This is a genomic window from Bacillus sp. F56, assembly GCF_001748205.1.
In the GTDB taxonomy this organism is placed as follows: domain Bacteria; phylum Bacillota; class Bacilli; order Bacillales; family Bacillaceae; genus Bacillus; species Bacillus stercoris.
The window spans coordinates 399,474-456,172 of the sequence record NZ_BDFC01000006.1 but is presented as its reverse complement, the minus strand read 5'-3'; the positions used below and the strand labels follow the sequence as shown (position 1 = coordinate 456,172).

Below are 56,699 nucleotides of genomic sequence, written 5' to 3'. Positions count from 1 at the left end.
TCAGTTATTAAGGTATAAATATGTTGAACATCTCTCTTCTTCAGAAAAAACAAAATCCCTCTGCCAGAGGGATTTTGATTCAGCATGTTAAGATGTTCTACACGTATAATACGGGAGTTGATACTTTGAAAATCTCGCCATCTCTTATATAAAAACGAGGGATGCGGCGGCTTAATGTAGATACCACTTCATAGTTAATCGTATTGAGCATTTCAGCCACTTCATCAACGGAAATCTCAGCTCCTTTTTGCTTACCGTAAATTACGACTTCTTCTCCTTGTTCACCTTCACCGTTTTCTCCTAAACTGACCATGATCATATCCATTGTTACTCTTCCCGCTACAGGCACTCGTTTTCCGCGGTGAAGAACAAACCCGCGATTGGAAAGGGCACGAGAATAGCCGTCAGCATAGCCGATCGGGATTGTAGCAATTACTTCATTAGGTTCTGCAACGTATGTAGCACCATAGCTAACGGTTCGGGGCTCTGTCCGCATGGTTTTGACATAAGCGATGCGCGCTTTTAAACTTAGCGCAGGTTCAAGCTTAACGAGATGTAGTTGTTTAATATAGGAAGAAGGATATAAACCATATAAGCCGATACCTAAACGGATCATATCAGCGCTAAATTCCGGAAATGCGATAGCTGCAGCTGTGTTGCACATATGCACGGTGGGCAGCTCAATTCCTTGTTCTTTTAAAAAGCTGAGAAAATTGATGAATTTTTCGTGCTGCAGCTTTGTGAGTGTTGTGTCTGGTTCATCAGCTGTTGAAAAATGTGTAAAAATCCCTGTCCACCTGAGAAATTCGCTTGCCTTTAGGGCTTTCACTACTGCTAAAAGCTCTTCCTTTGTGCGTACACCTAATCGTCCCATGCCGGTATCCACGTTAATATGAATAGCCAGCCGATCAGTACTTGCTTCTTTCTCCAATATCTCGTTTGCTTCTTTTATCCAATCAACCTGAAATGCTGATAATGTTATATTCCAAGCCGCTGACTTCTTCACACAACTAAGGGACGTAAAACCAAGCACAAGGATAGGTGCTGTAATTCCCGCTTTTCGTAAAACGATTCCTTCCTCCACGCTGGCAACAGCGAGCTCACTCGCCCCGTGTTCAAGTGCATGACGCGCCACTTCTATAGACCCGTGACCATAACCGTTCGCTTTTACGACAGCCATAATTTTGCTCTTATGTGGAATATGACGGCGGATCGCTCGCAAATTCTTTTTAACGGCATCAAGATTGACTTCGATCCAAACTTCTCGGCAAAGCTTTATCATCAACGCTTCCTTCCTTCTTATGGATTGTAACTACCACCTATTGCCGTAAGAATAAATGTTAATTGTTGGATGATTCGATCTTATTTTATTCAGCTTCATTTGAAATCATTCAACAGCAAATCCATGTGATACGAAAAGGTGCTAATCAATGTTCGAATAGCAAATACGGATAAACGAGGCTTGTAAGGGGATGAGAATGGATACGGAGGCTGAGGATATGAGAAGTACAACTAATCAAAAATAATCTGCAGTGATTATTTATTTTGGTACACTCTCATAGGAGGAATGATAACCAGAAATCAAACAGGGAGGTTTCACCGTTCTCAATAACAAGAGATACCTGTTAGAATCAGTGGTTTTCATGTGTTGTTTTTTTATGTTTGCAGTACAAAAAAAGCATTTTTCTTTTTGTTGAACATGCTGACGGAGCAAACTGCCCAAAACATGGAGATGATTAAAGCGAAAAAGCACGGTCTGCAGAGAATAGAACAAAAAAGACACTGTATATAAAGATACTGACTGAGCCTAGAGGAAAGGGGGGCGCCTAAGGTATGAACATTAGAAGAACCTTTTAAATGAGAAGGACTGAGAAAATTCTGTAAAAGATAATCCGTTCAAAAAGCAGTCGATTCCTTGTTCCATAAACCTGACATCAGAGTATATAATTAAATTCGTATTCAAAAAATCGTTTAAGTAAGGGGTATACATGAAAAGGGGAGTTAGTTTTCAAATACCGAATGAATATGGAAATTTTCTATGGAGAATACTGCAGCCAGTAGACATAGCTCATTATAAGTGGCAAACGAGTGGTGAATCTTATTTTGTAGTAGACGGAGAGCTCGATAATGAGGAGCTTTTTCATGACTTTGCTATTGTTGAAGGGGCGGATTTTGCGCAACTATTAAAAACGAATCAGTACTATACCATTTTCGTTGAATTGAAAGCATTTCCACATGGAAAAACAGTTAATCAAGTCAATACATATGAAGAGTTTGCTGACAGTGATTGCGAATTTGTACTTTTGATAGCAGATAATAGCTACGTTTCGATTTACTGTAAAAACAAAAATACCATTGAAAAACTTTATTTTAATGCTTTACACAATGATTTTGAAGACGTTCAGTTTATAACTGATGAAAATGACACAAGAACAGGCCTTACTGTATGATAGCAAATAAAATAAAAGGAGCTAATACATAACAATGCAAATTAAAATCAAATATCTAGATGAAACACAAACAAGAATCAGCAAAATTGAGAAGGGAGACTGGATCGATCTTCGAGCAGCTGAAGATGTAACAATCAAAAAAGATGAATTTAAGCTTGTCCCATTAGGTGTAGCAATGGAGCTGCCAGAAGGTTACGAAGCACATGTCGTTCCTCGGTCAAGCACATATAAGAACTTTGGCGTTATTCAAACAAATTCAATGGGTGTTATCGATGAGTCATACAAGGGAGACAACGATTTTTGGTTCTTTCCTGCTTATGCATTGCGCGATACTGAAATTAAGAAGGGTGATCGTATCTGTCAGTTTAGAATCATGAAGAAAATGCCGGCGGTTGAATTGGTTGAAGTTGAGCATTTGGGAAACGAGGATAGAGGAGGACTCGGTTCAACAGGTACTAAGTAAACAAAATAAATCCTTGGCTGTCTTCATGATGTGTGATTGATCAATGCAGATTACAGCCAAGGTACATATTATCTAATTTGAACAGCAAATGATTAAATGTTTATTGAGGTCCCATTTTTATTTTTATAGCGATTAGCTAGTCTTTTATAATACATGCTTAACATGTAAAAGAACCAATAGCCTAACAAAGTCCCTAAGGTGTTAAGCATTAAATCATCCACGTCAAAACTTCTGTAAACAGATTTTATATACACTGAATACGAAAGCTGTGTTAGTTCAATAAACAAAGAAATGAAAAATCCAATTAGTAATATTTTTTTAAGGTTATTAAGTTTTTCAAATAACAGTGGAAATAAAAAGCCAACTGGGAGCAATAATATCAGGTTTCCTCCGATTGATCTGATTACATAAAATTGTAGGCCTTCGTGATAAACATCTACAAAGAAATAAAATGGGATGAAGTTATTCCCTGATACAAATGGGAGATAAGAGTCGTACCTCATATCTTTTATTAAACCAGCATCTACGGGCAGAGGAAATAATGTAACACTTATCAAATTGAAAAAGTAAACCAATAAACAAAAGATAACGATATGCTTATGTATGGGTAATCCATCTTTTTTAAAAAGGGCTCGTTTAATGAGTCGATAAACTAGAAAGCAAAAATAGAGGACCATTAAAAATGGCAAGAGAAAAGACGAGTCGAACATAAGTACACCACAATTTCCTTTTTGATTCATTTTAACACAAATAGGAAAATGAAGGAATTTTTAAAATAAAAGAATGTTTGATCAGAGGGCAAATAAAAACTAGGATATCATCAACTTAACCAAGTTAAATGGTGTGTCTGGGTCAAAACTTGCGGTAACTAAAAGCAATGTGACAGACTATGTTATGGAGAAATACCGATGTAAAGAGAGGGTAACTCCTCTTTACACACAAAGGGATGGAATAAGAATCTCTTTTTATCGGTGCGTGCTTACTATTTGCGATAATATTGTATTCGTAATATATTATGCCAAGCAACTGAAAATGAAGGAAGGAAATGAATTGCCATGACTCAATTCGATAAACAATACAACTCAATCATAAATGACATTATAAATAATGGAATCTCAGACGAAGAATTTCAAGTAAGAACAAAGTGGGACTCAGATGGAACACCGGCTCATACACTAAGCGTGATTAGTAAGCAAATGAGATTCGACAACTCAGAGGTTCCGATTTTAACGACAAAAAAAGTTGCCTGGAAAACAGCCATTAAAGAATTGCTCTGGATTTGGCAGCTGAAATCGAACGATGTTAATGATTTAAACAAGATGGGCGTACATATTTGGGATCAGTGGAAACAAGAAGACGGCACTATTGGACATGCATATGGATTTCAGCTGGGGAAGAAAAACAGAAATTTAAATGGAGAAAAAGTGGATCAGGTTGATTATCTTCTTCATCAATTGAAGAACAATCCATCATCACGCAGGCACATTACAATGCTATGGAATCCTGATGAATTAGACGCAATGGCCTTAACACCATGTGTATACGAGACACAGTGGTACGTGAAACAAGGGAAACTCCACCTTGAGGTAAGAGCGCGGAGCAATGACATGGCCTTGGGGAATCCGTTCAATGTATTTCAGTATAATGTGTTGCAGCGCATGATTGCTCAAGTGACTGGCTATGGGCTTGGTGAATATATCTTTAACATTGGGGATTGCCATGTGTACACCCGTCATATAGACAATTTGAAAATCCAGATGGAAAGAGAACAGTTTGAAGCACCTGAATTATGGATCAATCCTGAAGTGAAAGATTTTTATGATTTTACAATCGATGATTTTAAGTTAATCAACTATAAGCATGGGGACAAGCTTTCATTTGAGGTAGCAGTTTAATGCTGCCTTTTTTTATTTTATTGTTGGTAATTTTTATAAAATTTAAATATGAAAGGATATTCTATAACAGAATATAAGTTACAAATAAAGAGAAAACAAAATTAGAGCGCATGTAACCGAAGGTATTGTTTAAAAGCGTCAGATGGTCTTACGTACAAGAGGAATGGCGGATTCTTTGATCTGAAAAAATTGAATACGCGGTGAAAAGGCAATTCGTTTTATCAGGTGTAATTCCTGCTAATAATATTATAGGCCTTAAGAATATTGTGTTGCGAAGAAAAGTCTATACGATAGCTGTAAGGATTGTTGAGTCTATTCTATGCTTCAAACTTTTATCGTTAGAATTGACTGGTTTTGTATTTATACATGCGATCACATTAAAGAATCGCCGTCATAATCTCTGTTTTTCATCTATTATTCTCTTACTCAGCCTATATATATAAAATATTCCCAACATTTAAAAATAACCATTTAAATATATTTCTAGAAATTGTATACTTATATGGTACTAAATGAATACATAGAAAGGACTGTTGTTGATGAAAAAAGTTTTTTGTAAGTTAGCCATTAGTTCGATTGCTCTATTTATATTAGGTGTTCCTAATGGCAATGTATTAGCTGCTGAAAAAGGAGCAGACAAGACTGTTAACGATGTGGCATCACAAGTACATACTGTATTTGCAAACGAGTCGACTGGATCTGGAGGCGGAGAGTTTACTGCGCAATTTGTGAACGATTTTCGCAATGTTAAGATGAATGTTAAAACGTATAAAAGCTGGTCTAGTTTTAAAAGGGTATCCGATAATATAGCCACTGGCAGTAAAGGGGGATCTATTACTGCAAACAAAACAGTTACTTTTACAACAACTGTAAGCGGATCTATTAGTGGTTTAGGAATATCTACTGCAGGCTCTGTAGCTAGCTCTAAAGGATACACTCTAAATGTTGGAGCAAATAAAAGAGTCTATATGGCATATAGAGTTAGATATAATGTAGAAGAAGGGTACAACTGTCGCAAGGATATTGTTACTGGTAAATGTGTATCAAAGAAAAAATATGTAGTTAAAAAACCTATGTATGGAGAATATGCTCTGAAAAACTATTAATTTTATATAAAAAAGATTAGCTTAAAAGCTAATCTTTTTTATTAAGAAGAAAATATCCTAATTTTGAAACTAGATACAAAGTGAAAGCGATCATTAATGTTCTTGATATAACTATTCCATGAATAGCTAAATCATATCCAGCAGGAATCAACGCTTTTGTATTAAACATAAAATACATTGATACCAGAAGAGCAATAATAACAAGAATTATCCCAAAAAGACCTGTTTTTTCGTATTTCATACAAATTCCACCCTATATTATAATGTGATATAAACAAACGAAAGAGCTGAATATTAAGATAATTCAATAATCAGCAAACAATAGAATATTGTCAAACTGTCTTTGAATATTATTTTTGTAATAAAGAAATAATTGAAAGCCCCACAAATGAGGGGCTTTTATATAGTATCTAGTTCTATATTACTTAAATAAATCATATCAAAGTTATTTTAAAATTTCAACTTTTGTTTTACTAATATTTATTAACATTGTTAACCTTTTCAACTATAGGAGAGAATTTCTTTTGTTTCTTACTCTTTAATCCCTTAAACAAAACGTCTTATTTTATCGCATAGCTGGACAAAAGGTTCTCTGTTCATATATCTCTATAATTTTGGAAACTGAGCGGGTTTTTTAGAGAGGACGAAAATGCTAGCAAAAACCGCCAGCAATGCTGGCGGCCTTTTGCTGCTTCGTTTATTTATTAACAGAGATTGTAACGTTATTTCCTGAAACAGAAACCTTTGCGAAATCCTGTGTATCTACCACAGGAGTGATAGCTTTATTGTCGATTGTGATGCTGTTAAAAGATGTCGAAAAGGCTGTTTTGATGGCATCACGCTGGCTTTCATAAGAAACTGCTGCAGTAGCAAGTGTTTTCCATTTTGAAATCGTGCCGATGTTGGTCCCTTGAATTTCTGTGATAATTCGTCCGGTATAGCCGTCATTGTTCGTTCCCCAAAGGGTCATGCGCGTATTGCCGTTTAAATTTTTATAGATTGTCATTTGGACTGTGCTTCCAGGGCGGAAGCCTTTATTGTATGTGAACTTGTCTTTTCCTTCGATGTACGTTTCTTCATTTTTGGATCCTACCTTCATGAGGGGCTTCCAGACGTTGTATTGCTTGCTGTACTGAAGCCCGATATCTGCCTCAGTTCCGCTTGTTGCCCTAAATCCTGAATAAATATAAGGAGTAGAGACCGTATCATATTTTACAGTGTCAGGAAGATTGATTTTAGCTGTGAAAACGGCGCCTGTACTATTCAGATAGGCGCGGCCGCCGATTCCCTTAGGCAGCTGGGAGGCTGCTTTTGCGACTTGAGCATCTGCCGCGGGCAAGCCTGGTATACCTGATGGAAGTGTTCCGAAAAGAATGGCTGTTCCTACTGCACCTGCAATCAATACTTTTTTCACTCAAATTCCCCCTTTTGATAGTGATTTCGTCATTTATTATACCTTATTTTGGAACTGGATTTATGTATATAAATCGACAAAATATTTCATTTTGAGTGATGTAAGGGACGAAACGTTTCTGAAATCTGAAAGCTATATACCTTTAACAAAGGAAATAATAAGATCATAATCGTTTTAACCGATTTGAAATTTTCCTCATAATAAAAGCACAAATGCTTAAAGAAACGATAATCAAAAGAATGCGCGCTATCGTTTCCCAGCCTGTAAAAAAGGGGTGCTGTTTCATCAATGTCTGTCCTTGTAACATGATAAAAGCACAGATACCGACTAAGAAAAGAAAACAAATGCTTAGAATTGCTAACGCTTTACGTGAGTATGTTTTCATTTCATCTTTAAAATACAGCAATACGAAAACAAAGCAGCTAACATTGGCGATTGTTCTTATCACCTCAAAGCTTGTCATGGCAACTGATATAAATAGACAAAGTAAAATGAGATAAAATACGATGTTTCTAGACAAACAACCTCCCCTTTTATGTGTGATACTCTAAGAGTTTATAAACATTCCTTTGTAACTGCAATAATTGGAAATCGAATTGAATCTGCCTATATAAGAACTAAATAAACTATGTACTAAATATTCATCATTCTTTTTTTAATTCAGTCACCAAGGTTTTTATAGAAAGTGAAGGGAAGCTTCAAGATGATAGTGCCCAAAAAAGCCCGGCATTAGCCGGGGAAAAGTGAAAACGAGGAGATGTGAATGGAGTTTAGTAATGTTTCTTATGCTTTTTATACTCTACAACATAATCATAGTCTTTTTTGTCGTGATCATAATATTTTTTATCGTAATCACAGTCATCATCTTTCTTATGATAGTCATCATATTTTTTGTCATAATCACAGTCGTCATCTTTTTTATCATAGTGGTATTTTTTATCATATTCGTAATACTTTTTATAATACGTTTTTTTGACCGTATAATACTCTTCTTTATATTTTTTGTAATAACCCATATATACTCCTCCTTTATTTATAATACGTTTTATTATACGGCGAGTTGATTTTGCGGCTTGGACAGTTAAAATCATAGAAGGAAAAAAGGGCTGTCCAAATGGAAGAAAAAAGACAGGTGACATAGAAACAAATCAAAATAAAGAGCCGATTTTTCATCGGCCCAAACGATTTATCTTATATTTGTTTGTCTTCTTTGTTGTCTGCATCACTTTTTCTTAAATCCTGAGTCAGTCCGCTGGTTGCTTGTTTAAATTCTGATAAGGCTTTTCCTGCTGCACGGCCAAGCGCCGGCAGTTTATCAGGTCCAAACACTAAAAAACCTACAAACAAAATAACGAGTATTTTTGTGAAGCTTAATTCCATATCCCTTTCCTCCTGATTGAAGTACAACCTTTTACACAAATTATAAGAGATGGCAGTTCAAATGGGAATGCATTTATTTTGACAAATTAAAACAAGCTCAAAAGCGGATTCTTAAAACGGCTGCTGCTGAATATAATGTCCAATGCCCTGCTTAAGGTGATTGAAATAAAGGAGAGGTGTGGCTGATGAGATTTACTAAGGTATTTGGATTTTTGTCTGTTTTAGGGCTGGCGGCGGTTTTTCCATTAACGGCACAAGCAGAAAAAGCGGGAACTGTGGGAGCTGGAGAGTGGGATAAGTTGGGGACTTACACATATACCTACTCAAGTCCCGCGGTATACTCGAGCGGAGGGGATTTTAGAGTGTGCCTTTCAGGAAGCACTCCTTTTTCTGTCTCACTGCACTTATATGAGGATGATGCCGGTGACAATCCTGATGATTATGTAGGGTCAAACTATTTTTCACCCGGAGAATGCTACACCTTTGGCAGTATTGGAAAATTTGTAGACGGGAGCAATAACAAGGCTGAGTTTTTTGTCACCGATTACTCTGGAAAATCTAAAGCGGTTACGTTTTATGATTGATGTGCTCAAATTGTGAAGTACAACCCTTTGTTAAAAACAAAAAAGAGAGAGGTATCTCTCTCTTTTTTTATTCTTCGACAGCCTTGCGAAGCCGTTCATTTACGATGCCAGTCCAGCCGCCATCCATCTTATCGCGAATGACGGAGCTTTTCTCGTTTGCTTTGCCGATCAATTCATTCGGCTCTTTCCAGCCGCCGTGAATAAGGGTAAACTTCGTTTTTTCCCCCAAGTCTTCTAATTGAAAGGTAACGGTCCATCCTTCTGTATCCCATTCAAAAGAAAGTTCAGTTGGAGCTTGAACAGCCAAAACCTTACAAGGGGACGGTCCAAACGGTGATTGCAAGTGGAATTCTTGTCCTTCTTTGAGCTGAAAGTCATTGGGCATAAACCACTTGGCAATGCCTTCTGAAGTGGAGACTGTCTCCCAGACTTTCTGAATGGGAGCCTCCAGGGTAATGCTTTTCGTAATATCTGGTAATGTATTTTCATGATTTTGAGCCATTTCGTTTACCTCTTGACATATGATGTTTTTTCAATTTAATCATATAATAACTAATAAGATCATGTCCATAGCTTGCATTGTTTATGCTGCAGCTGCTGATGAATAGTGTATCAGCCGAAAATGTATAGTTGTGATTGCATTCTTGCTTATGTTTGAATCAGGTTCCTGTTCAGCCCATTTATTTTGCGCGATTTTGCTGTGCTTATCAGTTTTGTTTTAATAGTAAATCTCATTTTTCTAAAACAGGAGGTTTTTTATGCTTGGAAAAATCAAAGCAGCCATTGATAACAGTCCAGGGAAGCCAGCCAGAATCGTAGTTAGTGAAAAAGCGTTTCAGCAATTAAAGGAAGAAATGCGCTTTGTTTACGTATCCAAACCGAAAACGATAATGGGGATTCCTGTGGAAGTTTCAGATCAGGCAGAAAGCTTTAAACTGGAATTTTAGTTGATCCGAGGCTGTCTAAAAATGTTCAATTTGATTTCTTGAAAGCATGATGAAATGTTCATCATGATATGTGCGCAGTAATCTTCACTCATGACTACAACTTTTAAATGCAGGCTAAACACTTCTTGGTCCCGCCTTAACACAAAGGGACGGTTAAAACTCAATAATGAATCACAAGGAAGAGAAGGAAACCTCTCTTCTCTTTTTTTTTGCATTTTTAGGATTAAGATGCTTTTTTTGGAGAGGTATACACTTATCAAATCGACCAATATGCTAATATAGGAATTGCTTGAAATAGAAGGGAGGAGGGGCTATGAGACAGAAACCGATTTATGTAGAAATCGAAATGAATTCTGATTTGGATACACTCTGGGAATATACACAAAATCCATCACTGCATAAGGAGTGGGATCTCCGGTTTTCAAATATCACGTATTTGGATAGACAGCCATGCGAAAAACAGAAGTTTCTTTACGAAACAAGAATAGGTTTTGGGTTAAAGGTGTCAGGTACAGGAGAAACCGTCGGCGTTTTCGACAAATGTTCAGCTGAAAGATCTTCCTCACTGGCTTTCGGCTCAAATCATCCGTTATCTCTGATTCGGCATGGAAGCGGGTACTGGAGGTATATACAGAGAGAAAATGGGAAAATGACGTTTTTAACACAGTACCAATATAAAACAGCCTACGGACTGCCGGGAATGTGGATCGATCGTTTATTATTTCGGCCGCTGCTTGGATGGGCGACTGCCTGGAGCTTTGATGCATTAAGGCTTTGGATTGAGCAAAATAAACATCCGAAACATTTCATTCGATCTGCTGTCGTCTATGTGTTCATGTGCCTGTTTTTCAGCCTGTTTTGGTTTAATCAAGGCTTTACAGATGTTGAAACAAGCATTTTGGCAGGGACAGCGGAGATAGGTTTAGCTATTTTGTGGCTGATTCCTTTAAAAAGAAAATGGATCATTCATGGTGTCCAGGCTTGTATCTTTGCTTTGTTCGCTTGTCTAGGTTCCGAGACGCACATATGGGTTCTGTTGAGTGTGTGTTCTGTGGCAAGCGGTGCTCTTAGCCTGCAGCTCCCTAGTGCCATGCGCACAAATCGAAAGAGAAAGAAGTGACATTGTGAGTTCGATTTATGAAAAATCAATTATTAACTACCATTTGCTCCATCCCAAGCTGCGGAAACGGTACCAATTAGACGGGTCTCATACCTTTAGCGGGACGGGAACGATGTCAGAAATCAGCGGAGGCTCTTTTCTGGTTAGAATACTGTTAAAGCTGGGCGTTTTGTTCAGATGTTTCTTTTCAGAAAGAGGCAAAGACATCCCATTTACGATACAAAATAGATCTTGCCTTATGAACTCGGAACATATCGGGATAGAATGGAACCGTACATTTTTCTTTAAAGGCAAAAAACGTTTCTTTGACGCGATTATGATATACGACGAGAAAGAAAATAGAATCCTTGATTTCTTTGGTAAACCTCATCTGCTGCTGTCTGTTTTGTCGTTCGAGGCATCTCATGACGGCTCTCTTACGATCACATCGGGAAAGCAATGGCTACTGATATGCGGAAAACGAATCCCGCTGCCAAAATGGTTGACCGGTACATCCGTAGTTTGCGAAACATTTGATGAAAGAAAGAATTGTTTCACCATTGAAGTGCATGTGCGAAATACAATTCTCGGCACTCTTTTCTTTTATAAAGGAACGTTTCAGGAGGAAGAGAGGGAATCATGAAACGAAATGGCATTGTCAGTGCGCTTTGTTTTATAGGATTTATTGCAGCAGAAGCACCGGATATTTCAGTGGCAGAGGCACTCGTTTTGTTATCCATTCTTTTTTTCGTGCCGGGAATTTTCCCTTTTGTTTTTCGTCAATCGCAGCTTCGTGCTGCTCAATTCATTGAATACGGGCTAATCCAGTGCTATCCGGCAGCCGCATTCTTTGCAGTGCTGGCTCTTGTGACAGAGATTGGTGGTTTCGCGCTAATCTGGTGGATGTACACAGTTTTTATTGCATTGTATGCAATCCTCCGCCTTTGGGAAACGAAGATACATAGAATTGAAGAGACATCGGTTTTGTTCGGTCTTATTTATTTGGCGGGAGGAGGATTTTGGTTTTTTGCTTATGCTGCCTATTTGCAGATCATGCAATTTGCTCCTCTCATCATTTTGCTGACCGCTGTCCACTTTCACTATTCAGCTTTTCTGATCCCAATCTTCAACGGTTTACTCGGCAGAACCATTAGAAAGCATCGAATGTTGTACAATTGGATAACATGGGTGATTTTGCTTTCGCCCCTTCTGATCGCACTGGGCATAACCTATTCAAAAACACTTGATGTCATTGCGGTTAGCATTTATATGGCGGCGATTTATCTTCATGCATTTTTTGTGTTCACGGCAGCTTTTCGCACCAAGACGGGGGCATTTCTTATTCGGCTTTCTTCCGCTGTTTTAATGATTACGATTGCTTTCTCGATGATTTATTCATTTGGTGTATTTCAGCAAGAAGTTACATTGACCATTAATCAGATGATTTGGATTCACGGTTTTGTCAATGCGTTTGGTGTTATCTTGCCCGCTCTCATAGGATGGAGAATAGAGGATCCGAAGCCTTTTGATGCAGGCCGTATAAAGACCTTCAGCCATATCTTCGGAAAAAGAAAGATTGGAAAAGACTTTTTAGCTAACATTCAAGCTGAGAGTAACGTCCAGTACAGCGGACTTGTGGACGATATGGGCAGCCTTCGTTCAAAGGATTTTTCACCTGAAAAACTGGCACCGCTCATTCTTTCGTTTTATGAACAAACCATCGAATACAATATCAAAGCAAAAGTAACATGGAACACGTGGTTTCGTCCGCTTGCAATTGTTTACGAATGGTTCAGCAGAAGAACCGGCCAAATACATCTTTCGACGAACCCTGACTGGTATAGAATGTACAGCGAAATAAAAGGTGTTCATCCAAAAAAAGACGGAAGAGAAAAAGTACGTGCCTGGATTAGAACAAATGAAAAAAACGAAACCATTTTTACCGCGCTATATTCAGTGTACCGTTCAAATGGAGAGGGGTATATGAATATTTCTTTGCCGCTTCCATTTAGCAGCATGACAGGTATTTTAAAACCATATCATCATCAGGAGAAGCTGATTTTAACAAGCAGGCGGAGAAAAAGCAGAGCGGGGGATGAGGGAATTTATCTGCAAACAAGAGCGGGAACTTGTCCGCTTCCTTTATCTGAAACCTTTCTGATAGAAGCTGCACATGACAACAAATTAACCGCTGTTCATCACATGTGGCTCTTTGGAATAAAATTTCTAACTGTTCATTACAGTATGACACATATTACCCGGCCTATTGAAAGAACCTAACATAAAGAAGAAGCTTCGTCTGCCAGTTGCTGCATTTCAAAATTCTGCGCCGCATCTAGACAGGAAAGGAAGAATTTATGATGTTTTATATCAGTTTATTTCTGATTCTTTGGCTGGCTGCGGGGTTTGCTGTGGGAATGAAACAAGTGTATGTCGATCAACTGTTTGATAAAGCTGTGATCGAAAGGCTGGAAAAAGAAGCGAATGATCATGGACACGCTGACCGGATGATCAAACAGCGTGTCTTTTATATCGCAGCAGTGACATTAAGCGGATTTATTTCTGTTTATCATGAACTTAAAACAATTACGCAAAGGCGAAACATAAGAAAAATTGAAAAAAACATCATGAAATTAAATCAAGCCAAAAAACGAAGAATGAAGAGAAAATAAAAAATGCACAGGCCAAATGGCAGGTGCGTTTTTGTTTTGTATGGAAATGTGGGGAAGTGGTGCCAGATTCCTTTTCATAAATTCAAAAATGAGAAGAACAGCGCCCGGGCTAATGGTATATAATATTGTGAATTTAACAAAAATTTAACAAGGAGGACGAGAGAAATCGTGCTAAAGCCTCAAAGAAACCGACATCCTGTTGATTTGGACTTAGAGGCGGAGTAGATGAAACCGGCCAAAGTATCCCTGCTCCGCCGTTTGCTCCATTCCTTGAAGCATGTTGATTGTAACATAGCCAAACGTTTTCCATCAACTATTAAAATTGTAAAATTATTGTTAATTTTTATGGTGTTTACTCCGATTTCTTCAATTTATGCTGAAGATGTATATCAGAATTTTGAGGAATTAAAAAACAATGAAGACCCTTCTGATTACGACATTGTTACGAAAGAAACCGAAAGCCCTGTACTTGTTTTAGCCATTCACGGAGGAGGTATTGAAGGCGGAACAAGTGAGGTAGCGAGAGAGCTCAGCAAAGAGTACTCGCTGTATTTATTTGAAGGCTTAAAATCGTCGGGAAACTCAGTCCTGCACATTACAAGCACACATTTTGATGAACCTCGGGCCCTGAAAATGACGGAAAATCATGAATATGTCATTTCATTGCACGGATACGCAGAAGAAGATCAGCAGATCGAAGTTGGCGGTACAGATCGCGTAAGAGCGGCAGATTTAGTTGAGAAGCTGCAACATGCCGGTTTTCCTGCTGTATTGCTCAATACAGACCATCCGCATGCGGGCGTTAGTCCAAATAATATTGCAAATAAGTCAAAAACAGGTTTAAGTATCCAGATAGAAATGAGCACAGGCTTTAGAAAGTCTTTGTTCGGCATCTTTTCTTTAAAAAGCAGAGCTGTTACTCAAAATGAGAGGTTTTATGATTTTACAGAAGAGATGTCCCGTTTTCTCAAAAATAGCTACTGAAAAATAGGAGGCAATTAGACAGCCTCCTATTCCTTATGCTTCTCATTCGTTTCGGGAAACAGCTCGTCCGCGGTTTCCGTTTGATACTGCAACGTGTTATCTCTGGCTGACAGTTCATTTCGGAAATTTTCATCAAGCACATTTTTCAGTAAATACCGATGAAAAAAGTATTCAAATACAGTAAGACAGGCAGCGGACAGAAGAGCAGCTCCAAATGGTGAAAAATCGTTTCTTGTTTGGGTTAAAACAAAGACCCAAAGAATCACGAAAGAAAGGCCAAAGTCAGCAAGTGAAGCTGTAATATTGTTTGTTCTCGGTAAGACGAGCATGTCGCCAGATAGATAGGAAACAAAACCCAAGAAAAGTGCAATAAACATCACGCTCAAAAAGGATGCGTGATAGACTCTGTCCAAAATCACATATAAAAGGGCGAGAGTGAAAGCAATCTTTGAAGCAAGCGCAATGATATGTTTCATTTGACCACCTAAATTGTTATTTTTTGAAGAAAATTCTTGGGAGAAACAAGTGATAAACATGGCAATTCGATATCATTCATAATGGTCATGACGATTACAGTGATTATTTTAAACAAACCGTTTTTGTTTACACTGGTATTTTTTTCAGCTGTATGAAACTTTCTTATGAAAAAGGTCGTATATGTAGATGATCAGCTTTCAAGGGGGAATGGTTTATGGAGATAAAAGGAATCAATCACTTGCTATTTTCAGTTTCGCATTTGGATACATCGATTGATTTTTATCAAAAAGTGTTTGGCGCAAAGCTTCTGGTAAAAGGGAGAACAACTGCATATTTTGATATGAACGGGATCTGGCTTGCGCTTAATGAAGAAGCAGACATCCCCAGAAATGAAATTAAGTCTTCTTATACTCATATTGCTTTTACGATTGAGGATCATGAATTCGAGGAAGTATCAGCGAAATTAAAAAGACTTCATGTCAATATTCTGCCTGGCAGAGAACGAGATGAACGCGATCAAAAATCAATTTATTTTACCGATCCTGACGGCCACAAATTTGAATTTCATACCGGAACCCTTCAAGACAGGCTTCGATATTACAAACAAGAAAAAACACATATGTCCTTTTATGACGATACGGCCTTTTGATATCACACACCATATATGGTTAAAAGAAGGGGGATTGGTGAGACTAAATGTTCCGAGGAAGTTTCTATTGATTCGTTCATCAATGTCATACATAAGTTTGGGTGAAAGGAATATTAGTTTACATATTTACATGATGTATATAGCTCACGACGATTTAGAGAAGTGAGCGGTTTTTAACAGAAAAATGAACTAAATAAACTATGTGCTAAATTTTCAATATATTCAATCGCCTCGCCCCTTAATAAATATGAAACCATATCCTTTCACGACCCAAAGAATGAAACATTTTTAAGAAGGTAGCGTCTAATATTATAAACATGCATGTGTTGATTAAAAGTTTCCTGAAGGAAAGAAAATTTCTTGACTTCAACAATCTTTTAGTGGATAATTATGGTGTAAACATGATGTTCTTTTTCCTCCTATTCAGGCTCGCACCCAAAAGTCAGGGCGAGCCTGCTTTTTTTGAACAACAAACCCCCTCTCCGTAAAGGAAGAGGGGGTTATTTCATGCGTCTGATAGATCAATAGATTAATGGACCGTTCTGAACACGCCAATTACTTTCCCTAGAATGCTGACATTCTGCAAAATGATGGGTTCCATCGTTGGGTTCTCAGGCTGCAAGCGAATGTGAGTATCCTCTTTATAGAAACGTTTTACCGTAGCTTCATCATCTTCTGTCATCGCAACTACAATTTCCCCATTGTTCGCTGTGTTTTGCTGTTTAACGATGACATAGTCCTTATCGAGAATACCAGCGTCTATCATGCTGTCTCCCATAATCTCCAGCATAAATACGTGTTCGTCTGGAGGAACCATGCGGTCAGGAAGCGGAAAATATTCTTCAATATTTTCAACTGCTGTAATGGGAGATCCCGCTGTGACTTTCCCAATGACAGGTACATTAACAACCTGGCTTTGCGGAATGTCTACTTCTTCATCAAGAATTTCTATTGCTCTTGGTTTTGTCGGATCCCGTCTGATCAGCCCTTTTGTTTCCAATCGGGCCAAATGGCCGTGGACAGTAGAGCTGGACGCAAGCCCGACAGCCTCGCCGATCTCTCTCACGGAAGGCGGATAACCTTTTGATTTAACCTCTGCTTTAATAAAACGGAGGATATCAAGTTGCCTTTTTGATAGCTTCGTCATTTTTCGCACCTCAAAACGTCGATTTTAAGAAGATTATAGCATGATTTTCCTTACAGTACAAACATAGGTTCGAAAAAACAATTGACAGAAACGTTTGTTCGTATATACTAAAATTATAAAAAATGCGAACAAACATTCCTGTTGGAGGTATGATCATGAGTAAAGAATCTATTATTTTTGTCGGTCTGTTCACAGTGATTTTGAGCGCGGTTATCCTGATGCTGTCATATACAAGCAGCGGCCAAGAACTTAATCAGTATGTTAAAATAGAAGTCCAGCAAGGGGACACACTCTGGTCAATTGCTGATCAGGTAGCTGATACAAAAAAGATAAATAAAAATGATTTTATCGAATGGGTAGCTGATAAAAATCATCTTCAGACGTCTGATATCCAGCCGGGTGATGAATTAGTGATCCCATTGAAAAAGAAGCATCAAGATGCATATGAATTGGCAACTGTAAGATAGAGAGGACAGATAGAAAAAAATGAAAGCACTCATTTATGCCCGCGTAAGCACAAATAAAGAACAACAGGAAACGTCGTTAAAGCGGCAGGAGGAGGAGCTTGCGGCCATTGCAGCTGAGAACGGCATGGAAGTTGTCAAAGTGATTTCTGAAAAAGCCAGCGGATATGAAATGGATCGGGATGGTGTATTTGAGCTGCTTGATGAGATTAAGAACGCTGGAATCGATGTCATTTTGGTTCAGGATGAGACAAGGCTCGGAAGGGGAAACGCAAAAATCGCACTGCTTCATTGCATTTACAGAGAAGGTGTGAAAGTCTATACAACTGCACACAGAGGTGAATTGGAGTTATCGGAGGCTGACTCAATGGTGCTGGAAATCGTCAGCATTGTGGAAGAGTATCAACGTAAAATTCACAACATGAAAATCAAACGGGGAATGAAGCGTGCAGTAAAAAACGGTTTTAAACCGCAAAAAAACTTAAAAAACCAACACGAGAACAGCGGAAAAGATAGAATAGAGGTGCCAATCTCTGAGATCGTCCGCCTGAGAGCGAATAAACTGACGTTTGCTGAAATCGCGGCTACCTTAAGAGGGTTTGGTTATGATGTCTCTAAAGCAACCGTTCACCGGCGTTTTCAGGAATACATAGAGAATGAAGAGACAGCGGAGTGAATCAGTTGTAAAACTTTTTTTGATCTAGTACTATATAGACAAAATGCAATAAATAAAGGAGTTTAACATGATTTCAAACGCGAAAATTGCCAGAATTAATGAGCTTGCTGCTAAAGCAAAAGCTGGCGTTATTACAGAAGAAGAAAAAGCCGAACAGCAAAAGCTCCGTCAAGAGTACTTGAAAGGTTTTCGTTCTTCTATGAAGAACACTTTGAAAAGTGTCAAAATCATTGATCCAGAAGGCAATGATGTAACACCAGAAAAGCTAAAAAGAGAACAAAGAAATAACAAACTTCACTAATATAAGAGGAATACGGCAATATCGTATTCCTCTTTTGCATATACTATAATCAAAACTCTTATGTGACAAAATTCAACAAGTTTCTCTCAAATTTAAGCTGAAACAGTTGAGAAAAAGTCGTCAGACATTTATGATGTAAGGGTACAACACATAAGGAAGGGGATTTTTATGGATACAATTGAAAAGAAATCAGTTGCTACCATTCGCACACTGTCAATAGACGCTATTGAAAAAGCAAATTCTGGTCACCCAGGGATGCCGATGGGGGCTGCTCCGATGGCATACACGCTGTGGACAAAATTTATGAACGTAAGTCCGGCAAACCCTGGCTGGTTTAACCGTGACCGTTTTGTTTTATCTGCTGGACATGGGTCAGCACTTTTATACAGCATGCTTCATTTAAGCGGGTTTGATCTTAGTATTGAAGATCTTAAGGGATTCCGCCAGTGGGGCAGCAAAACACCTGGACATCCGGAATTCGGACATACTGCCGGTGTGGATGCGACAACAGGTCCGCTTGGCCAAGGAATTGCCATGGCAGTCGGTATGGCAATCGCTGAACGCCATTTAGCGGAAACTTACAACCGTGATTCATTTAACGTAGTCGATCATTATACATACAGTATTTGCGGTGATGGTGATTTAATGGAGGGGATTTCTTCTGAAGCCGCTTCACTCGCAGGACATCTTCAGCTTGGCCGTCTGATCGTACTATACGATTCTAATGACATCTCTCTCGATGGAGATCTGAACCGTTCATTCTCTGAAAACGTAAAACAGCGTTTTGAAGCAATGAATTGGGAAGTTCTTTATGTTGAGGATGGAAACAATATTGAAGAATTAACAGCGGCTATCGAAAAAGCACGCCAAAATGATAAGAAACCTACATTAATTGAAGTGAAAACGACAATCGGATTCGGATCGCCTAACCGCGCAGGCACATCCGGTGTTCACGGCGCGCCGCTTGGTAAAGAGGAAAGCAAATTAACAAAAGAAGCTTACGCGTGGACATATGAAGAAGATTTCTACGTTCCGTCAGAAGTATATGAGCACTTCGCTGCAGCTGTAAAAGAATCAGGCGAGAAAAAAGAACAGGAATGGAATGCTCAATTCGCTAAATATAAAGAAATTTATCCTGAACTTGCTGAACAGCTTGAACTGGCAATCAAAGGAGAGCTTCCGAAGGACTGGGATCAAGAGGTTCCTGTTTATGAAAAAGGAAGCAGCCTGGCATCCCGTGCATCTTCCGGTGAAGTTCTCAACGGACTTGCGAAAAAAATTCCTTTCTTTGTCGGAGGTTCTGCCGACCTAGCGGGATCGAACAAAACGACAATTAAAAATGCCGGTGATTTTACAGCGGTTGATTACTCAGGCAAAAACTTCTGGTTTGGTGTACGTGAATTTGCGATGGGTGCAGCATTAAACGGTATGGCGCTTCATGGCGGACTACGTGTATTCGGCGGAACTTTCTTTGTCTTCTCTGATTACCTGCGTCCTTCTATTCGCCTTGCAGCGTTAATGGGCCTTCCTGTCACATATGTCTTCACACATGACAGTATTGCTGTAGGTGAAGACGGCCCGACGCACGAGCCTGTTGAACAGCTTGCTTCACTCCGTGCGATGCCTAATCTTTCTTTGATCCGTCCTGCAGACGGCAATGAGACAGCAGCAGCGTGGAAGCTTGCAGTACAAAGCACTGATCAGCCAACAGCGCTAGTGCTAACACGCCAAAACCTTCCTACCATCGATCAAACGCCTGAAGAAGCATTGGCAGGAGTAGAAAAAGGTGCATATGTTGTTTCTAAATCTAAAAACGAAACACCTGACGCTCTTCTCATCGCTTCAGGATCTGAGGTAGGTCTTGCGATTGAAGCGCAAGCAGAATTGGCAAAAGAAAATATTGATGTTTCTGTTGTCAGCATGCCTTCAATGGACCGTTTTGAGAAACAATCTGATGAATACAAAAACGAAGTCCTTCCTGCAGATGTGAAAAAACGCCTAGCAATTGAAATGGGCTCATCATTTGGATGGGGCAAATACACGGGGCTTGAAGGAGACGTACTTGGCATAGACCGATTCGGTGCATCTGCCCCTGGTGAAACCATCATTAACGAATACGGCTTCTCAGTACCGAACGTAGTGAATCGAGTAAAGGCATTAATTAATAAGTAAGTCTTTGAAAGAGGATGAGTCAAATCATCCTCTTTTTCTTGTTTATCCGACAAAAATAGTATTGGCTGTTTAACAGTAATAGACAATTCTTTCTTTTCTTCTTTTGTATAATAGAGAGCAAATGAAATGCTGCTGGAAAAGGGGATGAAAAGATGGAACGTCACTACTATACGTACCTGATAAAAGAGGAGTTTGCCAATCACTATTTCGGGCGGGAATCGGTTATGTTTGAGCTGTTTCAAGACTATCATTGGACAAGCCTTGAAAAGCAGCAGTATGAAATGACAGAGAAACAGATTCAATATATTACACAACCAATCCCGATTTTACATATGCATCAGCGATTAAAAATGAATTTAAACAAAACGGATTACAGGCAGTTGGATTATATTTATAGAATAGCTTTGCCAAAAGCAAAAGGCCATGCGACATTTATGATGAAGGAGCACATGATAGAAATAGTGGCTTCGGGAGATTATGAGGCAGAAACGATATTCTTTGAAGTGTTAAGAAAAGTAAGCCCTTGTTTTTTAGCGATGGATTTCAATTCGAAGCGTTACGGATGGCTAAATCCGGTGAAAGAAAGAAATTTTGTCTAAAACCGAAGAAAAAGAGATGTAAATGTTGTATAATAGCTTTTGGTTTAGTACACTTTAAACTAGACAACATGAAGGAGGAAATAAAATGACTTTATGGGTTGGCATCCTAGTGGGCGTTGTTGCATTGCTCATAGGTGTTGCACTCGGGTTTTTTATTGCTCGTAAATATATGATGAGCTACCTGAAAAAGAATCCGCCTATTAATGAACAAATGTTACGCATGATGATGATGCAAATGGGAATGAAACCTTCTCAAAAGAAAATCAATCAAATGATGAAAGCCATGAATAATCAAACGAAATAATACGTAAAGATTATGATATAGAGAAACATGGTTCTAAAATAAAAAACCCTTATACGGGTTTTTTATTTTGCGATCATTCATCACCCGCTACTGCTCGAAGGCGCTGCTTTTGATATTGTATGAGAAGATGGTCAAGCTCCTGACTGAGCTCTATCGTAATATGAGATGTCATTCCGTTCGCCATGACAATTTGCAGCAGCTCTGCTCTTTTTTTTTCAATTTCATTTAATAGATGCTCTCTAATCACAGGGATGTATCCTTTCATACATTAAATCTTCAAGTTGAATGTTTATATTATATCCATATTTATACTAATTTTCAAATGAGAAGGAGTACAATATCTCAATGTCAAATTAAATTATATAAGTTTTTTCTGAAAATAGAAATCCTTCAGGTGAAAGTGTTAAAAAAATGAAATGATTTTGTCATAACTTGAAGGAATGTCAAATCATGAAGGGATGATGACATGGGAGACGTGAATTATTTTTTGACATTCGGAGCGGGGTTTTTATCTTTTATTTCCCCTTGCTGCCTGCCGCTTTACCCAGCTTTCTTGTCATATATTACAGGGGTCAGCATGGATGATGTAAAAACAGAAAAGCTGCTGCTGCAGAAAAGAAGCCTGTTTCATACTTTGTGTTTTTTGCTCGGCTTTTCAGTCATTTTTATTGCTTTAGGCTATGGAACATCTTTAATTGGCAGCCTGTTTAGGGATTACCATGATGCGATTCGGCAAATTGGCGCGTTGCTTATTATTTTGTTCGGTTTCTTTACACTCGGCGTGTTCCGGCCAGAGGCTATGATGAAAGAGCGGAGAATCCATTTTAAGCATAAACCGAGCGGGTTTTTCGGTTCAGTCTTAATCGGAATGGCATTTGCGGCGGGATGGACACCGTGTACCGGTCCAATATTAGGTGCTGTTATCTCACTTGCTGGCACCAATCCAGGCTCAGCCGTGCCATACATGATGTTATATGTACTCGGTTTTGCTGTACCGTTTCTTTTATTGTCTTTCTTTATCACAAAGCTGAAATGGATAAGAAGGAACCAGCTTTTGATCATGAAAGCAGGCGGCGTTTTAATGATTGTGATTGGTGTGCTGTTATTCTTTGATTGGATGAGCCTGATCATTATTTTGCTGTCTGACCTTTTTGGGGGATTTACTGGTTTTTGATGACGAATTACTTTCGCACTACTACTAAACCTGTTGTTTTTGGTACAATAAGACTATTATTTGTGGAAATCGTTTTTTGGAGGGGCATATGACAAGAGTTTTAGTTGTAGACGACGCCAAGTTCATGAGAGTGAAAATCAGAGAGATCTTGGAAGAGGCAAATTACATAATCGCAGGCGAAGCGGCGGACGGCGAGCAAGCAGCGGATCTGTATAAAAAACTGCGCCCGGACATTGTGACAATGGATATTACAATGCCAGTGAAAAACGGCATAAAGGCGCTTCGTGATATCCTAACCTTTGATCCTAAAGCGAAGGTCATCATGTGCACTGCCATGCGCCAGCAAAGAATTGTAACGGAAGCAATTGAGCTGGGGGCAAAGGATTTTATTGTGAAGCCGTTCGAGGAAACAAAAGTGCTGGAAGCTGTCAGCCGCGTTATGGGATATTAAAGTCATTTCTTTTCAAAATGGTTTTTTTTATTGTTTTGGAGTATAGTATATAGTATCAACACTCCGAGAAACAAAGGAATGATAAGTATGATGATTATAATTTCATCGATTATTGCTGTGTTCATGGCTGTAGCTGTCATGGTTGTCAGAATAAAGTCCTCTGACAAGCCTGTTTCACCAAAAAAAATCATTCTCCCGCCGATTTTTATGAGTACGGGAGCGTTAATGTTTTTATTTCCGGTATTTTGGGTAACTGGTGCAGAGTTTTTGGAAGCATTCACTTTAGGTGTGATTTTCTCTATTTTTCTAATCAAAACCTCTAAGTTCGAAGTTAAAAATAATGAGATTTACATGAAACGCTCTAAAGCATTTGTTTTTATATTAGTCGGTCTTTTGGTGATCAGAATCGTGATGAAATCGATTTTGAGCACATCAATTGATTATGGTGCATTGAGCGGAATGTTTTGGATTCTGGCTTTCGGTATGATTGTGCCTTGGAGAATCGCCATGTATTTATCATATCGAAAACTTCATAACGAGCTGCAGTCAGCTAATATTCAAATGAATTAAAAAACCTTTCCTCTTGCCAGGAAAGGTTTTTATTTGAGAAAGGTTTGATAAGGCTCCAGATCGATTTTTTTGTCCCGCAGATGCCTTTTTAAGAAGGTATGATCTCTTTTTGGAGTTGCGAGAATATAACCTTTGATCATAAGTTGCTGATCAATCTTTGCTACCTTTTCTTTTAATGCAAGCTCACCGATTTTGCCTGCGATCTTGGCTTTTGCTGCATCTCTGAACAGTTCTGGCACCGGCGCTGTCAATTCATCTAGAAACTGTTTGTTTTCGTCGTTCCATAAATGTCTGCTGTTTTCAATATAGTAATCCTGCCAATCAAGCTCTGACCTGCCGTCCTCTTTAGGTAAACGCTTTAAAAACTTTCGAAACATAAAAAACCCGCCGATTGATAATAAGATAACCATCATGATCACCCAAAATAGAATAAACCACAAAAACCATCCTTCCAGCATCAATCATCCCCCCTTATTCTAACCATATTGTATACGAAGAGAGATTAGAAGAACACAGTAAAAAAAGAGAAGAACACAGTAAAAAAAGAATAGAAAAAAGTGATAGATGTCTAGTCAAAAGAGATAGTAGATCATATTCTATTGTATAGTGAATCTGCTATTTGGCCATGGGAGAGTCACTAGAGGGTATTTGACGATAAATGGACGGAAAAAAAGTCACTTTCATTATAGGGGATGAAAGTGACTTTTTATGTTTAGCTGAGAGGGAATTGAAGAGAAAAAGAAGAGCCATCTTCTGTTTCTTTATTGACGGCGACTGTGAGTATTTGATTTTCGCATTCGGCTTGAATGGTTTTGTCATTAAAATAAAAAGGAAGCATCATTTGTTTTTCAAAAGTCTGTCCAGATGATTTGACTGTTAAAATGAACTCGCAGCCAGACAGGGTAACCATTACTTGTGTCGGCTGTAAAAAAGTCAGATCCGCTTCTATAATATACTGCTGACTTGTTTCATATAAATCAATAGGCAATGTTTCGTCGTACCAGGCGAAGGGGTCTTCAAAAAATTGCCGAAGCCATTCATCCATACTATCGAAATCATTTGCATCATTACGTTTTGAATGGGTCATGGAAGCATTCCTCCACATATCAACCTTGCCTTACAGTATATGCGGTGGATAATAAATGGGTGAACGCATAAAAAAAACAGACACTAAGGTCTGCTTTTCTTACATATCATGGCTTGAGTTGTGCTTTTGTCTTGTGTGGTTTCGGTTCTTCACTTTTTTGCTTCCGCTTAAAGGCTCAGGCTGTCCCGGATTGTGTCCTTTTGGCGCATTTTTATGCATATCTTTACTTGTATTTTTATTGGTCATAAAATGAGGACCTCCTTAAAAGAGTTCGATGTTATTGATTGGTTTTTCTCTTTTTATTATTTTGGCGTTCAGCTTCAGTCAGTACAAGCTGATCGTTTTCGATATAGCCGGCGCCTTTGCCTTGGCTTTTGGCGTCATTCATTCCGTTAATAACGTGATTCGCTTTTCTTTTAACCATCATTATCACCTCAATCATAATATGGCTCCTTTTAGTGTGTTCTATGAGAGAGCATAAACAGTAAAAATTACCGGTGTATATTCTCATAAGTCGAACTTATTGTATTTAATAAAAACATTGATATTTACTTATGTATGATTTTGTTTTAATATGAAATTGTGAGAAAATTGTGATGGAATGTAATGTTCATCTGAGAATGATCTGATCTGAAGGGGGATTTTGGAGAATGGCAAACGAGCAAAAAACTGCAGCAAAAGACGTTTTCCAAGCGAGAAAAACGTTTACTACAAATGGGAAAACATATCATTACTACTCTTTAAAAGCGTTAGAAGATTCAGGTATCGGGAAGGTTTCGAAGCTTCCTTATTCCATCAAAGTTCTTTTAGAATCAGTTTTGCGTCAAGTTGACGGATTCGTCATCAAAAAAGAACATGTGGAAAATTTGGCAAAATGGGGAACTGCCGAATTAAAGGAAATCGATGTTCCGTTCAAACCGTCTCGTGTTATTTTACAAGACTTCACAGGGGTTCCGGCAGTAGTAGACCTTGCTTCACTGCGTAAAGCGATGGCAGCAGTCGGCGGAGATCCTGATAAAATCAACCCTGAAATTCCTGTTGATCTCGTTATCGACCACTCTGTACAGGTTGATAAAGCGGGTACGGAAGACGCGTTAGCAGTAAATATGGATTTAGAATTCGAAAGAAATGCAGAACGCTACAAATTTTTAAGCTGGGCAAAGAAAGCGTTTAACAATTATCAAGCAGTGCCGCCTGCAACAGGTATTGTGCATCAGGTCAACCTTGAGTTCCTGGCAAGTGTTGTCCATGCCATTGAAGAAGACGGTGAGCTTGTAACGTATCCAGATACGCTTGTGGGGACAGACTCACATACAACAATGATTAACGGTATCGGTGTTCTTGGCTGGGGTGTCGGCGGAATTGAAGCTGAAGCGGGAATGCTTGGACAGCCTTCTTACTTCCCAGTTCCAGAGGTAATCGGCGCGAAACTTGTCGGCAAGCTTCCAAACGGAACAACAGCTACTGACTTGGCGTTAAAAGTAACACAAGTGCTCCGTGAAAAAGGCGTTGTCGGCAAATTTGTTGAATTCTTCGGACCGGGAATTGCTGAACTGCCGCTTGCAGATCGCGCAACAATTGCGAACATGGCTCCGGAATATGGTGCTACATGCGGATTCTTCCCAGTAGATGAAGAAGCGCTCAACTACATGCGCCTGACAGGCCGTGATCCTGAACATATTGATGTTGTCGAAGCGTACTGCAGAAGCAATGGCTTGTTCTACACTCCTGATGCGGAAGACCCTCAATTTACTGATGTGGTTGAAATCGACCTCTCACAAATTGAAGCAAACCTATCAGGTCCAAAGCGTCCTCAGGATTTAATTCCGCTTTCTGCTATGCAGGAAACGTTTAAAAAGCACTTAGTCAGCCCTGCGGGTAACCAAGGGTTCGGTTTAAACGCTGAGGAAGAGAATAAAGAAATTAAATTTAAACTTCTCAATGGCGAAGAAACAGTTATGAAAACGGGTGCGATCGCTATTGCCGCGATTACAAGCTGTACGAATACATCTAACCCCTACGTGCTGATCGGTGCAGGACTAGTAGCGAAAAAAGCGGTTGAGCTAGGGCTTAAGGTGCCTAATTACGTGAAAACGTCACTTGCACCGGGTTCTAAAGTCGTTACAGGATATCTTGTGAATTCAGGCCTTCTTCCATACATGAAAGAGCTTGGATTTAACCTCGTTGGGTACGGCTGTACAACATGTATCGGAAACTCAGGTCCGCTTTCACCAGAAATCGAAGAAGCGGTTGCGAAAAATGATCTTCTGATTACGTCTGTCCTTTCCGGAAACCGTAACTTTGAAGGACGTATTCACCCGCTTGTTAAAGGAAACTACCTTGCTTCTCCGCCGCTTGTTGTGGCATATGCGCTGGCTGGAACGGTAAACATTAACCTGAAAACCGACCCGATCGGTGTGGGTAAAGATGGTCAAAACGTATACTTTAACGATATTTGGCCGTCAACAGACGAAATCAATTCACTTGTTAAGCAAACTGTTACGCCTGAGCTCTTCCGCAAAGAGTATGAAACGGTATTTGATGACAACGAGCGCTGGAACGAGATTGAAACAACAGATGAAGCATTATATAAATGGGATAGCGAGTCAACTTACATTCAAAATCCGCCATTCTTCGAAGAAATGTCTGTTGAACCAGGCAAGGTTGAACCATTAAAAGGTTTGCGTGTTGTCGGTAAATTCGGCGATTCAGTCACAACTGACCATATTTCTCCTGCTGGTGCAATCGGTAAAGATACGCCTGCCGGAAAGTATTTGCAAGAAAAAGGGGTTTCTCCTCGTGACTTTAACTCCTACGGTTCCCGCCGAGGAAACCATGAAGTCATGATGAGAGGGACATTTGCAAACATTCGCATCAAAAACCAAATCGCACCGGGTACAGAAGGCGGATTTACGACGTACTGGCCAACTGGTGAAGTAACATCCATCTATGATGCGTGCATGAAATACAAAGAAGATAAAACCGGTCTTGTTGTATTTGCAGGAAAAGACTACGGTATGGGATCTTCACGTGACTGGGCTGCCAAAGGAACAAACCTCCTCGGCATTAGAACGGTAATTGCAGAGAGCTTTGAAAGAATTCACAGAAGCAACCTTGTATTCATGGGTGTGCTGCCGCTTCAGTTTAAACAAGGTGAAAATGCGGATACACTTGGCTTAACGGGTAAAGAAGTCATCGAGGTAGATGTTGATGAAACAGTTCGCCCTCGTGACCTTGTGACGGTAAGAGCAATCAATGAAGACGGCAATGTAACAACTTTTGAAGCAGTCGTCCGCTTTGACAGTGAAGTTGAAATTGATTACTACCGCCATGGCGGCATCCTTCAAATGGTGCTTCGTGAAAAAATGAAGCAGTCCTGATGAATCAATAGGAAGAGAAGGCATTTCGCTTTCTCTTCTTTTTATGACAAAATGTGCTGCGGAGGTGGCATATGCTGAAAAAATGGCTTGCAGGGATCCTGCTTATTATGCTTGCCGGTTATATGGGTTGGAACCTGTATCAAACATACAGCAAAAAAGAAGTCGGAATTGAAGAGGGGCAACAAGCACCTGATTTTTCTTTGAAAACGCTGTCGGGAGAGAATAGCTCCTTAAAGGATTCACAAGGCAAAAAAGTATTGCTCAATTTTTGGGCAACTTGGTGTAAGCCGTGCCGTCAGGAAATGCCGGCGATGGAAGAGCTGCAAAAAGAGTATGCCGACAAACTTGCGGTTGTTGCGGTAAATTTCACTTCAGCTGAGAAAAGTGAAAAACAAGTCCGAGCGTTTGCTGATACGTATGATTTAACGTTCCCCATTCTGATTGATAAAAAAGGGATCAATGCTGACTATAACGTGATATCATATCCAACGACATATATCTTGGATGAAAAAGGTGTTATTCAAGACATACACATTGGCACCATGACAAAAAAAGAAATGGAACAAAAACTGGATCTTGATTAGATTCAGTTTTTTTTATGTTCAGATATGCTTACAAGTTTTCAGAATTGGAAAAAATAAAAGAATATGCGGAGGTGAGAAGCGTGAAGAAGATGAGAAAACGTTCTTTTCATGAGCTCGTCATGGAAAACAAAAAAGAGCTGATGACTAATACAGAGTATTTAAATCAGCTTGAGGAAAAGCTTGAACAGCGATTTAAGCAAAAATAACCTTTAATTTGTATTCATGTTTATCCCTCCTTTTGAGAAACCTATCTGTTGAGGAGGGATAAGCATGGGAAACAACAAGAAAAACGGTCAGCCTCAATATGCTCCAAGCCACTTGGGTACAAAGCCTGTGAAATATAAAGCCAATAAAGGGGAAAAAATGCATGATACTTCAGGACAGCAGCCGATCATCATGCAGACAAAGGGCGAGTAGCGAAAAATCGAGTTTATTTCTAGGAGGTACATCCGATGACAAAGAACCAAAATCAATATCAGCAGCCTAATCCTGATGATCGTTCTGATAATGTAGAAAAATTGCAGGATATGGTTCAAAATACAATTGAAAATATAGAAGAAGCAGAAGCAACAATGGAGTTTGCTTCAGGAGAAGATAAACAGCGTATCAAAGAAAAAAATGCAAGACGCGAACAGAGCATTGAAGCATTTCGCAATGAAATACAGGACGAATCCGCAGCGAGACAAAATGGATACCGCTCTTAAAAAACCAGGGAAACCTGGTTTTTTTCTTTCTGATTTGGTTATGGTAAAATGGGGCTAAATTGACGTTAAGGGAGCAGAGTAATCTTGCATGTATCAAAAAAAGAAATAGAAGTGCGTTATGCAGAAACAGATCAAATGGGGATTGTCTATCACGCAAATTATCTTGTGTGGATGGAGATCGGCAGAACAGCTCTGATCAAGGACTTAGGCTTTTTATATAGTGAAATGGAAAAGAGAGGTGTTCTGTCTCCAGTCGTTGATATCAACATTTCCTATAAAAAGCCGCTTCATTACGGAGAAACCGCGGTTGTCCATACATGGATAGAGGAATATAACGGCTTTAAAACCGTTTATGGTTATCACATTTATAATCCGGCCGGTGAGCTTTCCATCAAAGCCACCTCATCTCATATATGTGTGGATAAAGAAAGCTTTAAGCCCATTCAATTCCGCAAAGCTTTTCCTGATTGGCACGCAGCATATGAAAAGGCCAAAAAATAGGGAAGTGAACGGGATATGGCGTTTGGTGTGAAACGGGAGGAACTGAACCGGTGGAAACAAGCAGTGAAAAAAGGAGAAATCGCATTTTTAACACATTACTGGCTTGATGACCGGTTTCCGGAAGCAAAGACTGTGACAAAAGCCGGCTGTGCAGATATTGATAAGCTGATTCGATGGGGAGCAGCCTACGGGTTAAAGAAAGAATGGATACATAAGAAAAGTGAATTTCCTCACTTTGATCTGCTGGGGGAGACCCAAAAATATATTTTGGAACAAGAAAACCTAACCGATCATCTTATACGATTTCATTTGTAAAAAAAGAACGCACATCATGTGCGTTCTTTTTTATTGGTATTCAAAAACCGGTTCATTAGCGTCTTCTGAATAGCTGACGAGAAGGTCGTGATTATCAAAGTACCATAAATCACTTTCTTCAATAAAGAAGGTAATGCCGTCTGCTTCTGCAGTGACTCCAGCCTCTTGTGGGGCATCTTTCGCTACACCGAGAGAAAAACCTTTTTGAACGTTGCTGCAGCCTCCGTAGCGGACGAAAAAGCGAACCTTGTCTCCGCTTTCCAAATCGAGCTCTTCTTTATACCAGTTCAATGCGTCTTCGTTAATTGTCATATTCATAACAGCACACCCCTTTGTTCTTCATTTGAATTTTCTCTATTATAAACGTATTAGGCTATTCTGTGTCAAAAGAGAAGGTTTTTAAGCTTATAGCCATTTTACTTTAGGTTCTGTTTTATTGATGATTCGTTTAATGTTTGCCCGGTGTCTGTATATCACAAAAATAGTGAGCAGGGTAACGACAATCAATAAATACGTATCATGGACAAAGAAACTATATATAACAGTATAGATCCCTGTTAACATTGATGATAGAGAAACAAATTTAGTCAAGTATAAAAAGATGAAGAATACCGCAACCATCGTGATAAATAACAGAGGTGCGTAAAATAGCAAAACGCCACCTGATGTTGCAACGGCTTTACCGCCTTTAAATTTAGCGAAGACGGGGAACACATGGCCTATAACCGCAAAGACTCCTGCAAGAAGCGGATGAATATCAACGTGCATGAGAAAAGGCAAAGCAGTTGCCAGCGTCCCTTTCAAAATATCTCCGGCTATGACGACCGAACCAGCTTTTACGCCCAGTGTACGGAATGCATTGGTAGCGCCTAAGTTGCCGCTTCCGTGCTCCCGAATATCAATTCCCTTGGCAAGCTTGCCCACAATTAAGCCAGATGGAATGCTGCCTATCAAGTAGGCCAAAATAATCAATAAAGCAATTAACATCTACATTTCTCCTTTTTCAAATTCCCTTCTTTCTATTTTAACATGAGATGTCATGATCTGATGATAAGTTTTTTTGTAAAGTTTGCTTACAAATCTAATCAAACCTGCATCATATTTTGATTTCTCCTGTTTTGATCGTGTAAAATAAGTGGAAAAGGAGTGACTCATGATGCAAAACCCTTCTAAAGCGGAAATTAAAGAGATTCTTCAAAGAAGCAAACGTATAGCAGTAGTGGGGCTTTCAGACCGTCCGGATAGAACGTCACATATGGTTTCAAAAGCAATGCAGGACGCGGGTTACGAAATTATCCCTGTGAACCCGACAATTGATGAGGCACTAGGTGTAAAAGCTGTTTCATCTTTAAAAGAGATTGACGGTCCGATTGACATCGTCAATGTATTCCGTCGCTCAGAACAGCTTCCTGGAGTGGCGGAAGAGTTTTTAGAGACAGATGCTCCCGTATTTTGGGCGCAGCAAGGGCTGGTAAACGAGGAAGCATACCAGATGCTAAAAGAAAAAGGCAGAACGGTTATCATGGATCTGTGCATAAAAGTGGCACACGCTGTAACAAAATAGGTGCAGAACTGCAAAAATCCTTGTGAATTCAAGGATTTTTGCTTTTTAATTTTAAGATATTGTTTGCGTATTACGGTGAAACAGATACAATAAAGCTTGAACAGCTTTTTTTGAATACCTTGTCCAGCCGGGTTTCGGCCGTTCGATTTGCGAAGGTCTGCTGCTTTATATATAATTAAACAAACATACGTTCTCATAGTGAGAAAACAGCACTAGCCGATGTTTTGAGAACTGATTCGTTAGCTCTATGTTGCGATTGCAAACATATTGGTTATAATGAGGAGTCCAAGGCAGTACCGGCTTGAGGCGAGGTTTATAAAAAATATCTTATATACAAATGATGTGTAACACTGAAAAAGAGAAAGACAATGTTAGTTTTTGAAAGGGGTTTGTACGTTTGGCTAGAAAACAGCAATTTGATTACAACGAAGATGCCATACAGGTGCTCGAAGGCCTTGAGGCTGTCAGGAAAAGGCCGGGTATGTATATTGGCTCGACTGACGCGCGCGGCTTGCACCACTTGGTTTATGAAATTGTAGATAACTCTGTCGACGAGGTGCTTGCCGGCCATGGAGATCACATAATCGTCAAAATACATAAAGACAATAGCATTTCTGTACAGGATAGAGGCCGCGGCATGCCGACCGGAATGCATAAGCTCGGCAAACCAACCCCTGAAGTGATTTTTACGGTGCTTCATGCCGGAGGAAAATTCGGCCAAGGCGGCTATAAGACAAGCGGCGGGCTCCATGGAGTGGGTGCGTCAGTCGTGAATGCTTTATCTGAATGGCTGACAGTTACCATTGAACGGGACGGTTTTATCTATCAGCAGCGATTTGAAAATGGAGGAAAACCGGTTACATCTCTCGAAAAGATTGGCAAAACGAAAAAGACGGGAACACTCACACACTTTAAGCCAGATCCAACGATGTTCAGCGCAACAACCTATAATTTTGAAACGCTTTCCGAGCGCTTAAGAGAGTCTGCGTTTTTGTTAAAAGGATTGAAAATTGAGCTGATTGATGAACGCAATAACCAGCATGAGGTCTTTTATTATGAAAACGGCATAGAGGCGTTTGTCGCTTACTTAAATGAAGAAAAAGACGTCTTATCTGAAGTGGTCTCGTTTGAGGGAGAGCACCATTCCATAGAAGTGGATTTTGCGTTCCAGTTTAACGATGGTTATTCTGAAAATATTTTGTCTTTTGTTAACAATGTCAGAACAAAAGACGGCGGGACGCATGAGTCGGGTGCAAAAACTGCGATGACCCGGGCTTTTAATGAATATGCGCGAAAAGTGGCTTTGCTGAAGGAAAAGGATAAGAACCTTGAAGGAACCGATATAAGGGAAGGGCTTTCAGCCATTATTTCTGTCCGCATTCCTGAGGAGCTTCTTCAATTTGAAGGACAAACAAAAGGAAAGCTCGGAACGAGTGAAGCAAGATCAGCGGTTGATGCAATTGTTTCAGAGCAGCTTGCTTACTTTTTAGAGGAAAATCGGGACACCGCAACGCTTCTTGTCAAAAAAGCAATCAAGGCGAGCCAGGCGCGCGAAGCGGCACGCAAAGCCCGTGAAGAAGCAAGAAGCGGCAAAAAACGAAAAAAATCAGAAGCGACTTTAAGCGGAAAGCTGACGCCTGCGGGTTCGAGAAACCCGGCAAAAAATGAATTGTATCTCGTTGAGGGTGATTCAGCAGGCGGGTCAGCCAAGCAGGGAAGAGACCGCAGATTCCAAGCGGTTCTGCCTTTACGCGGTAAAGTCATTAATACAGAAAAAGCTAAGCTTGCGGATATCTTTAAAAATGAAGAGATCAATACGATCATTCATGCGATCGGCGGGGGTGTCGGAGCAGATTTCTCAATCGATGACATCAACTACGACAAAATCATCATTATGACCGATGCCGATACTGACGGCGCTCATATTCAAGTGCTGCTTCTTACCTTTTTCTATCGCTATATGAAGCCGCTCATTGAGCATGGCAAGGTGTTTATTGCGCTGCCACCTTTATATAAGGTTAGTAAAGGAAGCGGGAAGAAGGAAATCATTGAATATGCATGGTCTGATGAAGAGATGGGTGATGTCCTGAAAAAAGTCGGCAAGGGCTATACCATTCAGCGATATAAAGGTCTTGGAGAGATGAACGCAGACCAGCTATGGGAAACGACGATGAATCCGGAGTCGCGCACACTTGTCAGGGTCAAAATTGACGATGCGGCACGTGTAGAGAGACGTGTAACGACGTTAATGGGAGACAAAGTAGAGCCGCGCAGAAAGTGGATTGAGAAAAACGTCGCTTTCGGCTTGGATGAAGAAAGCAATATTTTAGAAAATGAAAACTTATCGGTCGCTGAGGAGGTTTAATGATTGTCACAGCCAGAATTATTTCATGATTTACCATTAGAAGAGGTGATCGGCGACCGTTTTGGACGCTACAGTAAATATATTATTCAAGACAGAGCGCTGCCTGATGCGAGAGACGGATTAAAGCCGGTACAGCGCAGAATTCTGTATGCGATGCATACAGATGGAAACACGTTTGATAAAAACTTCAGAAAAGCGGCCAAAACGGTCGGTAACGTCATCGGTAACTATCATCCGCACGGTGACAGTTCGGTTTATGAAGCAATGGTGCGGATGAGCCAGGATTGGAAAGTTCGTAATGTGTTGATCGAAATGCATGGAAACAACGGGAGCATCGACGGAGATCCCCCGGCAGCCATGCGTTATACAGAGGCACGATTATCTCCGATAGCATCTGAGCTTCTTCGGGATATTGACAAAAACACGGTTGAATTTGTGCCTAACTTCGATGACACAAGCAAGGAGCCTGTCGTACTCCCGGCGATGTTTCCTAACTTATTGGTCAACGGATCAACCGGGATATCAGCGGGATACGCGACCGACATTCCCCCGCATCATCTTGGAGAAGTCATTGATGCAGTCATTAAGCGTATTCAAATGCCATCTTGCTCTGTTGATGAACTCATGGAAGTCATTAAAGGGCCTGATTTTCCGACAGGCGGTATTATTCAAGGCGTTGACGGCATAAGAAAAGCTTACGAAACAGGAAAAGGAAAAATCATTATCCGCGGAAAAGCTGAAATTGAAACAATCAGAGGCGGACGAGAACAAATAGTCATTACTGAAATTCCATTTGAAGTAAATAAAGCAAACCTTGTGAAAAAAATGGACGAGTTCCGTATTGATAAAAAGGTTGAAGGCATCTCAGAGGTTCGTGACGAAACGGATCGAACAGGGCTGAGAGTGGTCATTGAGCTGAAAAAAGAAGCGGATGCCAAAGGCATTTTGAATTTCTTATATAAAAACACTGATTTGCAGATCACATATAACTTTAATATGGTGGCTATTCATAACCGCCGTCCGATGCTGATGAGCCTGCCGTCTATTTTGGATGCGTATATTGGACACCAAAAGGAAGTCGTCACAAACCGGTCTGTTTACGAGCTTCAAAAAGCAAAAGACAGACACCACATCGTAGAAGGGCTCATGAAAGCTTTGTCCATTTTAGATGAAGTCATTGCAACGATCCGTTCTTCAAGCGATAAACGTGACGCTAAAAATAATTTGATTGCGAAATACGAATTTACAGAGCCTCAGGCTGAAGCCATTGTGTCATTGCAGTTATATCGTTTAACCAATACCGATATCACAGCGCTTAAGGAAGAGGCAGAAGAGCTCGGTAAAAAAATTGAAGAGCTCGAATCTATTTTAAGCAATGATAAAAAGCTGTTAAAAGTGATCACAAACAGCTTAAAAGCACTGAAAAAGAAATATGCAGACACGAGACGCTCCGTGATTGAAGAAAAAATTGAGGAAATTAAAATCAACCTCGAAGTTATGGTTGCGTCTGAGGATGTATATGTAACCGTTACGAAGGATGGCTATCTAAAACGGACAAGCCAGCGCTCATATGCCGCTTCCAACGGCCAGGATTTCGGAATGAAAGATACGGACAGGATGCTGCATCAATTTGAGATGAATACGACGGACGTGCTGCTGCTCTTTACGAACAAAGGAAGCTACATTTATTGTCCTGTTCACCAGCTGCCTGATATCAGATGGAAGGACATGGGTCAGCATTTTTCTAATATCATCACCATTGACCGTGATGAAACGATTGTAAAGGCCATACCGATAAAAGAATTTGATCCGTCGGCATATCTATTGTTCTTTACGAAAAACGGCATGGTGAAAAAGACAGAGCTCACCCATTACAAAGCACAGCGTTATTCTAAGGCGCTTGTGGCCTTAAATCTGAAGGGTGAAGATGAATTGATTGATGTTCATGTAACAAATGGGGAAAGCCAGATCTTTATGGCCACTCACTTAGGGTATGGCCTGTGGTTTGGCGAAGACGAAGTGAATGTAGTTGGCGCGCGTGCGGCAGGTGTCAAAGGGATTAACTTAAAAGAGGATGACTTTGTTGTCTCCGGGGAGATCCTTCAAGAATCTGATTCAATTGTTTTGTTCACACAGCGGGGAGCGGTAAAACGCATGAGTCTTTCTGAGTTCGAGAAAACATCCCGCGCAAAACGCGGTGTCGTGATGCTAAGGGAACTGAAAAAGAATCCTCACCGTGTTGCAGCACTGTTCGCTTGCGGTCTTGAACAGCGGCTTATGGCAGAAACAGAAAAAGGCGACAGAAAAGAACTGCAGGCAAAAGAGCTGCGGACAAACGACAGATACAGCAATGGCTCTTTCTTTTTTGATGAAGAGGAATCAGGCAAGGTTACAGCTGTTTGGCGCGTTCATACAGAACAATAATAAAAAACCCGCTCATATTACGTGAGCGGGTTTCGTTTATTTAGCTTTCATGGTTGGTGAATAGATCTGTTACGGCATGAATGACTTCAATTCCCTGCCATACAAATAAATTCAGCGCTGTGAAAGAAAATAAGCCTAATATCACCATTCTTAAGATAAACAACATGTTAAACAGCCTCCTCATATTATCGTTATATAATCGGGTGATGTTGAACATGAAGTTTGCCGAAATAAGACGATTGATAAAATTTGGCCAGTATAAAGCTTTTTTTCCGCTGGCGCCTGCGGGTGTATCCCGTACTTTTGCTTTCAGCGGTCAGAAGCAGAACAGCCATTGCCCATAAAGCGGTTAGCGCAAATGCCCCTGTGATGGATTTCTTCTCATCATCAGCATTTTGGCCGGCTTTCATCTCGTGCATTTCCTGCTGGTCGGCTACGGCTTTATAATGATGGCCGATATCAAAGGCGTGGGGAATTGAGAGCAAATGAAAACTGGCGATCGCCAAGAATAAGATGGATGCTTTCAATATCGTTACTTTTTTCAAATGATCTCCCCCTCCTTTAATATTACTGAATATTTTTATAATAATACCCCAATCCATCCTAAAAGTAAACCTGATTTATTAAATTTAAAAACTAAATTTCACTTTGTTAAGTATATATCTTTTTGCTTATTTTTGAAAGAGAAACATTCTTTATTAGTGTATGTATACCCGGTTTATGGTGTGAATAAAAGCATATTTTAGATGATATGTTTGTTGTTTAAGGTTTATTCCTTTATTTGTGAGCTAAAATCAAAGGAAAGGTAAGAGAATGAGAGGAAATGATTGCATTGTTAATAGGTACTTTTTTAAAAATGCAAACTTGCAACGAATGTTTTTATTTTTTATAGGAAAATGCTAGGGAAAGGGTCGACAGAGTAACATCTGGCTATGACAATATTCTTCGCGAAAAAACTTCCTAATTCGTCATATTGTGATATAATAAAACTCGTTATGTTAAAAAATCTAACATCAAAACGAATTCGTATTGAATTGATGAAAACGGGAGGTAAATATGGCGTCTTTTTTCGATAGTTTAATTCATATTCCAAGTGATTTCATTTGGAAATACCTATTTTATATTTTAATAGGGCTTGGATTATTTTTTACCATACGTTTTGGTTTTATCCAATTCCGTTATTTTATTGAAATGTTCAGAATAGTAGGTGAGAAGCCTGAAGGAAATAAAGGCGTTTCCTCTATGCAGGCATTCTTTATTTCCGCTGCATCCCGAGTCGGTACTGGGAATTTGACTGGTGTAGCTTTAGCAATTGCGACAGGCGGACCGGGCGCTGTGTTTTGGATGTGGGTTGTAGCTGCTGTAGGTATGGCTTCTAGCTTTGTTGAGAGTACGCTAGCGCAGCTTTATAAGGTAAGAGACGGGGAGGATTTCCGCGGAGGTCCGGCCTACTACATTCAGAAGGGCCTTGGAGCCAGATGGCTTGGCATCGTTTTTGCTGTCTTAATTACGGTATCATTCGGTTTAATCTTTAACGCTGTTCAAACGAATACTATTGCAGGAGCGTTGGATGGCGCATTTCATGTGAATAAAACAGTTGTAGCCATTGTCTTGGCTGTTTTAACTGCGTTTATCATTTTTGGCGGTTTGAAACGTGTTGTGGCTGTAACACAGTTAATCGTACCGGTTATGGCAGGCATTTATATTATTATTGCTTTATTTGTTGTCATCACAAATATTACGGCTTTCCCTGGCGTTATCGCTACAATTGTTAAAAATGCTTTAGGGTTTGAACAAGTCGTCGGCGGCGGAATTGGCGGCATCATCGTTATCGGTGCGCAGCGCGGACTTTTTTCAAACGAAGCAGGGATGGGAAGCGCTCCGAATGCGGCTGCAACAGCTCATGTATCGCATCCGGCAAAACAAGGTTTTATTCAAACATTAGGCGTATTTTTCGATACATTTATCGTATGTACGTCCACAGCGTTTATCATTTTGCTGTACAGTGTAACGCCAAAAGGTGATGGTATCCAAGTAACCCAGGCTGCCCTTAATCATCATATCGGCGGCTGGGCGCCTAGCTTCATCGCAGTCGCAATGTTCTTGTTTGCATTCAGTTCAGTTGTCGGCAACTATTATTATGGTGAGACAAATATTGAATTTATTAAAACAAGCAAAACATGGCTGAATATTTACCGGATTGCGGTTATTGCTATGGTTGTCTACGGTTCTCTATCAGGCTTCCAAATCGTTTGGGACATGGCGGATCTCTTTATGGGTATCATGGCGCTAATTAACTTAGTTGTGATTACGCTGCTGTCAAACGTTGCTTACAAAGTGTATAAAGATTACGCGAAACAGCGTAAACAAGGACTTGATCCTGTATTTAAAGCGAAAAACATTCCAGGGCTGAAAAATGCTGAAACATGGGAAGATGAGAAACAAGAAGCATAAGAACACGGCTGCATTCAATAAATTGAATGCGGCTTTTTATTTGGCGTAAAGAAGCAGAATCTTTCAAATTAAACAAAAAGTAACGTGAATAGTCCTGATTAAACAATTTTCTATTTGGTCCGTATGTGTCAGCAGTATCTGAAACAAGACAAAAAGAGCAAATTGACAGGCTTTTTAATCCGTCTAAAAACAAGAAATTAGGTTGATAGACAAAGATGAGATAAATTTTTACAATAGTCCGTGCCAAACAAAAACGGAAGGGAGGTGGAGCGGACGAGTTAATAGGCATATATTTTCGTCATGATGTAAAGGAGGAAAGAATACTATATATGAAACGTCAAGTCTCTATCTTAATCGTGTGTTTATTAATTTCAATACTCGCAACCAGCGGCTTAGGAAATCCAGCAGCATCTGCTGCAGGAGCAAAAACGCCAGTCGCCATAAATGGCCAGCTTAGCATAAAAGGCACGCAGCTAATCAATCAAAACGGCAAAGCGGTGCAATTGAAGGGGATCAGTTCACACGGATTGCAATGGTATGGCGATTTTGTCAATAAAGACAGCTTAAAATGGCTGAGAGACGATTGGGGCATTACCGTTTTCCGAGCAGCGATGTATACAGCAGATGGCGGTTATATTGACAACCCATCCGTGAAAAACAAAGTAAAAGAAGCGGTTGAAGCGGCAAAAGAGCTTGGGATATATGTCATCATTGACTGGCATATCTTAAATGACGGTAATCCAAACCAAAATAAAGAGAAGGCAAAAGAATTCTTCAAGGAAATGTCAAGCCTTTACGGAAACACGCCAAATGTCATTTATGAAATTGCAAACGAACCAAACGGTGATGTGAACTGGAAGCGTGATATTAAACCGTATGCGGAAGAAGTGATTTCCGTTATCCGCAAAAATGATCCAGACAACACCATCATTGTCGGAACCGGTACATGGAGCCAGGATGTGAATGATGCTGCCGATGATCAGCTAAAAGATGCAAACGTCATGTACGCGCTTCATTTTTATGCCGGCACACACGGCCAATCTTTACGGGATAAAGCAAACTATGCACTCAGTAAAGGAGCGCCTATTTTCGTGACGGAATGGGGAACAAGCGACGCGTCTGGAAATGGCGGTGTATTCCTTGACCAGTCGCGGGAATGGCTGAATTATCTCGACAGCAAGAAAATCAGCTGGGTGAACTGGAATCTTTCTGATAAGCAGGAATCATCCTCAGCGTTAAAGCCGGGAGCATCTAAAACAGGCGGCTGGCCGCTTACAGATTTAACTGCTTCAGGAACATTCGTAAGAGAAAACATTCTCGGCAACAAAGATTCAACGAAAGAACGCCCTGAAACGCCGGCACAAGATAACCCCGCACAGGAAAACGGCATTTCTGTACAATACAAAGCAGGGGATGGGGGTGTGAACAGCAACCAAATCCACCCGCAGTTTCACATAAAAAATAATGGCAATACGACGGTTGATTTAAAAGATATTACTGCCCGTTACTGGTATAACGCGAAAAACAAAGGCCAAAACCTTGACTGTGACTACGCGCAGATTGGATGCGGCAATCTGACACACAAATTTGTGACGCTGCATAAACCTAAGCAAGGCGCAGATACCTATCTGGAACTGGGGTTTAAGAAAGGAACGCTGTCACCGGGAGCAAGCACAGGGAATATTCAGCTTCGTCTTCACAACGATGACTGGAGCAATTATGCACAAAGCGGCGATTATTCCTTTTTCCAATCAAATACGTTTAAAACAACGAAAAAAATCACATTATATAATCACGGAAAACTGATTTGGGGAACAGAACCCAAATAGTTTAACTGTTGGCGGACATCAGAAATGATGTCCGTTTTCATTATCTTATTCAGTAAAACAAGGAGGTGTAGGTTGTGGATGAAACACTGAAGCAGTATATGATGCTGTTCAAAGAAATGAATCATGCGATAAATGGTCCGGACTATCCAGGTAAGGAAAAAGACATCCAGTATCAAAAAGAACAGATTGAAGCTTACGAAAAACAGCTGCAGCAAGGATTTTCTACAGATTATGACTATGATGTGTTTGCTGACTCTGTTATCAAATGCGCATATGGCGATATGACGCTGGAAGATTTAGAAGCAGTTTATTATGGATTAACAACGCCATTTTTTTGATTGGCAACAAACCAATAAAATTTCAATTTCTGTCTCACTAACTTAAGTATACTTTTGATATGAGACAGAAATTCATTTATTTTCTTTACTTCCTAGAATATATATTATGTAAACTAATAAGTGAATTCTTTTGAGTAGTTACTAATTCTCGGCCTTCCGCCTTTTCTTTTCTTAAAGTTTGAATTGTCAACCTGTGTCATCTTATTTGACGTTGGATTCAACGGCTAACTCTTTGACATGCGTTTATCAGCAACCTATGTCACTTGTTGCTGGTCTTCTTGATCAAGTCAAAATTTCGACAGCGTTTCTACATTTCCCTTCCCTGAATATTCATAATATCTATCTCAGTAATAGTGCACCAGTTGTCGTTCAGAATGGATCTAGTTTTACTTTCTGTAAAGAGAACATAAAAGTGAATCCATTAAATGATAAAATACTTATTTGTTTATAACGCTTATGTTTATTCCTTATACATTTATTTTAACAAGCTGATGCCCTCCCGCATTTAAAAATCTTGAATCATGCGTCTTCAAAACGACGCACGACACGAAAAAAAGCGATTTTCTGATCGGAAAATCGCTTTTTTCTGACTTCGACTTTTTATTCCCGTGCAGGTTTATTTGCGGCACCCTCGGCGGTTAATGTCCATATCCGCTCCAATGCGGTACCGCTTGCCTTAGGTGTCCTTAACGATTTACAACAAATGTTGTCACGCTTTGAGCTGGAAGATGGGCCCAAAAATGATTGCCTGATACAGTGAGATTCGTTCCAGGTTGTAGATTGCTGCTGCTGCTCGTGATCCATCTAGATACGTTTGAAGCAGATCCATTCTGCAAAACAAAGTTTTGGTTGACCCCTGTGTTGCTTTTGTTAATGGCAACAATAACGACCTTGTTGTCACCTTTATAGGCTGACACGTAAACGTTCGTATTCGGATTTTTCGTTGCATCAATCCTTACATAGCCGGGACGCACAAACTTCGAGAAATGAGCCATATTGTAACCGCGTTTACTGATCGTACCATCTTCTTTCATAGGACCATATGATCTTCGGATGTACCACCATACATAAGCTTGAAAATCTCCCTCTACCATCGAATTGTGAATATGTTGTGAAACATCCAATGCCTCGGGCCATCGATCCGCCGAGTTGTTATCACTGTTCGGATAGTATACTTCCGTCATCCATAGGTCTTTCCCTGCTCCTTTTTGTTTGAAAAGAGGATAAGGGAATTGGCTGACCTGAGTGCCGTACAGGTGGGTTCCTAGAATATCCATATTGCCAAGAGCCTGCGGATCGTTCAAAATCGGGTCCGACAAATTCTTCAAGTATTGAAATGACTCAGGCGCAATGACGCGGGCATTGATCGAGCCGGCGTTTTCTCTCATAAAGCGGAGTATTTCTTGCGGCGTCCACCACGTCCACTCGTGAGCGTAATCAGGCTCATTTTGGACCGAAATCGCGTAAAGATTCACACCATTATTTTTCATGAAGGTAACAAAATCGTTAAGATGCTGCGCATATGCGGCGTACTTATCGTATTTCAGCCGTTTAGCCGATGTATCACCATTACGATTAAAGGTCTCAACCATATCACTTGGAGGATTCCAGGGAGAAGCAAAAACGATTGCCCCATGTTTGACCGCACTCTTGGCAGTCTCCACCTCTTTATACCAATTATTTCGATTTTCATCTACATGAATTCTTAAGATTGAAAAGCCTAACTGATTCTGTCCATTGCCAAAAGCCGTTTCTCTTTGAGCTGGTGTAAGATCCCCAGCCCAAGCCGGATGATTCATCCCTCCAAAACCGCGAATCACTTGTTTCTCTGCAGATACATTAACTGTTACATCACTGGCTGCCAAAACTTCAGTAGCGCCTGGCCCTAACATGACTGACAACATAGTGAAACATACTAATAATATACAAATTGTTTTTTTAAAACGTGGAATCATTTATTTCGCTCCTTCGTCATGTGTCTTTTACGGTATTAGAAAATTCATAATGGCGGGCTATTCCGGTGCTTGCCACCCGTCTCGTTTTTAAACGGTCCCATTACGAATCCTATCTTTGTGTAAACTGCCAGTAATCAAAATTAAACAAGTTTCCTGTACCTGTTCCGGTAAATACAAAGAATACTTTGTGCACACCGGTTGCCCCGCTTACTGCAGTTTCTATCTCTCTCCACGTTTGCGCTCCGCCTGTGGAAGGTACATTCAGGGTTCCAACAAGCTTACCATCAGCACTGTCGAGGCGCACTTCTATTTTTCCGCCTAAAGTGGATGCTACATTTGCTTTAAATGACCTGGCACCGCCCGCTCCAAAGTCTGCATTTCCTACAGCAATCCAGTCTCCATTTTGAATGCTTGTTACATGCTGATTATTTACTGGCCCGCTGGGGGCTGTGGACTTCTCTGTCAAAATGCGTCCATTCCAGGCAAACGTTTCAGCTTCTACCCGGTTATATGGGTTTAAATTGGAAAGCTGTGTTACACCTGCATAATTTGCTGCTACCTCTTGGATGGATCCATCTGGGTTATGCACCAGCTTATTAATATGGGGAGAACGGTAACCTTTGCCGGCCCCGAACAGAGCGGAACTGACAGTTTGCGCATGGTACACTGCATACCACTCGTTTTTAAAATTGAAAACAGCATGATGGTTGTTTCCGCCGCCTCCGAAAAATGCACCCGGATTTTTCAGGAAGTGCCCTCTATATGTAAAGGGACCCATGGGATTTGAACTGGTCATGTAGCCGATCTCACCCGGGGGTTTATCGGCCGGGTGCGCGCCGCCGAAATTGATGCAATAGGAATAGTAGTATGTTCCGTTATGCTTGTGCAATCCCGAATCTTCAAACATGAAAGGCGCATCAATTGTGGATGCACTTCCCTCAACACTCGTCATATCAGGCCCCAATTTTATGACTCTTGCCGTTTTAGGATTGGCCCATTGTCCCTGCGTTGGATTTGAACCGCCAGGAACGCCTCCCCCGGCATACAGGTAACCGGTGCCGTCATCATCTACAAATACTGCCGGATCAAAAAGCCATACAACACCAGACATTCCTGGCGTACTTGGCGTTACGAGCGGTTTTCCGATTGGATCGGTCCATGGACCAATCGGGCTGTCTGCGGTGAGAACCCCGATACCTCCGCCGCTGTTTGCGAAATAAAGGAAGAATTTATCCTTGCCATTTATTTTTTTAACTGCGATTGACGGTGCCCATGATGCACCTGCCCATTTTGCAATTCCACGGCCTCCATTAGCTCCATTGGCACCTGCTACCGGAATGGCTCCGTGATCTGTCCAGTTCACCATATCCGCTGAAGATATGACGAATACTCTATTCAAATTGGCAAATGAATTATCTTTAATTGTTCCGTTGCTATTATATTCATAATCATCACTTGACATATAAATGTAAACCCTTCCGTTATAGGTCAGCGCAATCGGATCTGCTCCCAAATGATGGTCGATAAGCGGGTTTGAATTCCCTATATGTTTTGCAATTGTACTACTGGTGGCAGCATACGCAGACTTTCCAGATAAGCAGCTCAATAATAAAACTAGAATCCATAAACATACGCTACACTTTTTCCTCATCACTTAACATCCTCCTTTTTCTTTAAAATGGGGGGATTTTCTTTTGGAATTTGATAACAACAGGTCATGAAGATCGCACCACTAAACCCATTGAACGGAGATGCATATTTATCCAAAATATCCCTTTGTCTAACATCCTACCTTATTAAAAAAATTGTGTATAGGATACTTTTGGAGGAATTCGTGTTCGATTCTACAAAGGAACTGGATACATTTATTCATTGATAAGATGGGGCTAACATAGACGGCTGTTACCGACTTCTTCTTCGCTTCCTGTTCCCTCGAATCTCGTTGTTTTAGAGCTATTGACATAATAGACATCTCTGCAGATAGGAAATCATGGCTCGAAACTTCTCAATCTATTGAATTCTGCCTGCTTTTTCTGCTGATTCCTGTTTACATTGTTCTCTTCTTTGTAAGACATTTCGTTATCATTCCGCCCTCTTCCCCTTCGACATACTGCATATTTTGTCCATCCTTATGTAAAGAGAGCGGTATACCCGCTTTTTCATGTTTTGTTCATATTTTATTAATTGTTTATTCAACACTGTCCGTTAAAGTAATCAATATCAACAAATATGGCAGCTATTCGCATCTTTTATGAAGGGAGGTCGGTGCCGTTATGCTGAAAGAAAAAATAAAAACATTAGGACGCTTTTGCACCGTAGGCGTCGGCAATACGCTGATAGATTTTGGTGTCTTCTTTCTCCTTACTGCTTGTCATGTCCCTTATCTGTCGGCGCAGATCTGCTCCTATTCGGCAGGTATCATCAACAGCTATGTGTGGAACCGGAATTGGACGTTTCGTGTAAAACGTAAGGCTGACGGGAAAGAGATCGTGCGCTTTCTCATGATTAATATTGCCGCGTCGGGGATCACCTTTTTGCTGCTTTATTTGTTTCAAAACTGCGGATGCTCGCTTTTGGTGAGTAAGCTCGCCGCCACTATCGGCGGAATGATGATGAATTTTATAGGAAACCGAATCTGGGTATTTGGAGATTCGCTGAAAAATATACAGGATCAGGAGTGAAGATGAATGAGAAAAAAAGTGAGAAAAGCGGTTATTCCCGCAGCGGGTTTAGGAACGAGATTTCTGCCGGCGACAAAGGCGCAGCCAAAAGAAATGCTCCCAATCGTCGACAAACCAGCAATCCAATATATTGTAGAAGAGGCCGTAGAGTCAGGAATTGAAGATATACTGATTATTACAGGGAGAAACAAACGCTCGATTGAAGATCATTTTGACCGATCGGCGGAATTGGAATTCAATCTGCGGGAAAAAGGCAAGACGGAGACACTTGAAGAAATGCAGCAGATCGCCGATTTGGCCAACATTCATTACATCCGCCAGAAAGAACCGCTCGGATTAGGCCATGCGGTACTGTGTGCGGAGCATTTTATCGGAGATGAGCCTTTTGCCGTTCTCTTAGGTGATGATATTATGGTGTCTGAAACACCGGCTCTTCGGCAATTAATGGATGTATATGACGTTTATGGCACAGAGGTTGTCGGTGTACAGTCAGTTCTCCCTGAGGATGTCAGCAAATATGGTATTATTAATACGTCTGGAACTCACGGACATGTGCATGAAGTGAAAGATTTAGTTGAAAAGCCTTCACCTGAAGAAGCGCCTTCCGACATCGCCGTAATGGGACGGTATGTGTTGAATTCTTCGATCTTCCCCGTTTTGAGGTCAATTGGCAGAGGCGCGGGAAATGAAATTCAGCTCACAGATGCGCTTCGTGAGGTTTGCCGTAATGAGCCGATCCATGCTCGGCTGCTGGAAGGAAATCGATATGACATTGGCGATAAGCTGGGCTGTTTTAAAGCGAGCACTGAAATCGGCTTAATGCGTCCCGAAATGAGATCTCAGCTTTTGACCTATTTAGAAGGTGTAATCAAACGGGAAACGAAAGAAATGCTGCGGTAAAAAAATTGTAACCATCTTGCTCGTCAATCAGTCATATAATAGTGAAAAAGATTAGGACAGGTTGTGAAGAATGTGGGCAGTTTGATAAGCGAAATTTTAACATGGCTGACGAACATGGGATATGCGGGTATTGCGATTGGGTTAATGATTGAAATCATTCCGAGTGAGATTGTATTAGCTTATGGCGGCTATATGGTATCGGAAGGCACGATTGGATTTATTGGCGCAATTATTGCGGGTGTTATCGGAGGTACCATTGCCCAGATTTTTATTTACTGGATCGGTCGCTATGGCGGCAGGCCATTTCTGGACAAATACGGGAAGTATCTATTGATTAAAAAGCATCATATCGACATGTCGGAAAACTGGTTTCAAAAGTACGGCGCCGGGGTTGTTTTCTCGGCTCGTTTTATACCGGTTGTCAGACATGCGATATCCATTCCAGCAGGTATTGCCAGAATGCCGTTTCTCAAGTTTGTGGTACTGACTGTGCTTGCTATCATTCCATGGTCTATCCTGTTTGTGTATTTAGGCATACAGCTGGGAAGCCAGTGGGATGATGTAGAGAACATAGCGGGTACTTATACAACACCGATTATGATCCTGGCTGTTGTCGTGATAGCCCTTTATTTTGTGATCAAGAAACGTACAGCCATATTCAAACGATAGCTAGCGGATATGCATAGGGGTGAATGACGCTCCCCTATGCATATTTGTTTACTTGCGATGCTGATTTGCCAGCTTCAGATTCTCCGCTAAAAATGCGACAAACACTTCATCCCGCACGAGCGATGCGGCATAATTTCTTTTAATGAACCATTCTGCTTCTTCAAACGCTGCGAATGTTTCATCCTGTGTTTCCCCATTAATTTGGATATTCCACTTGTTGTCTAAAGGAAACAGAAAAAATCTCATTTGAGCACGATTTTCATATAATGATCCGTTCGCAGATCCTTTTAGATTATAGATGTTACGGAAAGCATCAGGCCGTACAGGATCAATCCGGAAAGCTTCAGTTACAAACAACTCGTATACTTCATCGGTTATTGAACAGCCGGACGCTTTTGCATGCCCTCCGCCGCCATATCGGCCGGCGATCTCTGACACATCGATGTAATCATGAATGGTGCGCAAACTGACTCGTTTTGAACCCATGCTTAAAATCGCAATGTAATCGAGGTGCGGATTATCTTTCCCTAGCCTGTTTCCCAGTTCTGAATGGTACGATTCAGCGTGAACAATGCCTACACAATGTTCATGAACAAAGGTTTGTACCATTTCCCTTTTCTTTCTGCGGAGGTAACGCTCAATTTTTTCGTCTTCTAAATCAAGCAGCTTTTCTTCAAAATCATCGAAGAAAAATTCGTCGTGCGAGGATAGGCGCTGAATCATTTTTGCCTCAAATTCATCAATTGACAGCAAAAAGAAAAGATCATTAAGCCGCTTCGCCTGTTTTTGATCGTACCGCTCCCATTCCCATGTATCGTATTGACGGACGAGCTCTGTGAATTGGTCTAAGGCATTTGTCGGTTTCATGAATCCATTTTCAACGAGATAGCCATATAAAAGTGACGTCGCGGATGTGAGCCTTCCATCATCGTATTCCACCTGGATAAATCCCCATTCATGCTCATTCAAATGAAGGGCTGTTTTATGATGGTCAATAAGCTTCACTTTGCCCCCTGCATGAACATAATCATTCAATCTCTGTTCGTTTTCTTCATTGACGGCGAGATCGGTGATGAATAATGCATCTTGTCTGTTGCTCTCCTTCATTTTTTCTAAAAAGTACTGCACCTGTGCGTTTAAGCCGTTGACAGAGTTATACCGGACCTCAACGTCTTTTCCGAATGCCAATTTTGCTACGATTCCGCATCCTACTCCGTCCAAGTCGTTATGTGAATATAAATGATACATAATGTAGGCCCCTTTTTATGATAAACTGACAATTGCCGCTAAAGATGCGGCAGCCTTTATTTACTATTCTAAAAAACAAAGCGTTTTATACAAAGGCTATTAGTTTACATAATATTATTATTGTGAACATATAAAAGAGCGCTTTTGGCGCTCCTAAGTTCTTGCTTTTTTATACCGGATAAACCGGATGTTTTCGATTGGTAAATGTCATTTCCTTTGTCATGTATGCCTTCAGCCGTTTGGCCAGCTCATCACGCAGCGAATTGGCTGGGATAACAGCATCAATGATCATTTCAGAAGCCAGACGGTAGATATTGATGTCCTCTTTGTATTCCTCCCGTTTGCTGCCGATAAATGCGGCTCTCTCTTCTTTTGGCAGTTCGGCGATTTTTTTAGCGTAGACAGCGTTTACAGCAGCTTCAGGGCCCATAACGGCGATTTGGGCGGTTGGGAGCGCTAGACAGCAGTCCGGTTCAAAGGCAGGCCCTGCCATTGCATACAACCCCGCTCCGTACGCTTTTCGGACAATGACAGAGAGCTTTGGAACAGTTGCCTCCGACATCGCAGAAATCATTTTCGCTCCGTGTCTGATAATCCCCGCCTGTTCCACTTTTGTGCCAATCATAAAACCGGGAATATCCGCTAAGAACAGCAACGGGATATGAAATGCGTCACATAAGGTAATAAACTTAGCCGCTTTGTCTGCTGAATCGTGGAATAAGACGCCGCCTTTAACCTTCGGCTGGTTTGCAACAATGCCGACAGGCTGTCCCTCGATCCGTGCGAAGCCTGTTACTAATTCTGGTGCAAATAAGGCTTTGATCTCAAAAAATGACCCTTCATCAATGATCCGCTCAATCAGCTCATGCATATCAAAAGGTGCGTTCTGGTTTTGCGGAATGACGTCGGCAAGCGGGATGTCGAAGTGTTTTGGCGGGCGTTCCTCATGAATGGGCGCCTTTTCTTGAAAATTTGCCGGAAAGTAAGACAAATAAGCCCGCGCCAGATGTATGGCTTCTTCTTCAGTTTCTGCAAGAATATCTCCGCAGCCGGAGATGGAGCAATGCATACGAGCGCCGCCCATTTCTTCGAGAGACACTTTTTCGCCAATGACCATTTCCGCCATCCTTGGCGAGCCTAAATACATGGAGGCGTTACCGTCTACCATAACGACGATATCACAGAAGGCCGGAATATAAGCGCCTCCTGCCGCAGACGGTCCGAAAAGCAAACAGATTTGCGGAATGCGTCCCGATAATTTGACTTGATTATAAAAAATTCTTCCTGCTCCGCGTCTCCCTGGAAAGACATTGATTTGATCGGTGATTCTGGCGCCTGCTGAATCGACTAAATAAATGAGCGGAACGTTTAGTTTTTCGGCAGTTTCTTGAATTCTGATGATTTTTTCAACGGTTTTAGCTCCCCAGGAGCCCGCTTTCACTGTTGAATCATTTGCCATGACGCAAACGGTTTGGCCGCCGATTTTGCCGACCGCCGTCACCACTCCGTCAGCGGGAAGGCCGTCTGACATGCATTCCGCAAAAAAAGCGTCTTCTAGCTCAATGCCATCGTCAAAGAGAAGCGAGAGCCGCTCTCTGACAAAGAGCTTGCCTTTTTCCCGATTGCTTTGGTGATACTTTTCCGCTCCGCCTTTTCGGATTCGTTCGGCCAATTTTGTTCGTTCCTTTTCATAATCCATGAGCATTTCCTCCCTTTTATATTCCCTTGTATACGGCCCGTCTTTTTTCTTGAAACGCCTGAAGTCCTTCTCTCCTGTCTTTTGAAGGAATGGTATGTTCATACGCCTTTTGTTCAATTGCAAGACCTGTAGCGAGATCTGTATCCAATCCTTTATTGATTGCGAATTTAGCTTGACGGACAGCGATCGGCCCGTTGGCAGAAATGGCTGCAGCCAGTTCCTCTGCTTTTGGCATAAGGTCACAAGGAGCCGTGACATGCTCTACAAGGCCTATCTCTTTTGCTTCATGAGCGGTTACGCGTCTGCCGGTATAAATTAATTCTTTGGCTTTTCCTCTGCCAATCAGCCGAGGCAGTCTTTGGGTCCCTCCAGCGCCTGGGATAATAGCTAACCCTGTTTCCGGAAGTCCCAGCACAGCTGATTCAGATGCAATTCGAAGATCGCATGCCAATGCCAATTCTAGCCCGCCGCCTAATACGCTGCCGTTTATCGCGGCTATGATTGGCTGCGGCAAGGCTTCAAGGAAAGACGCTGTTCTTTGAATGAGAGATACACTTTCCAGAACCTGATCTTCTTTTAGTTTTATTCGTTCTTTCAGGTCTGCCCCCGCACAGAACGCTTTTTCGCCGGTGCCGGTGAGGATGACGCAGCGAATGTTTGAGTTGAATTCAATTTCTTGAAGAATCATTTGCAGGTTTCTAAGCATTTCTGCTGAAAGAGCATTTGCCGCTTGAGGTCTGTTTAAGGTGATCAACGCAATATGTTCATTTTTCACAGTGAAAAGAATAGATTCTCCCATTGTATGCGTCCTCTCTTTTATCAAGATGATTTAAATACTTGTAAATTTCGGCTCGGCAGCTGTTTGCCCATTTTTTCTTCAATCCATTTGGCAGCAGATAGCAGTTTTTCGAGCTTTACATTTGTTTTGATGCCCATCTGTTCAAGCATGTACACGATATCCTCAGTTGCGGCGTTTCCTGATGAACCTGGCGCATATGGACATCCGCCAAGCCCGCCTGCCGAGCCGTCGAATACCGTGATGCCCATTTGGAGCGCTGTGACCATGTTGGCGAGCGCTGTTCCTCTCGTATCATGAAAATGCAGGGCGATTTGATTCGTGGGGAACCGTGCCAATAGAGCTTCAAGTACAGTTTCCACTTGGGCAGGATTAGCCGCTCCAATCGTATCTCCAAGCGACAGTTCAGAAATCCCAAATTCAAATAGAGCTTCTGAAAGGCGAATGACTTGTTCAATGGGGACATCTTTTTCGTACGGACAGCCGAAAACAGTCGAGAGGTAGGCTCTTGTTGTGAGGTTTGCTTTTTTTGCGTCATTGTTTACTTGTTTGAGTACACGAAGAGTTTCAGAAGTGGATTTATTGATGTTTTTTCTGTTGTGCGTTTCGCTGGCGGACATAAAAACGCAAGCTTCGTTAATGCCTCCTTCAAGCGCATTCTCCAGTCCTTTTTGATTCGGGACAAGCGCCGCGTACGTCACCCCTTTTTCACGGTCAATGCCTTTTGCTACATCAATAGCATCTCGAAGCGCCGGAATCCATTTCGGATGAACGAAGGATGTGATTTCAATATACGAAAGCCCTGTCCGGGAAAGCTGGTTGATCCAGGTTATTTTATCCTTTGTTTCGATCCATGCGGACTCGTTTTGTAAGCCGTCACGCGGGCCGACTTCTTTGATTGTCACTTTTTTAGGATATGACATGGTCTTCCTCCAAATTATTGAGTGGAATCGCTTAGTTCGAGCAGTACGTCGCCTTCATTTACAAAGTCGCCTTCATTTTTTTTGACTTCTTTTACGAATCCGCTTCGATCGGCAACGATCGGGATTTCCATTTTCATCGATTCCAAAATGGCAACCTCCTGGCCTTTTTCAATTTTGTCGCCGGCTTTGACGTGGACTTTCCACAGGTTTCCTGCCATTTGTATGCTAACTGTCATAACAACTGCCTCCTTTATAGGTGTTGTTTCAAAAAGTCAGTCGTAACATCCCCTTCTTTAAATGCCTTTGATGCCGCAGCCTGTATGAGAAGCGGAAGATTAGTTTTGATTCCTTCTACATGGTAGTCGCGAAGCGCTGTCTCCAGTTTTTCAATTGCTTCTGTTCTGGACTGGCCTTTGACGATCATCTTAGCGATCATCGGGTCATAAAAAGGGGTAACAATGCTGTCTTTTGCTACCGCACATTCGTGTCTGATTCCTTTATGGTCAGGAAGTGAGAACGCAGTGATCGTGCCTGGTGACGGGTAGAAGGTCTTGGGGTCTTCCGCGTATATTCTCACCTCTATCGCATGCCCGTTTCGTTTGATGTCTTTTTGAGAGAATGTGAGTGTATGGCCCGCAGCAATTCGCAGCTGCTGCTCAACTAAGTCCAGGCCTGTTATTTCTTCAGTCACGGGGTGTTCAACTTGCAGTCTCGTATTCATTTCGAGGAAGTAAAAATTTTGCTTTTGGTCAACTATAAATTCGATGGTGCCTGCGTTCGTATAGCCGATTGCCTTTGCTGCTATTACTGCCGTTTGCCCAATCCTCATTCTCAGTTCATTGTCTACAAATGGAGACGGCGCTTCTTCAATGACTTTTTGGTGGCGCCTCTGAACTGAGCAATCACGTTCAAACAGATGTACTGTATGGCCGTGTTGATCGGCTAAAAGCTGAACTTCGATATGGCGTGCATGTTCAATGACTTTTTCTATATACATTGATCCGTCACCGAAAAAATCTGCCGCGCGCTTTTTGTTCCCCTCGTACGCTTTTTTTAATGCTTCTTCATTTTCAACAAGCTGCATTCCGATGCCGCCTCCGCCCGCTGAAGCTTTCAGCATGACAGGATATCCGATTTGACTAGCAGTGCGGCAGGCTGCCTCTATGTCTTCGAGGGGTTCTGAAACGCCGGGCACCACAGGGACACCCGCAGCCTCCATTGCTTTGCGCGCTTCAATTTTGCTGCCCATCTTTGCGATGATATCGGGTGAAGGTCCGATAAACACGATGTTTTCTTGCTTGCAGCGTTCAGCAAATCGGCTGTTTTCTGATAACAATCCATATCCCGGGTGGATCGCGTCGGCCTTTGCTTTTTTTGCCGTCTCTATGATTCTCTCTATATTTAAATAACTTTCACTGACTCTTGATTCCCCGATCACATAAGCCTCTGTTGCGGTTTTTGTATGGGGCGCTTCCTTGTCTGCTTCTGAATAAACCGCGACTGTTTTGATGCCTAGACGGCTGCACGTTCGGATAATTCTCATTGCAATTTCTCCGCGGTTGGCGATCAGTACTTTAGTAAACATGATTTCACCTCATTGAGTTGATGATAAGTTGAACATTTCAATGGTTTTTTCTCGCAGTTTATATTTTTGAATTTTACCTGAAGCCGTCATCGGATAGTCGTTTGTAAAAATCACATAACGCGGAATTTTGTGGCGGGCGATTTTTCCTTTGCAATAGGCTTTAAGCTCATCAGATGAAACGCTTTTACCGTCTTTTAGTTTAATCCAGGCTGCAGCCTCCTCCCCGAATTTGGCGTCAGGCACACCAACGACCTGTACGTCTAAAACAGCGGGATGCCGGTATAAAAATTCTTCAATTTCCCGCGGGTAAATGTTCTCGCCGCCTCTGATGAGCATATCTTTTAATCTTCCGGTGATACGGCAGTACCCGTCTTCATCCATGACAGCAAGATCTCCTGTAAATAGCCATCCGTCATGATTGATTGCTTTTCTGGTCGCTTCTTTGTCTTTATAATAGCCTTTCATGACGTGATAGCCGCGGGTGCATAGCTCTCCCTGCACGCCTCTTTGAACTTCTTGGCATGTCCCGGGCTCTACAATTTTCACTTCAGTATGGGGCAGGGCTCGGCCGGTTGTTTCGACTCTTCTTATGAAGGAATCATTTGCTCTCGTTTGCGTAATGACCGGCGAGGCTTCTGTTTGTCCATAGGCGATCGTAATGTCTTTCATGCCCATCCTTTCAATCACAGCTTTCATTACTTCACTTGGACAAGGAGAGCCGGCCATGATGCCTGTTCGGAGCGTTGATAGATCATATGCATCAAAATCCGGATGATGCAGCTCGGCGATAAACATGGTAGGCACACCATGCAGCGCTGTGCATTTCTCTTTTTCTACCGTTTTAAGAACGGTAACGGGGTCAAATTCTGGAACAGGTATCATGGCTGCCCCGACGGACACACATGCCAAAACCCCGAGCACGCATCCGAAGCAGTGAAAAAACGGAACCGGGATGCACATGCGGTCTTGAGCGGATAAAGCCATACATTCAGCAATATTGGCAGCGTTATTGATGACATTAAAATGGGTCAGCATCACACCTTTAGGGAACCCTGTTGTTCCTGATGTGTATTGCATGTTAATCACATCGTCTTTATCCAGGCTGTTCATTCTTGCTTCCAGCTCAGCATCTGTCATTGTTTTCGCCAATCTCTCTATATCGTCCCAATGATATAAGCCAGGCAATCGTTTATTGCCAATATAGATCAGTGTTTTTAAAAAGGGATAGCGTTCTGATTTCAGTTGGCCGGGCTTTGCTTCTTTCAGTTCTGGTATCAAACTGTTCACAATGTCTGGATAAGAAGTGCCCCTGTATGAATCCATGATGATAAGCGCTGCGGCATCCGATTGCTTTAACAAGTAATCAAGCTCGTGTGCTTGATAATTGGTATTGACGGTTACGAGCACGGCTCCAATCTTCGCAGTTGCGAACTGGACTGCAAGCCATTCAGGGATATTAGAAGCCCATATGGCGACGTGATCTCCTTTTCCAATCCCCATCCGCATGAGACCTTTAGCGGTTTGACAGCACAGACTGTCAAATTGGGCGTACGTATAGCGGATATTCCGGTCTGGATACACAACCGCGTCTCGATGGGGATGCGCTTCAGCTGTTTGTTCCAGCAGCCTGCCGATTGTGGAATGGATGAGTTCAGCCATTGAGTGTTCCTCCTTTCTTAATAATTAGAAAGCGTTTACATTTTCATTTTAAAAGCTGTCTGGCGATCACGAGGCGCTGAATTTCAGATGTGCCTTCACCGATTTCCATTAATTTTGCATCCCGCAGCATCCGTTCCACCCCGTACTCTTTCATATAACCTGAACCTCCATGGATTTGAATGGCTTGATTGCAAGCTCTAGTCGCCATTTCAGATGCGAACAGCTTGGCGTACGCCGCTTCTTTTGTGAACGGGCGGTTATGGTCTTTCAGCCAGGCGGCTTTTAACACCATTTGCCGTGCCAGATCAATTTCCATCGCCATGTCAGCAAGCTTAAATTGAATCGCTTGGAAGGAAGAAATCGGCTGTCCAAATTGCTTCCGTTCTTTCGCATATGCCAATGATGCGTCAAGTGCCGCCTGGGCAATGCCAACCGCAAGAGCAGCAATGGAGATTCGCCCGCCGTCCAGCGTATATAGAAATTGTTTAAATCCTTTTGTTGGATCGCCGAGTAAGTTGCCCGCAGGCACTCTTACATCCTCAAGCAAAATTTCTGCTGTATTCGAACCGCGGACGCCCATTTTATCGTACGGGCTCGTAATCGTGAGTCCTTGTGTGTCAGTTGGCACAATCAATGCGGAGATGATGTTTTTTCCGTCTTTGTTTTTGCCTGTTACCGCGGTCACAATAACTGTCCGTGCGTAGCTTGCATTTGTGATCCAGCACTTTTCGCCGTTGATTACATACTCGTCACCATTTGAAATCGCTTTTGTTTGAGTGCCCCCCGCATCTGAGCCGGCATTTGGTTCCGTTAGGCCGAATGATCCGAGTGCTGTGCCCGAAGCCAGCGGCGTCAAATGCGTCCGTTTTTGTTCTTCTGTTCCAAAGTAATAAAGAGGGCTGGCGCCTAATGAGACCGCTGCAGCGTAGCTTAATCCAGTACTGCCGCAAGCTTTGCCGACTTCTTCAACCGCTAAGGCATATGAAATCGTATCACTGCCAGATCCGCCGTACTCTTCTGGAAATGGAATACCCATCAGCCCGAGTTCACCCATTTTTTTA

The 56,699-nt window shown here is 41.2% G+C and carries 65 protein-coding genes and 2 pseudogenes (2 of these 67 cut by a window edge); 38 read left to right on the top strand and 29 right to left on the bottom strand.

Annotated elements, in window-relative coordinates:
* Positions 1–18: pseudogene (locus BFW96_RS10720) on the top strand (sugar porter family MFS transporter); it begins 1,397 nt to the left of the window's first position.
* A 79-nt stretch (positions 19–97) separates the two neighbouring features.
* On the opposite strand, the gene alr reads toward BFW96_RS10720, so the two are convergent.
* On the bottom strand, positions 98–1,282 hold the full coding sequence (alr, locus tag BFW96_RS10715) for an alanine racemase (protein ID WP_014664095.1): 1,185 nt from the start codon (positions 1,280–1,282) through the stop codon (positions 98–100).
* Between the two features lie 706 nt (positions 1,283–1,988).
* Here alr and BFW96_RS10710 point away from each other — a divergent pair.
* Entirely contained in the window at positions 1,989–2,450 is a 462-nt protein-coding gene (locus BFW96_RS10710; protein WP_014664097.1) for a DUF2691 family protein, read from the top strand.
* Between the two features lie 34 nt (positions 2,451–2,484).
* Positions 2,485–2,913: a dUTP diphosphatase DutA gene (gene dutA / locus BFW96_RS10705; RefSeq protein WP_069149646.1), complete on the top strand. Its 429-nt coding sequence runs from the start codon at positions 2,485–2,487 to the stop codon at positions 2,911–2,913.
* Positions 2,914–3,005: 92 nt separating this feature from the next.
* On the opposite strand, the gene BFW96_RS10700 is transcribed toward dutA, so the two are convergent.
* Positions 3,006–3,590 (bottom strand): VanZ family protein, encoded by a 585-nt coding sequence (locus BFW96_RS10700; protein ID WP_234698033.1) that lies wholly within the window; start codon positions 3,588–3,590, stop codon positions 3,006–3,008.
* 378 nt (positions 3,591–3,968) lie between these two features.
* Here BFW96_RS10700 and BFW96_RS10695 point away from each other — a divergent pair, with 378 nt between their 5' ends.
* Both BFW96_RS10695 and BFW96_RS10690 read left to right on the top strand, forming a co-directional pair.
* Positions 3,969–4,808, top strand: a complete 840-nt coding sequence (locus BFW96_RS10695; protein WP_069839398.1) for a thymidylate synthase — start codon at positions 3,969–3,971, stop codon at positions 4,806–4,808.
* Positions 4,809–5,347: 539 nt separating this feature from the next.
* Positions 5,348–5,914: a hypothetical protein gene (locus tag BFW96_RS10690; RefSeq protein WP_069149648.1), complete on the top strand. Its 567-nt coding sequence runs from the start codon at positions 5,348–5,350 to the stop codon at positions 5,912–5,914.
* Positions 5,915–5,942: 28 nt separating this feature from the next.
* Here BFW96_RS10690 and BFW96_RS10685 read toward each other — a convergent pair whose 3' ends face one another.
* From BFW96_RS10685 to BFW96_RS10665, 5 genes are all read right to left on the bottom strand, one after another.
* Positions 5,943–6,155 carry a hypothetical protein gene (locus BFW96_RS10685; protein ID WP_040083057.1) on the bottom strand — a complete coding sequence of 71 codons (213 nt, stop codon included), beginning with the start codon at positions 6,153–6,155 and terminating at the stop codon, positions 5,943–5,945.
* Positions 6,156–6,611: 456 nt separating this feature from the next.
* Positions 6,612–7,328 carry a YrpD family protein gene (locus BFW96_RS10680; protein ID WP_040083056.1) on the bottom strand — a complete coding sequence of 239 codons (717 nt, stop codon included), beginning with the start codon at positions 7,326–7,328 and terminating at the stop codon, positions 6,612–6,614.
* 163 nt (positions 7,329–7,491) lie between these two features.
* Positions 7,492–7,848: a YoqO family protein gene (locus BFW96_RS10675; RefSeq protein WP_040083055.1), complete on the bottom strand. Its 357-nt coding sequence runs from the start codon at positions 7,846–7,848 to the stop codon at positions 7,492–7,494.
* A 250-nt stretch (positions 7,849–8,098) separates the two neighbouring features.
* Complete coding sequence (locus BFW96_RS10670; RefSeq protein WP_040083053.1) at positions 8,099–8,344, bottom strand: hypothetical protein; 246 nt, start codon at positions 8,342–8,344, stop codon at positions 8,099–8,101.
* 175 nt (positions 8,345–8,519) lie between these two features.
* Positions 8,520–8,708, bottom strand: coding sequence for a twin-arginine translocase TatA/TatE family subunit (locus BFW96_RS10665; RefSeq protein WP_014664108.1), 189 nt, complete (start codon positions 8,706–8,708; stop codon positions 8,520–8,522).
* A 185-nt stretch (positions 8,709–8,893) separates the two neighbouring features.
* Between BFW96_RS10665 and BFW96_RS10660 the strand changes: the two genes are divergently transcribed.
* Positions 8,894–9,292 carry a hypothetical protein gene (locus BFW96_RS10660; RefSeq protein ID WP_069839397.1) on the top strand — a complete coding sequence of 133 codons (399 nt, stop codon included), beginning with the start codon at positions 8,894–8,896 and terminating at the stop codon, positions 9,290–9,292.
* A 67-nt stretch (positions 9,293–9,359) separates the two neighbouring features.
* On the opposite strand, the gene BFW96_RS10655 is transcribed toward BFW96_RS10660, so the two are convergent.
* Complete coding sequence (locus BFW96_RS10655; protein ID WP_069839396.1) at positions 9,360–9,794, bottom strand: SRPBCC family protein; 435 nt, start codon at positions 9,792–9,794, stop codon at positions 9,360–9,362.
* A gap of 256 nt (positions 9,795–10,050) precedes the next feature.
* On the opposite strand from BFW96_RS10655, the gene BFW96_RS10650 reads away from it, so the two are divergent.
* The 6 genes from BFW96_RS10650 (at position 10,051) to pghL (ending at position 14,994) form a co-directional block, all read left to right on the top strand.
* The gene (locus BFW96_RS10650; protein WP_014664111.1) at positions 10,051–10,239 is read left to right on the top strand and encodes a hypothetical protein; all 189 of its coding nucleotides are present in this window, start codon (positions 10,051–10,053) and stop codon (positions 10,237–10,239) included.
* A 313-nt stretch (positions 10,240–10,552) separates the two neighbouring features.
* Positions 10,553–11,359 carry a hypothetical protein gene (locus tag BFW96_RS10645; protein ID WP_069839395.1) on the top strand — a complete coding sequence of 269 codons (807 nt, stop codon included), beginning with the start codon at positions 10,553–10,555 and terminating at the stop codon, positions 11,357–11,359.
* 4 nt (positions 11,360–11,363) lie between these two features.
* Entirely contained in the window at positions 11,364–11,981 is a 618-nt protein-coding gene (locus BFW96_RS10640) for a DUF4166 domain-containing protein (protein WP_040083048.1), read from the top strand.
* Positions 11,978–13,618, top strand: coding sequence for a YndJ family protein (locus BFW96_RS10635; RefSeq protein WP_069839394.1), 1,641 nt, complete (start codon positions 11,978–11,980; stop codon positions 13,616–13,618). The genes BFW96_RS10640 and BFW96_RS10635 overlap by 4 nt, the downstream gene beginning before the upstream one ends.
* A gap of 77 nt (positions 13,619–13,695) precedes the next feature.
* Positions 13,696–14,010: a hypothetical protein gene (locus BFW96_RS10630; RefSeq protein WP_069839393.1), complete on the top strand. Its 315-nt coding sequence runs from the start codon at positions 13,696–13,698 to the stop codon at positions 14,008–14,010.
* Between the two features lie 225 nt (positions 14,011–14,235).
* A complete protein-coding gene (gene pghL / locus BFW96_RS10625; protein WP_040083043.1) occupies positions 14,236–14,994 on the top strand; it encodes a gamma-polyglutamate hydrolase PghL in 759 nt (252 codons plus the stop codon).
* A 26-nt stretch (positions 14,995–15,020) separates the two neighbouring features.
* Here the strand turns inward: pghL and BFW96_RS10620 are convergent, their stop codons facing one another.
* A complete protein-coding gene (locus tag BFW96_RS10620) occupies positions 15,021–15,470 on the bottom strand; it encodes a YndM family protein (protein WP_014664120.1) in 450 nt (149 codons plus the stop codon).
* Positions 15,471–15,685: 215 nt separating this feature from the next.
* Between BFW96_RS10620 and fosM the strand changes: the two genes are divergently transcribed.
* Entirely contained in the window at positions 15,686–16,120 is a 435-nt protein-coding gene (gene fosM, locus BFW96_RS10615) for a FosM family fosfomycin resistance protein (protein ID WP_069839392.1), read from the top strand.
* 529 nt (positions 16,121–16,649) lie between these two features.
* Here the strand turns inward: fosM and lexA are convergent.
* Positions 16,650–17,267 carry a transcriptional repressor LexA gene (gene lexA / locus BFW96_RS10605; RefSeq protein WP_003238209.1) on the bottom strand — a complete coding sequence of 206 codons (618 nt, stop codon included), beginning with the start codon at positions 17,265–17,267 and terminating at the stop codon, positions 16,650–16,652.
* Between the two features lie 149 nt (positions 17,268–17,416).
* On the opposite strand from lexA, the gene yneA reads away from it, so the two are divergent.
* The 6 genes from yneA to BFW96_RS10575 all read left to right on the top strand — a co-directional run bounded on the left by yneA (position 17,417) and on the right by BFW96_RS10575 (position 21,783).
* A complete protein-coding gene (yneA, locus tag BFW96_RS10600) occupies positions 17,417–17,734 on the top strand; it encodes a cell division suppressor protein YneA (RefSeq protein WP_080478226.1) in 318 nt (105 codons plus the stop codon).
* A gap of 19 nt (positions 17,735–17,753) precedes the next feature.
* Positions 17,754–18,407 carry a YneB family resolvase-like protein gene (locus tag BFW96_RS10595; RefSeq protein ID WP_040083041.1) on the top strand — a complete coding sequence of 218 codons (654 nt, stop codon included), beginning with the start codon at positions 17,754–17,756 and terminating at the stop codon, positions 18,405–18,407.
* 67 nt (positions 18,408–18,474) lie between these two features.
* Positions 18,475–18,708 carry a DUF896 domain-containing protein gene (locus tag BFW96_RS10590; protein WP_003231595.1) on the top strand — a complete coding sequence of 78 codons (234 nt, stop codon included), beginning with the start codon at positions 18,475–18,477 and terminating at the stop codon, positions 18,706–18,708.
* Positions 18,709–18,876: 168 nt separating this feature from the next.
* Positions 18,877–20,880, top strand: coding sequence for a transketolase (gene tkt / locus BFW96_RS10585; RefSeq protein WP_069839391.1), 2,004 nt, complete (start codon positions 18,877–18,879; stop codon positions 20,878–20,880).
* 152 nt (positions 20,881–21,032) lie between these two features.
* On the top strand, positions 21,033–21,479 hold the full coding sequence (sirA, locus tag BFW96_RS10580; RefSeq protein WP_003231591.1) for a sporulation inhibitor of replication protein SirA: 447 nt from the start codon (positions 21,033–21,035) through the stop codon (positions 21,477–21,479).
* Between the two features lie 85 nt (positions 21,480–21,564).
* The gene (locus tag BFW96_RS10575) at positions 21,565–21,783 is read left to right on the top strand and encodes a YneF family protein (protein WP_003221221.1); all 219 of its coding nucleotides are present in this window, start codon (positions 21,565–21,567) and stop codon (positions 21,781–21,783) included.
* A gap of 73 nt (positions 21,784–21,856) precedes the next feature.
* Here the strand turns inward: BFW96_RS10575 and ynzD are convergent, their stop codons facing one another.
* Positions 21,857–22,030, bottom strand: a complete 174-nt coding sequence (gene ynzD / locus BFW96_RS10570) for an aspartyl-phosphate phosphatase YnzD (protein WP_024121579.1) — start codon at positions 22,028–22,030, stop codon at positions 21,857–21,859.
* Positions 22,031–22,249: 219 nt separating this feature from the next.
* Here ynzD and ccdA point away from each other — a divergent pair, with 219 nt between their 5' ends.
* From ccdA to BFW96_RS10555, 3 genes are all read left to right on the top strand, one after another.
* Positions 22,250–22,957 carry a cytochrome c-type biogenesis protein CcdA gene (gene ccdA / locus BFW96_RS10565; RefSeq protein ID WP_069839390.1) on the top strand — a complete coding sequence of 236 codons (708 nt, stop codon included), beginning with the start codon at positions 22,250–22,252 and terminating at the stop codon, positions 22,955–22,957.
* 88 nt (positions 22,958–23,045) lie between these two features.
* Positions 23,046–23,408, top strand: coding sequence for a response regulator (locus BFW96_RS10560; RefSeq protein ID WP_014113939.1), 363 nt, complete (start codon positions 23,046–23,048; stop codon positions 23,406–23,408).
* A 78-nt stretch (positions 23,409–23,486) separates the two neighbouring features.
* Complete coding sequence (locus tag BFW96_RS10555) at positions 23,487–23,978, top strand: CcdC family protein (protein ID WP_080478227.1); 492 nt, start codon at positions 23,487–23,489, stop codon at positions 23,976–23,978.
* A gap of 29 nt (positions 23,979–24,007) precedes the next feature.
* Here the strand turns inward: BFW96_RS10555 and yneK are convergent, their stop codons facing one another.
* The 4 genes from yneK to sspO form a co-directional block, all read right to left on the bottom strand.
* A complete protein-coding gene (gene yneK, locus BFW96_RS10550) occupies positions 24,008–24,436 on the bottom strand; it encodes a DynA interaction protein YneK (protein WP_069839389.1) in 429 nt (142 codons plus the stop codon).
* A 254-nt stretch (positions 24,437–24,690) separates the two neighbouring features.
* On the bottom strand, positions 24,691–25,083 hold the full coding sequence (cotM, locus tag BFW96_RS10545; protein WP_014664130.1) for an outer spore coat protein CotM: 393 nt from the start codon (positions 25,081–25,083) through the stop codon (positions 24,691–24,693).
* Positions 25,084–25,164: 81 nt separating this feature from the next.
* Positions 25,165–25,311, bottom strand: coding sequence for a small acid-soluble spore protein P (locus BFW96_RS10540; protein ID WP_003221237.1), 147 nt, complete (start codon positions 25,309–25,311; stop codon positions 25,165–25,167).
* 31 nt (positions 25,312–25,342) lie between these two features.
* Entirely contained in the window at positions 25,343–25,489 is a 147-nt protein-coding gene (gene sspO / locus BFW96_RS10535; RefSeq protein ID WP_003244839.1) for an acid-soluble spore protein SspO, read from the bottom strand.
* A 226-nt stretch (positions 25,490–25,715) separates the two neighbouring features.
* Here sspO and acnA point away from each other — a divergent pair, with 226 nt between their 5' ends.
* From acnA to BFW96_RS10500, 7 genes are all read left to right on the top strand, one after another.
* Entirely contained in the window at positions 25,716–28,445 is a 2,730-nt protein-coding gene (gene acnA / locus BFW96_RS10530; RefSeq protein ID WP_069839388.1) for an aconitate hydratase AcnA, read from the top strand.
* Between the two features lie 71 nt (positions 28,446–28,516).
* On the top strand, positions 28,517–29,029 hold the full coding sequence (locus tag BFW96_RS10525) for a redoxin domain-containing protein (protein ID WP_069839387.1): 513 nt from the start codon (positions 28,517–28,519) through the stop codon (positions 29,027–29,029).
* Positions 29,030–29,109: 80 nt separating this feature from the next.
* Positions 29,110–29,235, top strand: coding sequence for an FbpB family small basic protein (locus BFW96_RS10520; RefSeq protein ID WP_003244964.1), 126 nt, complete (start codon positions 29,110–29,112; stop codon positions 29,233–29,235).
* A 64-nt stretch (positions 29,236–29,299) separates the two neighbouring features.
* Complete coding sequence (sspN, locus tag BFW96_RS10515; RefSeq protein ID WP_003221249.1) at positions 29,300–29,446, top strand: acid-soluble spore protein SspN; 147 nt, start codon at positions 29,300–29,302, stop codon at positions 29,444–29,446.
* A gap of 35 nt (positions 29,447–29,481) precedes the next feature.
* Positions 29,482–29,733, top strand: a complete 252-nt coding sequence (tlp, locus tag BFW96_RS10510; RefSeq protein ID WP_014664135.1) for a small acid-soluble spore protein Tlp — start codon at positions 29,482–29,484, stop codon at positions 29,731–29,733.
* A gap of 84 nt (positions 29,734–29,817) precedes the next feature.
* Positions 29,818–30,234 carry a YbgC/FadM family acyl-CoA thioesterase gene (locus tag BFW96_RS10505; RefSeq protein ID WP_069839386.1) on the top strand — a complete coding sequence of 139 codons (417 nt, stop codon included), beginning with the start codon at positions 29,818–29,820 and terminating at the stop codon, positions 30,232–30,234.
* Between the two features lie 15 nt (positions 30,235–30,249).
* A complete protein-coding gene (locus BFW96_RS10500; RefSeq protein WP_014664137.1) occupies positions 30,250–30,549 on the top strand; it encodes a hypothetical protein in 300 nt (99 codons plus the stop codon).
* 30 nt (positions 30,550–30,579) lie between these two features.
* On the opposite strand, the gene BFW96_RS10495 is transcribed toward BFW96_RS10500, so the two are convergent.
* Both BFW96_RS10495 and plsY read right to left on the bottom strand, forming a co-directional pair.
* Complete coding sequence (locus BFW96_RS10495) at positions 30,580–30,867, bottom strand: HesB/YadR/YfhF family protein (RefSeq protein WP_069839385.1); 288 nt, start codon at positions 30,865–30,867, stop codon at positions 30,580–30,582.
* 87 nt (positions 30,868–30,954) lie between these two features.
* Positions 30,955–31,536, bottom strand: coding sequence for a glycerol-3-phosphate 1-O-acyltransferase PlsY (gene plsY, locus BFW96_RS10490; RefSeq protein WP_014664139.1), 582 nt, complete (start codon positions 31,534–31,536; stop codon positions 30,955–30,957).
* A 169-nt stretch (positions 31,537–31,705) separates the two neighbouring features.
* On the opposite strand from plsY, the gene BFW96_RS10485 reads away from it, so the two are divergent.
* The 3 genes from BFW96_RS10485 to parC all read left to right on the top strand — a co-directional run bounded on the left by BFW96_RS10485 (position 31,706) and on the right by parC (position 36,902).
* Positions 31,706–32,113: a CoA-binding protein gene (locus BFW96_RS10485; protein ID WP_003245606.1), complete on the top strand. Its 408-nt coding sequence runs from the start codon at positions 31,706–31,708 to the stop codon at positions 32,111–32,113.
* 397 nt (positions 32,114–32,510) lie between these two features.
* Positions 32,511–34,478 carry a DNA topoisomerase IV subunit B gene (gene parE / locus BFW96_RS10480; RefSeq protein ID WP_069839384.1) on the top strand — a complete coding sequence of 656 codons (1,968 nt, stop codon included), beginning with the start codon at positions 32,511–32,513 and terminating at the stop codon, positions 34,476–34,478.
* 3 nt (positions 34,479–34,481) lie between these two features.
* Positions 34,482–36,902, top strand: coding sequence for a DNA topoisomerase IV subunit A (gene parC, locus BFW96_RS10475; RefSeq protein ID WP_069839383.1), 2,421 nt, complete (start codon positions 34,482–34,484; stop codon positions 36,900–36,902).
* Positions 36,903–36,942: 40 nt separating this feature from the next.
* Here the strand turns inward: parC and BFW96_RS22020 are convergent, their stop codons facing one another.
* Entirely contained in the window at positions 36,943–37,068 is a 126-nt protein-coding gene (locus BFW96_RS22020; protein ID WP_003231548.1) for a hypothetical protein, read from the bottom strand.
* A 25-nt stretch (positions 37,069–37,093) separates the two neighbouring features.
* A complete protein-coding gene (locus BFW96_RS10465) occupies positions 37,094–37,447 on the bottom strand; it encodes a hypothetical protein (RefSeq protein ID WP_014664143.1) in 354 nt (117 codons plus the stop codon).
* Positions 37,448–37,958: 511 nt separating this feature from the next.
* Between BFW96_RS10465 and BFW96_RS10460 the strand changes: the two genes are divergently transcribed.
* The 3 genes from BFW96_RS10460 (at position 37,959) to BFW96_RS10450 (ending at position 41,523) form a co-directional block, all read left to right on the top strand.
* Complete coding sequence (locus BFW96_RS10460; RefSeq protein WP_040083027.1) at positions 37,959–39,356, top strand: alanine/glycine:cation symporter family protein; 1,398 nt, start codon at positions 37,959–37,961, stop codon at positions 39,354–39,356.
* A 329-nt stretch (positions 39,357–39,685) separates the two neighbouring features.
* Positions 39,686–41,185, top strand: coding sequence for a cellulase family glycosylhydrolase (locus BFW96_RS10455; protein WP_069839382.1), 1,500 nt, complete (start codon positions 39,686–39,688; stop codon positions 41,183–41,185).
* A gap of 74 nt (positions 41,186–41,259) precedes the next feature.
* Positions 41,260–41,523 (top strand): YnfE family protein, encoded by a 264-nt coding sequence (locus BFW96_RS10450; protein ID WP_040083025.1) that lies wholly within the window; start codon positions 41,260–41,262, stop codon positions 41,521–41,523.
* 686 nt (positions 41,524–42,209) lie between these two features.
* On the opposite strand, the gene xynC is transcribed toward BFW96_RS10450, so the two are convergent.
* Together xynC and xynD are read right to left on the bottom strand one after the other, a co-directional pair.
* A complete protein-coding gene (xynC, locus tag BFW96_RS10445; protein ID WP_069839381.1) occupies positions 42,210–43,478 on the bottom strand; it encodes a glucuronoarabinoxylan endo-1,4-beta-xylanase XynC in 1,269 nt (422 codons plus the stop codon).
* Between the two features lie 109 nt (positions 43,479–43,587).
* The gene (gene xynD, locus BFW96_RS10440; RefSeq protein WP_069839380.1) at positions 43,588–45,129 is read right to left on the bottom strand and encodes an alpha-L-arabinofuranosidase; all 1,542 of its coding nucleotides are present in this window, start codon (positions 45,127–45,129) and stop codon (positions 43,588–43,590) included.
* A 578-nt stretch (positions 45,130–45,707) separates the two neighbouring features.
* Between xynD and BFW96_RS10435 the strand changes: the two are divergent.
* From BFW96_RS10435 to uptA, 3 genes and pseudogenes are all read left to right on the top strand, one after another.
* Positions 45,708–46,159 (top strand): annotated as a pseudogene (locus tag BFW96_RS10435) (GtrA family protein).
* 6 nt (positions 46,160–46,165) lie between these two features.
* Positions 46,166–47,059: a UTP--glucose-1-phosphate uridylyltransferase GalU gene (gene galU / locus BFW96_RS10430; protein WP_069839379.1), complete on the top strand. Its 894-nt coding sequence runs from the start codon at positions 46,166–46,168 to the stop codon at positions 47,057–47,059.
* Positions 47,060–47,131: 72 nt separating this feature from the next.
* Positions 47,132–47,728: an undecaprenyl phosphate transporter UptA gene (uptA, locus tag BFW96_RS10425; RefSeq protein WP_003231529.1), complete on the top strand. Its 597-nt coding sequence runs from the start codon at positions 47,132–47,134 to the stop codon at positions 47,726–47,728.
* Between the two features lie 48 nt (positions 47,729–47,776).
* Here the strand turns inward: uptA and nrnB are convergent, their stop codons facing one another.
* From nrnB to BFW96_RS10385, 8 genes are all read right to left on the bottom strand, one after another.
* Positions 47,777–48,976, bottom strand: coding sequence for an oligoribonuclease NrnB (nrnB, locus tag BFW96_RS10420; protein WP_069839378.1), 1,200 nt, complete (start codon positions 48,974–48,976; stop codon positions 47,777–47,779).
* A 169-nt stretch (positions 48,977–49,145) separates the two neighbouring features.
* On the bottom strand, positions 49,146–50,681 hold the full coding sequence (locus tag BFW96_RS10415) for an acyl-CoA carboxylase subunit beta (RefSeq protein WP_083252857.1): 1,536 nt from the start codon (positions 50,679–50,681) through the stop codon (positions 49,146–49,148).
* A 10-nt stretch (positions 50,682–50,691) separates the two neighbouring features.
* The gene (locus BFW96_RS10410) at positions 50,692–51,474 is read right to left on the bottom strand and encodes an enoyl-CoA hydratase (protein WP_069839376.1); all 783 of its coding nucleotides are present in this window, start codon (positions 51,472–51,474) and stop codon (positions 50,692–50,694) included.
* Between the two features lie 20 nt (positions 51,475–51,494).
* On the bottom strand, positions 51,495–52,394 hold the full coding sequence (gene ldeG, locus BFW96_RS10405) for a hydroxymethylglutaryl-CoA lyase (RefSeq protein WP_069839375.1): 900 nt from the start codon (positions 52,392–52,394) through the stop codon (positions 51,495–51,497).
* A 14-nt stretch (positions 52,395–52,408) separates the two neighbouring features.
* The gene (locus BFW96_RS10400) at positions 52,409–52,630 is read right to left on the bottom strand and encodes an acetyl-CoA carboxylase biotin carboxyl carrier protein subunit (protein ID WP_069839374.1); all 222 of its coding nucleotides are present in this window, start codon (positions 52,628–52,630) and stop codon (positions 52,409–52,411) included.
* Positions 52,631–52,644: 14 nt separating this feature from the next.
* Complete coding sequence (locus tag BFW96_RS10395) at positions 52,645–53,979, bottom strand: acetyl-CoA carboxylase biotin carboxylase subunit (protein WP_069839373.1); 1,335 nt, start codon at positions 53,977–53,979, stop codon at positions 52,645–52,647.
* 9 nt (positions 53,980–53,988) lie between these two features.
* Positions 53,989–55,638 (bottom strand): AMP-binding protein, encoded by a 1,650-nt coding sequence (locus BFW96_RS10390; RefSeq protein ID WP_069839372.1) that lies wholly within the window; start codon positions 55,636–55,638, stop codon positions 53,989–53,991.
* A 43-nt stretch (positions 55,639–55,681) separates the two neighbouring features.
* Positions 55,682–56,699: the 3' portion of an acyl-CoA dehydrogenase gene (locus tag BFW96_RS10385; RefSeq protein ID WP_069839371.1), read on the bottom strand. The gene runs 125 nt beyond the window's last position; only the last 1,018 of its 1,143 coding nucleotides appear in the window; the start codon falls outside the window, past its right edge — the gene reads right to left on this strand; it ends in the stop codon at positions 55,682–55,684.

Coding starts and splice junctions, on each gene's coding strand:
- BFW96_RS10665 (WP_014664108.1), bottom strand. CDS start 8,708: ATGGAATTAAGCTTCACAAAAATACTCGTTATTTTGTTTGTAGGTTTT.
- BFW96_RS10690 (WP_069149648.1), top strand. CDS start 5,348: ATGAAAAAAGTTTTTTGTAAGTTAGCCATTAGTTCGATTGCTCTATTT.
- plsY (WP_014664139.1), bottom strand. CDS start 31,536: ATGTTAATTGCTTTATTGATTATTTTGGCCTACTTGATAGGCAGCATT.
- BFW96_RS10400 (WP_069839374.1), bottom strand. CDS start 52,630: ATGACAGTTAGCATACAAATGGCAGGAAACCTGTGGAAAGTCCACGTC.
- BFW96_RS10390 (WP_069839372.1), bottom strand. CDS start 55,638: ATGGCTGAACTCATCCATTCCACAATCGGCAGGCTGCTGGAACAAACA.
- BFW96_RS10620 (WP_014664120.1), bottom strand. CDS start 15,470: ATGAAACATATCATTGCGCTTGCTTCAAAGATTGCTTTCACTCTCGCC.
- BFW96_RS22020 (WP_003231548.1), bottom strand. CDS start 37,068: ATGTTGTTTATCTTAAGAATGGTGATATTAGGCTTATTTTCTTTCACA.
- BFW96_RS10660 (WP_069839397.1), top strand. CDS start 8,894: ATGAGATTTACTAAGGTATTTGGATTTTTGTCTGTTTTAGGGCTGGCG.
- pghL (WP_040083043.1), top strand. CDS start 14,236: ATGAAACCGGCCAAAGTATCCCTGCTCCGCCGTTTGCTCCATTCCTTG.
- BFW96_RS10555 (WP_080478227.1), top strand. CDS start 23,487: ATGATAAGTATGATGATTATAATTTCATCGATTATTGCTGTGTTCATG.
- BFW96_RS10670 (WP_040083053.1), bottom strand. CDS start 8,344: ATGGGTTATTACAAAAAATATAAAGAAGAGTATTATACGGTCAAAAAA.
- BFW96_RS10485 (WP_003245606.1), top strand. CDS start 31,706: ATGCAAAACCCTTCTAAAGCGGAAATTAAAGAGATTCTTCAAAGAAGC.
- xynD (WP_069839380.1), bottom strand. CDS start 45,129: ATGAGGAAAAAGTGTAGCGTATGTTTATGGATTCTAGTTTTATTATTG.
- dutA (WP_069149646.1), top strand. CDS start 2,485: ATGCAAATTAAAATCAAATATCTAGATGAAACACAAACAAGAATCAGC.
- BFW96_RS10700 (WP_234698033.1), bottom strand. CDS start 3,590: ATGGTCCTCTATTTTTGCTTTCTAGTTTATCGACTCATTAAACGAGCC.
- BFW96_RS10395 (WP_069839373.1), bottom strand. CDS start 53,979: ATGTTTACTAAAGTACTGATCGCCAACCGCGGAGAAATTGCAATGAGA.
- sspO (WP_003244839.1), bottom strand. CDS start 25,489: ATGGTTAAAAGAAAAGCGAATCACGTTATTAACGGAATGAATGACGCC.
- BFW96_RS10575 (WP_003221221.1), top strand. CDS start 21,565: ATGACTTTATGGGTTGGCATCCTAGTGGGCGTTGTTGCATTGCTCATA.
- BFW96_RS10415 (WP_083252857.1), bottom strand. CDS start 50,681: ATGCTCATGGATTATGAAAAGGAACGAACAAAATTGGCCGAACGAATC.
- BFW96_RS10645 (WP_069839395.1), top strand. CDS start 10,553: ATGAGACAGAAACCGATTTATGTAGAAATCGAAATGAATTCTGATTTG.
- BFW96_RS10500 (WP_014664137.1), top strand. CDS start 30,250: ATGGCGTTTGGTGTGAAACGGGAGGAACTGAACCGGTGGAAACAAGCA.
- BFW96_RS10650 (WP_014664111.1), top strand. CDS start 10,051: ATGCTTGGAAAAATCAAAGCAGCCATTGATAACAGTCCAGGGAAGCCA.
- BFW96_RS10495 (WP_069839385.1), bottom strand. CDS start 30,867: ATGAATATGACAATTAACGAAGACGCATTGAACTGGTATAAAGAAGAG.
- nrnB (WP_069839378.1), bottom strand. CDS start 48,976: ATGTATCATTTATATTCACATAACGACTTGGACGGAGTAGGATGCGGA.
- sirA (WP_003231591.1), top strand. CDS start 21,033: ATGGAACGTCACTACTATACGTACCTGATAAAAGAGGAGTTTGCCAAT.
- BFW96_RS10695 (WP_069839398.1), top strand. CDS start 3,969: ATGACTCAATTCGATAAACAATACAACTCAATCATAAATGACATTATA.
- BFW96_RS10460 (WP_040083027.1), top strand. CDS start 37,959: ATGGCGTCTTTTTTCGATAGTTTAATTCATATTCCAAGTGATTTCATT.
- BFW96_RS10455 (WP_069839382.1), top strand. CDS start 39,686: ATGAAACGTCAAGTCTCTATCTTAATCGTGTGTTTATTAATTTCAATA.
- tlp (WP_014664135.1), top strand. CDS start 29,482: ATGACAAAGAACCAAAATCAATATCAGCAGCCTAATCCTGATGATCGT.
- lexA (WP_003238209.1), bottom strand. CDS start 17,267: ATGACGAAGCTATCAAAAAGGCAACTTGATATCCTCCGTTTTATTAAA.
- acnA (WP_069839388.1), top strand. CDS start 25,716: ATGGCAAACGAGCAAAAAACTGCAGCAAAAGACGTTTTCCAAGCGAGA.
- BFW96_RS10635 (WP_069839394.1), top strand. CDS start 11,978: ATGAAACGAAATGGCATTGTCAGTGCGCTTTGTTTTATAGGATTTATT.
- alr (WP_014664095.1), bottom strand. CDS start 1,282: ATGATAAAGCTTTGCCGAGAAGTTTGGATCGAAGTCAATCTTGATGCC.
- tkt (WP_069839391.1), top strand. CDS start 18,877: ATGGATACAATTGAAAAGAAATCAGTTGCTACCATTCGCACACTGTCA.
- BFW96_RS10410 (WP_069839376.1), bottom strand. CDS start 51,474: ATGGGAGAATCTATTCTTTTCACTGTGAAAAATGAACATATTGCGTTG.
- yneA (WP_080478226.1), top strand. CDS start 17,417: ATGATCATGAGTAAAGAATCTATTATTTTTGTCGGTCTGTTCACAGTG.
- xynC (WP_069839381.1), bottom strand. CDS start 43,478: ATGATTCCACGTTTTAAAAAAACAATTTGTATATTATTAGTATGTTTC.
- yneK (WP_069839389.1), bottom strand. CDS start 24,436: ATGCTGGAAGGATGGTTTTTGTGGTTTATTCTATTTTGGGTGATCATG.
- BFW96_RS10685 (WP_040083057.1), bottom strand. CDS start 6,155: ATGAAATACGAAAAAACAGGTCTTTTTGGGATAATTCTTGTTATTATT.
- BFW96_RS10540 (WP_003221237.1), bottom strand. CDS start 25,311: ATGACCAATAAAAATACAAGTAAAGATATGCATAAAAATGCGCCAAAA.
- BFW96_RS10525 (WP_069839387.1), top strand. CDS start 28,517: ATGCTGAAAAAATGGCTTGCAGGGATCCTGCTTATTATGCTTGCCGGT.
- ldeG (WP_069839375.1), bottom strand. CDS start 52,394: ATGTCATATCCTAAAAAAGTGACAATCAAAGAAGTCGGCCCGCGTGAC.
- BFW96_RS10710 (WP_014664097.1), top strand. CDS start 1,989: ATGAAAAGGGGAGTTAGTTTTCAAATACCGAATGAATATGGAAATTTT.
- galU (WP_069839379.1), top strand. CDS start 46,166: ATGAGAAAAAAAGTGAGAAAAGCGGTTATTCCCGCAGCGGGTTTAGGA.
- BFW96_RS10560 (WP_014113939.1), top strand. CDS start 23,046: ATGACAAGAGTTTTAGTTGTAGACGACGCCAAGTTCATGAGAGTGAAA.
- BFW96_RS10595 (WP_040083041.1), top strand. CDS start 17,754: ATGAAAGCACTCATTTATGCCCGCGTAAGCACAAATAAAGAACAACAG.
- ccdA (WP_069839390.1), top strand. CDS start 22,250: ATGGGAGACGTGAATTATTTTTTGACATTCGGAGCGGGGTTTTTATCT.
- fosM (WP_069839392.1), top strand. CDS start 15,686: ATGGAGATAAAAGGAATCAATCACTTGCTATTTTCAGTTTCGCATTTG.
- sspN (WP_003221249.1), top strand. CDS start 29,300: ATGGGAAACAACAAGAAAAACGGTCAGCCTCAATATGCTCCAAGCCAC.
- BFW96_RS10630 (WP_069839393.1), top strand. CDS start 13,696: ATGATGTTTTATATCAGTTTATTTCTGATTCTTTGGCTGGCTGCGGGG.
- BFW96_RS10590 (WP_003231595.1), top strand. CDS start 18,475: ATGATTTCAAACGCGAAAATTGCCAGAATTAATGAGCTTGCTGCTAAA.
- cotM (WP_014664130.1), bottom strand. CDS start 25,083: ATGTGGAGGAATGCTTCCATGACCCATTCAAAACGTAATGATGCAAAT.
- BFW96_RS10655 (WP_069839396.1), bottom strand. CDS start 9,794: ATGGCTCAAAATCATGAAAATACATTACCAGATATTACGAAAAGCATT.